The sequence below is a fragment of the Streptomyces sp. NPDC058653 genome (genome assembly GCF_042716895.1).
Taxonomy (GTDB): domain Bacteria; phylum Actinomycetota; class Actinomycetes; order Streptomycetales; family Streptomycetaceae; genus Streptomyces.
In genome coordinates, this window is the sequence record NZ_JBHXRM010000001.1 from 57,672 (window position 1) to 114,164 (window position 56,493).

The following is a 56,493-nucleotide window of genomic DNA, read 5'->3' on the forward strand; positions in this document are numbered from 1 at the left end:
ATCAGCAGCTCCGCCGCCAGCCGCCCCATCTGCGAGGCCGGCTGCCGCACCGAGGTGAGCGGCACCGCGGCGGCCGACGCGAACTCGATGTCGTCGTACCCCACGAGCGCCATCTCGTCCGGGACGGCCACTCCCGCCCCGTACATCGACTGGAGCACCCCGAGCGCCAGCAGATCGTTCGCGCAGAACACCGCGCTCGGTCTGCTGTGCAGCCCCAGCAGCCGGGCACCGGAGTCCCGCCCCGCCGGCACGTCCAGCCGCTCCGCCTCCACCACCCGCAGCCGGTCCGCCGGCAGCCCGGCCTCGTCCAGCGCGAGCAGCGCGCCCGCCCGCCGGTCCCGGCACTGCGCGAGATGGAGCGGACCCGACACGTACGCGATGTCGGTATGGCCCTGGGCCAGCAGATGACGCATCGCGAGCGCCCCGCCGGTGACATCGTCCACCGACACCGAACAGCCCTCGTCGCTCGGCACCACCCGGTCCACGAAAACGAACGGGATGTCCTGCCGCCGGAAACTCTCCAGATTCCGCCCCGTCTCGTCGGTCGGGGTGATCAGCACGCCACGTACCCGCTGCTCGCTGAAGAGCCCCAGATACTCGGCCTCCTCGCTGCTGCTCTGCGCGCTGTTGCAGAGCATCACACCGAGCCCGGACTGCCGCGCCACCCGCTCGGCGCCGGTGGCGACGTCCACGAAGAACGGGTTCGCCATGTCGAGCACCAGCAGCGCGATGATGCGGCTGCGCCCCGCCCGCAGATGGCGCGCCGACTCGCTCCGTACATAGCCCAGACGCTCGATGGTGGACAGCACCCTCGCCCGCGTCTCCTCGGCCACCGAGTCCGGCCGGTTGATCACGTTCGACACCGTGCCGACGGAGACGCCCGCCACCCGGGCGACGTCCTTGATACCCACCGATTGCGCCATCAGACAGTGACCTCCACCAGCTCCAGACCGCTCAGACCGGCCAACGCGCGCAGCTCCGGGAGGATGTCGCCGGTGCCGAGTGCCCAGTGGTGTCCCACTCCGCTCGCACTCCACGCGTCGGTCCACTCGCCCGGGTCGCGGTCGAAGTCGACACGCGATGTGGTGTTGCCGATTTCCAGCAGCGGGCCTTCGACCACTTTACCCACCGCGGTGACCAGCCTGTAGCGTCCGTCCCTGGACTGGCCGAGTCCCACCAGCGTCACCGGGCCCCGCCGTACGTCGCACTCGACCGACACGCCCCAGCCGCGCTTGCCGTGGTAGACACCGAGGCCGCGCAGGACCGGCCGCCGCTCGCAGACCGTCGGATTGGCCGGCCCGTCGTGGCCCATCTCGACGACACCGTCCCGGAAGTTCAGCGCCTGGAGCTCGGTGAAGGTGCCGCCCGCGCCGAGCCGGTCCGTGATCAGCATGGCGAGCGAGGTGCGCAGCTCGTACTCCCCGCACGCGGGGACACCGCGCGCCGTCAGCAGCGAGGAGCCGAGGATCATGCCGGCGCCGAGGCGCTCGTGGATCTCACCCTCCAGACCCCGGTGGTAGTACGCCAGCGAGTCCAGCCCGAAGTCGGCCACCAGCCGGTCGAGGCCCACCGACACCCTGGCCGCCCACACCAGGTCCTCCTCGGCCACCGAGTCCGCGATCTCGAAGGCCGCGCGCGTCTCCGCGAGCTTCGCGGCCACGGCCGGACCGTCGGCCTTCATGGCCCGTACGCGCAGATCGTCGAACTCCAGAACCTCCACATGACCGCCGAGGTTGGCCGGCACCATCGTGAGGTCCGTCGACACGTCGTACATGCCCGGATACAGGTGGCCCATCAGCCCGTGCCGGCCCGTACGCAGCGCGCCGTGCACCCCGGCCGCCATGATCCACCGGCCGATCCGCCGCCAGGCCCGCTCGTCCTCCAGATACCCGGAGACCGAACGGAAGGGCACATCGACGCGCTCGAACGCGTTCGCCATCTCCGGCAGCGGGCAGGCACCGCAGTACGCCAGCCAATCGCCCGTGCCGAACGTCGCGTGGTCCATCGCCTCGGTCGGCTGGAGATTGACGAGCAGCACCGGCGCCCCACTGCGCCGGGCGATCGGCACGAGCATCGTCGCCGTCATGTACGTGGTGAGGAAGCCGACGATCAGATCGCAGTCGGCGGCCCGCAGCCGCTCGGCCGCCGCTGCCCCCTCCTCGGCGTCCGAGATGAATCCGACGTCCACCACCTCGGCGTCGAACGCCCCCAGACGCTCCGTCACCCGCCGTGCGGAGGCCTTGAGTTGGGGTAGCAGGTGGGGGAACTGCGGCCAGTACGCGCCGAGCCCGCCGGAGACGAGACCGATCCGGGTACGGCGCCGGGTGGTTGGTGCGTTCATGGCGCTGCCCTCACTCTCCGAGCCCACCGCGGGCGCCTCAGAAGTCGAAGTCGCCGATGTTCTTCGCGTCGAAGACCGTCGGCGGGCCGAGGATGATCTCGCCGTCCTTGCCGACCGTGTACTCGCCCAGGTCGCCGGCCTTGAACTTCTCGCCCTCGGCCCCGCTGATCTGCCCGGACGCCAGCGCCGCAGCCGCGTACGTACCGAGGTAGCCCAGCTTCTTCGGATCCCACAGCGAGAACTGGTCGAGCGTGCCGTTCTCGATGTACTTGCGCATCTGATTCGGCGTGCCGAGGCCGTTCAGCACGACCTTCCCCTTGTAGGAGGAGTCGCCGATGTAGCGCGCCGCCGCCGCGATGCCGACCGTCGTGGGCGAGATGATGCCCTTGAGGTCCGGGTACGCCTTGAGGAGCCCCTGGGTCTCCTGGAAGGACTTCTGGTCCTGGTCGTCCCCGTACGCCACCTTGACCAGCTTCATGTCCTTGTACTCGGGCTTCGTCAGCTCGTCCTTCATGAACTCGATCCAGGTGTTCTGGTTCGTCGCGTTCTGCGTCGCCGACAGGATCGCGATCTCACCCTTGTGACCGAGCTGCTCGGCGATGTTGCGCACCTGGCTGCGGCCGATCTCCTCCGAGCTGGCCTGGTTGATGAAGAGCTGACGGCACTCCTTGGCGGTGTCGGAGTCGTACGCGACGACCTTGATGTCCTGCCGCATCGCCTGCTTCAGGGGACCGCACACCGCGTTGGGGTCGTTCGCCGCGATGAGGATCGCGTCCTGCTTCTGCTGGATGAGGGTGTTGATGTACGAGACCTGGGACGACGCCTTCGCGTTGGAGGGCCCGACCTCCTTGCCGGTGGCACCGATCTCCCCGGCCGCCGCGATGCCCGCGTCGTCGACGATCTTCTCGTACGGGTTGTTGATCTGCTTGGGCAGGAAGGCGATCTTCAGGCCCTTCTTGAGCGGGGCGTCCGGATTCGCCTCGCCCTTCCCCGACTTGGCGGGGGCGTCGTCCTTCACGGAGTCCTTGGTGGTGCCCGAGCAGCCCGACACGGCGAGCGTCAGGGCACAGAGCGCGGCGGATGCGGTGACGACGGCACGGCGTCGGGAGCGGGCCTGCGACAGCATGATGGGTGCCTTTCGGGATCGGGGGGCGGGGGTTCGGACGGGGGAGTCAGGGCGCGGCGGAGACCGGGACGGATTCCTCGGCCGCCGTACGCCGGTGTCTGCGCTCCGCGAGCACGGCGACGACCCGGGGAGTCAGCACGGAGGCGACGAGCAGCAGGCCGGTGACGATCACCTGGATCTCGTTGGAGATGTCGTTGAGGGTCAGCAGGTTCGTCAGGAGCCCGATCAGCAGCACACCGGCGACGGCGCCGCCCAGCGTGCCCTTCCCGCCGTCGAAGTCGACCCCGCCGAGCAGCACCGAGGCGATGACGACCAGTTCGAGGCCGAGTCCGTTGTCGGCGCGGGCACTGCCGTAGCGCAGGGTGTAGACGATCCCGGCGAACGAGGCGACCAGACCGGACACCACGAACAGCACCAGCTTGAGCCGTTTGACACGGATGCCCGCGAACCACGCGGCGTCCTCCTGCGCGCCGATCGCGAACAGCGAGCGGCCGAAGCCCGTGCAGTGCAGCGCGACCGCCGTCCCGACGGCGAGCACGGCGAACAGCGCGACCGGATACGGCAGGAAGGTGCCGGGCACCGTCTCCGTGTACGCCGCGTACTTGGCGTACGCTTCCGGGAAGTCGGCCACCGCCTCGTCGCCGAGGATGACGGACGCCAGCCCGCGGTAGAGCGTGAGTGTGCCGATGGTGACGGCCAGCGAGGGCAGTCCGACCCGGGTGACCAGCCAGCCGTTCAGCAGCCCGCCGACCGCCCCCGCCAACAGGCAGAGGGGGACGATCAGTTCGAAGGCGAAACCGGCCTGCCAGAGTGAGCCGGCGAGCGCGCTGGACAGCCCCAGCATCGAGGCGACCGAGAGATCGACCTGGCCCGCGACCACCAGCAAGGTCATCGGCAGCGCGATCAGCGCCACCTCGGAGACATCACCGAGCGCCGCCGACAGGTTGTCCGTGTGGGCGAACCCCTCCGTGGTACCGGTGCCCGCCAGGAAGACCGCGATCAGCAGGATGCCGACGGCCGTGTCCCAGCGCAGATACCTCGACGGTGTCGTGATCGCTTTCATGGCGGTCATCGCCTGCTCCTCTTCCTGAGCGCGCTCGTCGTACGCACCTGCAAGACGCGGTCGGTGGTGATGGCCGCGAGCAGCAGCACCCCGGTGATGGCCTGCTGCCAGAAGGAGTCGACCTTCAGCACGACCAGCGCGCTGCCGATGGTGGTGAGCAGCAGCGCGCCGAGCGCCGCGCCCCAGACGCTGCCCGTGCCGCCCGTGATGGCGACACCGCCCACGACGACGGCGCTGACGACGGTCAGCTCCCAGCCGTTGGCCGCGTCCGCGACGACGGTGCCGAAGCGGGCGAGCCACAGCGCGCCGGCGAAGCCCGCGATCGCCCCGGAGAACGCGTACGCCGCCAGAATCCGGCGCCGTACCGGAATGCCCGCGAGGCGTGCGGCCTCCGGGCTCGACCCGATCGCGTACAGCTCACGTCCACTGCGGTACGTACGCAGGAAGTAGCCGGTCGCGGCCAGTACGGCGGCGGAGATCAGCGGCAGATACGGAATGCCGAGGACGCTGCCGGAGCCGAGCGAGAGCACACCGTCGGGCACGTCGACCGCGTTGATCTGCTCGCCGTGCGCCCAGGCGTGGTCGATGCCCTGGATGATGTAGAGCATGCCGAGCGTCACCACGAGCGCGGGCACCCGGCCGAAGCTGACGAGCGCGCCGCTGACGAGTCCGCAGACGGTGCCGAGCCCGATGCCGAGCAGGACGACGGTGAGCGCGCCGTGGTCGGTGCCGGAGGCGAAGTGGCCGCAGGCGAAGGCGGTGAGACCCACGACCGAGCCGACCGACAGGTCGATGTTGCGGGTCATCACGACCACGGACTGACCGACGGCGAGCAGCACCAGGATCGAGGAGTTGAGCAGCAGGTCCTTGATGCCCTGGTCGTCGAGGAAGCCGGGGTTGGCCAGCCAGGTGCCGATGATCAGCAGCGCGAGCGCGCCGCCGATCGCGATCTCGCGGGCGCGGAAGACGGCGTCGACGAGCGACCGGGCCGACCGGTCCTCGCCGACGGGGGCCTCGGGCGTGGGGGTGTCGAGCGTGGTGGTCATGTCGTCGGCTCCTTCGCCGCCGCACGCCCGGTGCCGGGGGAGTCGGGGGTCGGGTTCGTGCCCGGGGTTCGTCCGGTGCCGGAGGGATCGGGGGCGGGGTCCGTGCCCGGGATGCGTCCGGTGGCGGGGGGATCGGCGGTAGGGTTCGTGCCCGCCGTACGTCCGGTGGCGGAGGAGTCGGCGGCGGGGTCCGTGTCAGCCGTACGTCCGGTGCCGGAGGAGTCGGCGGCCGGGTCCGGTCCCGGCGTACGTCCGGTGGCCGCGGCCATCACGGTCTCCTCCGTCGCCCGCTCACGCGGTATCTCGGCGGTGAGCCGCCCCTCGTGCATCACCAGGATCCGGTCGGCCATGCGCAGCACCTCGGGGAGATCGGACGAGACCATCAGGACGGCGAGTCCGTCCGCGGCCAGTGACGAGAGCAGCCGGTGCACCTCGGCCTTCGTACCGACGTCGATGCCGCGCGTCGGCTCGTCGACGATCAGTACGGCCGGGTCGGTGGCCAGCCACTTCGCGAGGACGACCTTCTGCTGGTTGCCGCCGGACAGGACGGACACCGGATCGGTGAGCTTGCCGTACTTGAGCTGGAGCCTCACCGCCCAGTCCGCGGCCCGCCCGTGTTCGAGCGCCCGGCTGACCAGTCCCCGGCGGCGCAGGCCGCGTAGTCCCGTCAGACCGATGTTCCGCTCGACGGACATCTCCATCACCAGACCGCGCAGGCGCCGGTCCTCCGGGACGAGCGCGAGCCCGGCGTCCATCGCCGCCGTCGGTGAACCGGCGGGCAGCACACGGCCGTCGACCCTCACCTCGCCCGCGTCGGCGCGGTCCACCCCGAAGACGGCCTGCGCGACCTCGCTGCGGCCCGCCCCGACCAGCCCGGCGAGAGCGACGATCTCACCCCGCCGTACCTCGAACGACACGTCCCGGAACACGCCCTCACGCGTCAGCCTGCTCACCGACAGCACTGTCGAGCCGGGCTCGGCCGCGGACTTGGGATACAGGTCGTCCAGATCGCGGCCGACCATCCGGCGCACGAGGTCGTCCTCGGTGAGAGCGTCGAGCGGTTCGGAGGCGACGTGCCGGCCGTCGCGCAGTGTCGTGACATGCGAGCAGAGGCCGAAGATCTCCTCCAGCCGGTGCGAGATGAAGAGCACCGCTGCTCCCTCCGCCCGCAGCGTCCGTACGACGGAGAACAGCCGGGCGGTCTCGCCGCCGGTGAGCGCCGCCGTGGGTTCGTCCATGATCAGGACGCGGGCGTCGAAGGAGAGCGCCTTGGCGATCTCGACGATCTGCTGGTCCGCGATGGACAGTCCGCGCGCGGGCCGACGGGGGTCGAGCGCGACCCCGAGCCTGCTCATCAGTCCGGCCGTGGCGCGGTGGACGGCCCTGCGGTCGATACGCCGGGCCGAGCGCCGTGGCTGACGGCCCATGAAGATGTTCTCGGCGATGGAGAGATCGGGGAAGAGCGTCGGCTCCTGGTAGATGACGGCGATCCCGGCGTCCCTGGCGTCGGCGGGGCCGTGGAAGACGACCGGTTCGCCGGCGAGCAGGACACTTCCCTCGTCGGGGCGGTGGACTCCGGCGAGCGTCTTGATCAGGGTCGACTTGCCCGCACCGTTCTCGCCGGCCAGGGCATGGATCTCACCGGGCCGCAGATCCAGGGAGACGTCGTGCAGGGCCCGTACGGCTCCGAAGGTCTTGGAGACTCCCCTCAGCGCCAGGACAGGGGCCGGGCCCTTGTCGGGCTTTTCCATGGCGGGCTCCTCGGCGAGGCTGGAGTGGTCGGTGGTGTCGCTGATTCGGTCACTCAGTCATGAAAGGATTCAACTTTTCCGGAAGCTAGACGGGCCGAGCGGTTCGAGTCAATGGGCGTGCACCGGAAACCCTCGTCTTTTCGGTGTGGGGAGGCGGTGTGCAGGCCGCGGACAAGTCGAGGTCTTGACAGGCCCGTTGGCCCAGCTCATCATCGCCCATGATGAATCGATTCATGGTCTGCTGAATGGAGCGTTGAGAGATGACGAGCCGCCGATCCGACATCTCCGCCGTGAAGGCGGCCCTCATGACGCAGGCTGTCGAGACGCCCTCGTGGGCGTACGCCAACAGCGGGACCCGGTTCAAGGTCTTCGCCCGCCCCGGGGTCCCCCGCAACCCCCGGGAGAAACTGGACGACGCGGCCCGTGTGCACGCCCACACCGGTGTCGCGCCGACGGTCGCGCTCCACATCCCCTGGGACAAGGTCGAGGACTACGGGGCGCTGGCCGCGTACGCCCGGGAACGCGGTCTGCGGCTCGGCACCGTCAACGCCAACGTCTTCCAGGACGACGACTACAAGCTCGGCAGCGTCTGCCACCCGGACCCCGCGGTGCGCCGCAAGGCGCTCGGGCATCTGATGGAGTGCGTCGACATCATGGACGCGACGGGGTCGCGCGATCTCAAGCTCTGGTTCTCCGACGGCACCAACTACCCGGGCCAGGACGACATCCGAGCCCGCCAGGACCGTCTCTCCGAGGCGCTGGACGCCGTGTACGCACGGCTCGGCGACGACCAGCGGATGCTGGTGGAGTACAAACTCTTCGAGCCCGCCTTCTACGCGACCGACGTCCCCGACTGGGGCACGGCCTACGCCCACTGTCTGCGCCTCGGAGAGAAGGCCCAGGTCGTGGTCGACACGGGCCACCACGCGCCCGGCACGAACATCGAGTTCATCGTCGCGATCCTGCTGCGCGAGGGGAAGCTCGGCGGCTTCGACTTCAACTCCCGCTTCTACGCCGACGACGACCTGATGGCCGGCGCCGCCGACCCCTTCCAGCTCTTCAGGATCATGTACGAGGTGATCCGGGGCGGCGGGTTCACCTCGGACATCGCGTTCATGCTCGACCAGTGCCACAACATCGAGGAGAAGATCCCGGCCGTCATCCGCTCGGTGATGAACGTCCAGGAGGCGACGGCGAAGGCACTCCTGGTCGACGCCGAGGCCCTGTCGGCGGCCCAGCGCACCGGAGACGTCCTCGCGGCGAACGCGGCGCTGATGGACGCGTACAACACGGACGTACGCCCCCTGCTGGCCGAGATCCGCACCGAACTCGGCGCGGACGCGGACCCGGTGACGGCCTACCACGAGTCGGGCTACGGCAAGAGGATCGTCGCGGAGCGGGTGGGCGGGGAGCAGGCGGGGTGGGGGGCGTAGGGCGTGTCGTCGGAGTCCCGCCCGGCACGCGACGCCTGGCACGGCACCTCTGCCCCCTGGCCCCCGGGGGTCACGGGAGGTGCCCCCTCCGTTGTCGGAGTCGGGCGAGTACTCCCAGTACGAGCATGATCCTCGGCCTTGCGACGCACCGCACCAGCCGCCGCGGGCCCGGCCCTTAGGCGGACGGCGCTACTTCGAAGACACGGCCCAGGTCCTCTCCCGCCACCTACGGCGTCGCGCCGTCTGCGAGACTCGGCCCGTGATCCAGTTCCGGTTCGGACTGACCCCCGTGAACGACATCCAGCCCTGGGGCGGCGACACCCCCTCCCTGTCCTGGTTCAGCCTCACCGACGGCTGGTACGACATGGTGGCCGACGGCCACCACCTTCTCCGCTACACCGACGGAACGTGCGTGGACTACTACGTGGTCCGGCTCTGGGAAGACGTGCTCGACGCCCTTCCCGAGGCGCTGGAACCCGTGCCGTCCGAGCTGGTCGCGTTCGTCGCCGGTGACTCGACCGCCTGGCTTTCGGCAGACTCCCCGGACGCCGACGCCGCCGCCACCTGGTACGGCCAACACGGCCTGGATACGGGCTACTTGCGGCTCGCGCCGGGTATCCGCTGGTGGCGGACCGTGGGGGACGGCGGTGACCGCATGACCGTCGCCTGGACGTACGACCCGGACGAGGCCCACGAGTTCACCGCTCCCGCCACCGGCCGCGTCACCGTCCCCACGTCCGACTTCCTCGCCGCCGTGACCACCCTGGACCGCGACCTCTTCGCCGCCATGGAGGAACGCGTCACCGCGCTGGAGGCCGACGGACCCCCTCCCGGCGTCGAGATCGACCTCACGCACCTCCGCCACGAACAGCGGGACCGGGCGACCTGGCTGCGCCGGGCGCTGGAGAGGCCGTGCGACACCGACTGGGCGGCCGTACGGGCCGGGGCCCGGCTCCTGCCGGCCGTACCGCCCCCGTAGCCTCGTCCTCATGTCCGGCCCGCGCGTGCTCATCCTCGGCGGCACCGGCGAAGGCCGTCGGCTCGCCGACGCGCTCGCCGCCGTCGCACCGGACGCGCACGTCACCACCTCGCTCGCCGGGCGCGTCGCCAACCCGGCCACCCCCGCCGCCGGGGACGTCCGCGTCGGGGGATTCGGCGGGCCCGGCGCACTCGCCGCGTGGCTCCGTACGCACCGTATCGACGTCCTCGTCGACGCCACCCACCCCTTCGCCGCCACCATCAGCGCCCACGCGGCCCAGGCGGCGGCCGACTCCGGCACCCGGCTCCTCGCCCTGCGCCGGCCCGGCTGGCCCGCCGACCCACGCGACCGCAGACACCCCGCCCGCTCGCTCGCGCACGCGGCCGCGATGCTCCCGGCGCTCGGCGGGAGCGGGAGCCGGGTCTTCCTCACCACCGGGCGTCAGGGCCTTGCCGCCTTCGCCGGGCCAGAGCTGGACGGGATGCACTTCCTCGTACGCACCGTGGAACCGCCCGGGCCGCCGCTGCCCCGCAGCACCCACGTCCTGCTCGACCGGGGTCCCTACACCCTCGAAGGCGAGACCGCGCTTCTTGTCGAGCACCGCGTCGACATCCTCGTCACCAAGGACAGCGGGGGCCCGGCCACCGCCGCGAAACTCACCGCCGCCCGTGAACTCGGTCTGCCCGTGGTCATGGTCGAACGGCCGCCCGTGCCCGAGGGGGTGCCGGAGGTCCCCGACGTACCGGCCGCGCTCGCCCTACTCGGGTTCGGTGCCAGTGGGCGGATGTGACTGAACTGCCGCTCCGTGCAAGGCAGTCACGCACCCACGAAGCTCACGCGCCCACGAAGCTCACCGTCTCTGTCAGGTCCGCCCGCCCGGTACGCAGCGCCGGCACGCCCTCCTTCTCGAACCCACCGAGACCCCGCAGAACAGCATCCGCCGGTCCTCGGCTCCGACCGTTCGGCCGACGGTCTCGCGATACATCGTCCACATCACCTGGGGGCAGCTGTGCAGCCCCTCCGCCCGCAGCAACAGCATGCAGAAAAGCACCACCGGCGCCCCGAAGGCCCCCGAGTTCAAGGCGGCCGTCCTCATCGGCCTGTCGGGGGCGTCACGCTCGATCCCCAGCGCCCGGTACCGCTGGTCGGCCGCGGCGGAAAAGCGGTCCGCGTAGGGCGGGTTCAGCTCCGCCGGGTACATCGGATACTCCCGCTCGTCACCCGCGTCCCCCGCCAGCGCCCTGGCCGTCGCGCGCCTCTTCAGTTCGGCGAGAGGCTCGCCGGTCACGACGTACAGATGCCACGGCTGGAGGTTCCCGCTCGACGAAGGCCGTGCCGCCGCGGCCAGCACGCGTTCGAGCACCTCCCTGGCCACCGGGCGGTCGCTGAACGCCCGCACGGCGCGGCGACTGTCGACGGCCTCGTACACATCCACGTCTTCCGTCCTCTCGCCCGACGACCACTGGTGCGCGGCGGCAGTCGCGTGGGTCGGCACCGCTCGAACCGGAAGGGTGACGTTCAGTCCCGCCGCAGCAGATACGTGTCCATGATCCAGCCCTTGCGGGCGCGGGCCTCCGCGCGGAGTTCCACGATCCGGTCCGCGACCTCCGAGAGCCGCCCCGAGACCAGGATCTCGTCCGCCGTACCGACGTACGCGCCCCAGTGGATGACCGGATCCTCCGCCAGGTAGTGGCGGAACGACTGGTGGCCGTCCAGCATCACCACCACGTCGTCCACCCCCTCCGGCCACGCTTCGGCGAGCCGGCGGCCCGTGGTGATCTGCACCGGGCGCGCCACCCGGTTCAGCCCCGTGCGGTGCTTGGCGAGCAGTGCGGAGACGCTGCTGATGCCCGGGATCACCTCGTGCTCGAAGGTGACCGTGCCGCGCGCCAGGATCTCGTCCAGGATGCCGAGCGTGGAGTCGTACAGCGCGGGATCGCCCCACACCAGGAACGCCCCCACCTGGTCGTCACCCAGCTCGTCGGCGATCATCCGCTCGTAGATCCCGGCCCGTTTGGTGCGCCAGTCGCCGACGGCGGGGGAGTAGTCGGCGCCGCCGGCCGTCCGGTCCCGCTCCGGGTCGCGCGCCTCCACCAGCCGGTACTCCCGGCCGTCCGCGATGTGCTCCGCGAGGATGTCGTGCCGCAGCCGGATCAGGTCGGCCTTCTCCGCGCCCTTGTCGAGGAGGAAGAACACGTCCACCCGGCTCAGCGCCTTGACCGCCTGGAGGGTCAGCTGGTCGGGGTCGCCCGCGCCGATGCCGATCACATAGATCTTTCTCACCGGGCCGAGTCTGCCTCATGCCCGTCCCGCCCCCTCACGCCCCGTCCCACCCTCCCGTTGGGGTGGACTCAGCCGGGTTGATACATCGGATGTCTGCGTGGGTCTTACGTTCTCCGCAGGTGGCGGCATATGCTCCGGCCATGCGTGTCGCCCTCTTCGTCACCTGCGTCAACGACGCGGTGTATCCGTCCACCGGGATCGCGACCGTGCGGCTCCTCGAACGCCTCGGGGTGGAGGTCGACTTTCCCGAGGCACAGACCTGCTGCGGACAGCCCCAGTACAACACCGGCTACCGCGCGGACACCGAACCGCTCGTACGCCGCACGGCCGCCGCCTTCGAGGGGTACGAGTATGTGGTGACCCCCTCGGGATCCTGTGCCGCCATGGTCCGGCAGCACTACCCGAAGATCGGCGACGCCTCGGCCGCGGCTCTCGCCCCCCGCACCTACGAGCTCACCGAATTCCTCGTCGATGTCCTCGGAGTGACCGACGTGGGGGCGTACTTCCCCCACACCGTGACCTACCACCCCTCCTGCCACGGGCTGCGTCTCCTCGGCCTCGGCGACAGACCCCGCCGCCTCCTGGAGGCCGTCGAGGGACTGGAGTTGCGCGAGCTGCCCGGCGCCGACGAATGCTGCGGCTTCGGTGGCACCTTCGCCGTCAAGAACTCCGATGTATCGACCGCGATGGGCCAGGACAAGGTCAACAACGCCGTCTCCACCGGCGCCGAGGTCCTGTGCGGCGCCGACAACTCCTGCCTGATGCACATCGGGGGCGTACTGCGCCGCGAGAAGGCACCGCTGCGCGCCCTGCATCTCGCCGACATCCTGGCGAGCACCCGAGAGGAGCCCCTCGTATGAGCGGGACGTTCGTCGGTATGCCGTCCTTCCCCCGGGCGGCCAAGGAGGCCGTGCACAACAAGACCCTGCGCGGCAATCTGCGGCACGCCACCCACACCATCCGCGACAAGCGCGCCAAGGCGGTGGCCGAACTCGCCGACTGGGCCGAACTGCGCGAGGCCGGGAAGCAGATCAAGGACCATACGCTGCGCCATCTCGACCGCTATCTCGTCCAGTTGGAGGCGCAGGTCACCGCGGCGGGCGGCACCGTCCACTGGGCGGCCGACGCCGACGAGGCCAACCGCATCGTCGCCGACCTGGTCAGGGCCACCGGCGAGACCGAGGTCGTCAAGGTCAAGTCGATGGCCACGCAGGAGATCGGACTCAACGAGGCCCTGGAGGCCGAAGGCATCGCGGCCTACGAGACCGACCTCGCCGAACTCATCGTCCAGCTCGGCGACGACCGGCCCTCCCACATCCTCGTCCCCGCCATCCACCGCAACCGCGGTGAGATCCGGGACATATTCCGTACGAAGATGGCCGACTGGGGCCGCGCCGCGCCGAAGGGACTCTCCGACACCCCGGCGGACCTCGCGGAGGCCGCACGGCTCCATCTCCGGGAGAAGTTCCTGCGCGCGAAGGTCGGCATCTCCGGTGCCAACTTCATGGTCGCCGAGACCGGCACGCTCGTCGTCTTCGAGTCCGAGGGCAACGGCCGGATGTGCCTGACGCTGCCCGAGACACTGATCTCCGTCGTGGGTATCGAAAAGGTGGTGCCGACGTGGCGGGATCTGGAGGTCTTCCTCCAGACGCTGCCGCGCTCGTCGACGGCCGAGCGGATGAACCCGTACACCACGACCTGGACAGGCACCGCCGACGGTGACGGGCCGCAGACCTTCCACCTCGTCCTTCTCGACAACGGACGCACCGACACCCTCGCCGACGAGGTGGGCCGCCAAGCGCTGCGCTGCATCCGCTGCTCGGCCTGCCTCAACGTCTGCCCGGTGTACGAGCGGGCCGGCGGGCACGCGTACGGCTCCGTCTACCCCGGGCCGATCGGCGCGATCCTCAGCCCCCAACTCCGGGGCACCCAGAGCGAGATCGACGCCTCACTGCCGTACGCCTCGTCGCTCTGCGGCGCCTGCTACGAGGTGTGCCCGGTCGCGATCGACATCCCGGAGGTACTGGTCCATCTCCGGGAACGGGTCGCCGATCAGGGCGGCAAGGGCCATCGGCTCGAAAAGGCCGCGATGAAGGCGGCCGGGTGGGTTCTGGACCATCCCGGGGTGCTGGGGGCGGGGGAGCGGGTGGCGTCGAAGACCCGCAAGCTGCACCCGTCGAAGCTGCCCGGCGCCGGCGCGTGGACGCGGAGCAGGGAGCTGCCGGAGATGCCGGCGGAGCCGTTCCGCGACTGGTGGAAGAAGAACCGCAAGCAGTCGGGCGGCACACCGAAGACGGACGGGAAGAAGCCCTGATGAACACCGCCCCAGGCACCGGCCCGACTCCGGGACCGAGTTCGGGTCCGACACCGACACCGACAGCGGCCTCGGCTTCGGCCTCAGCCTCAACCTCGGGCTCGCGTGAGCGCATTCTCGCCAGGGTCCGCGCGGCTGTCGCGGACGCGCCCGACGCCCCCGAGGTCACCCGCGGCTATCTCGACGCGCACACCTCCGACGCCGGGATGGTCGACCTGCTCGCCGAGAACCTCGCCGACTACCGGGCCGTCGTCCACCGCACCGACTCCGCCGGACTCACGGAGCTGCTCGCGCGCCTGCTCGCCGAGCACGGCTCCCGTACGGTGCTCGTCCCGCCGGGCCTGCCCCCGTCGTGGCTCTCCGCCGCCGAACCGACCCGGATCGAAGACCGGGAGGCCTCCACCGCACAGGAGTTGGACGAGGTCGACAGCGTCGTCACGGGCTGCGCGGTGGCCATCGCGGAGACCGGCACGATCGTCCTGGACGGGGGCCCCGAGCAGGGTCGGCGTCGCATCTCGCTCATCCCGGACCACCACATCTGTGTCGTACGGGCGCCGGAACAGGTCGTCGCGTCCGTACCGCAGGCCATGCCGCGCCTGGACCCGACGCGTCCGCTGACCTGGATCTCGGGCCCCTCGGCCACCAGCGACATCGAGCTGGACCGGGTCGAGGGCGTCCACGGCCCGCGCACGCTTGAGGTGGTCCTGGTCGAGGACTGACCGCCGCCAGGGTCCCAGGACCAGGGATCATCCCGTCAGGCGCGGCGCCTCGGCGGCCGGGTCCACCGGGGCGCCCTCGACGCGTTCCGCCAGCTCCTGGGCCCAGGCGATCAGCCCCGGGACATCGATCCCGTACGGCGCCCGGTACCCGGAGATCCGCTCGGCGCCCCGCAGCAAGAGCCGCGCCCCGCCCTTCGCGTTGCCCCGGGCCGCGTGCGTCAGTCCCACCGCGAGCTGCGCCATCCCGCGCCACAGCGCCTCCTCCTCGGCGGGCCCCGACTTCCACGCGTCCTCGAACACCTCGTGCGCGTGGAACGGCATCCCCGCGTCGAGAAGCCTTTGAGCCTCCCGCAGCGTCTCGTCGGGCGCCCGTACGACCCCTTCGGGGGCCCGCTCGACCCCGGGCGCCCCGTACGGCAACGGCCGCCCCAACCCGTCCCGCGGCCGCGCACTCCGCGCCCGCCCCTCGACGTCCCGATCCCGCCGCTTCTCCGCCATGCCCCGATTGTCTCCTGCCCCACCCGCCCCAGGAACGGCCGACCGCCGGCCGGGGGTGGGGTAATGTTCTCCACTGTGGCCGCGCGGAAATTCTCCGGACGCGGCGGCGCAACAGCGGGACGTGGCGCAGCTTGGTAGCGCACTTGACTGGGGGTCAAGGGGTCGCAGGTTCAAATCCTGTCGTCCCGACTCGTGAGAGTCGCAGATCAGGGCCGGTTTCGGAGCAATCCGAAACCGGCCCTGATCGTTGTTGGGGGTGGCGCTCGGTGAGCGATTTGCGGCCGCCGATTCCGCGCAGGACGTGCACCTGTGCGCCGGCGTCGGCGAACCTGATCAGTCCGGTGTGAGTGCTTTGTCCAGGTGGGTGGCGGCGGGCAGGGCGGGGGTGGAGATGCGTGTGCCGCGCGGGCCGGTGAATGGGCGGGGTCGCCGTCCGCGCGGGTGAGGACCGCCGCCTGCTGGAGCCGGGTGTGGCCAGTCGGCGAGTTCGGCGAGGTTGTTCCTGTCCTCAGGAGCGCGGCGAGGACGTGGGGGCGGTCGGCTAGGCGTCCGGCACGGGCGGTGCCGGTGGCCTGGCCGACGCCGGAGGACAGCAGGGGCCAGGTGTACGCCTCGGTCGTACCGGCCGTCGGCGGTGTGCACGGTGGTGGCGGCGATCTTCGTGCTGCTGAGCGCTGCTCAGCGGCGGGCGTTGCCCGCCCGCCGCGGAGACACGTCCGCAGACGCCAGCGGCGGACGGGAAGACGCGGGGGTGCTGGCGCGAAACGGCGCACCGTTGTCGCGAACCGGCCCGCCCCTGATTGGCTCGTACCTCCTCACGTTCCAGGCCTGTCCGACCCTCCCGCCGGCGGCAGACGCCGCTGGGCACCAACGGTAGGAAGGCCGCCAGCCTTCTGCTCGTCGTGTCGGCGGCGGCGAGGGGCGCGATGGCCCGCACCGGTCGGCTCACCGGACCGCTGCCGCGACCGATCGGCCCCTGACCGGTCATATCGTGCCGCCGCATCCCATGGCGCCAGCATGGATGCACTTAGCTCCATTAATGGCTCCCCTTGGCGCCATACATGTGCCATGATGACATCAAGGGGAGCGAGCGTTTCGCGGAGTGAGCAATCAATAGGGGGTCGCGCCATGGATACAGGACACAGCCGACGGCAGCCGGAGCGCGGAGCCTTCGGCGCGTTCGCCCGCTTCGTGCTCTGCGGCGGCGGGGTGGGGCTCGCCTCCAGCTTCGCCGTGGCGGCTCTCGCGTCTTGGGTTCCCTGGGCGCTCGCCAACGCTCTGCTCACCGTGGTCTCCACGCTCCTTGCCACCGAGCTGCACGCCCGCTACACCTTCGGCGCGCGCGGGCACGCGACCTGGCGCCAGCATGTGCAGTCGGCCGGGTCCGCGGTGGGCGCGTACGCGGTGACGTGTGCGGCGATGCTGGTCCTGGGGCAACTGGTGGCAGCGCCCAGTGCGTTGCTCGTCCAGGTCGTCTATCTGTCCGCCTCCGCGCTCGCCGGCATCGCGCGGTTCGGGGTGCTGCGTCTCGTCGTCTTCGCGCGGAGCCACTCGCGGGCCGCCGTCAGCCCCGTAGCGGGTGTCGTGTCCCACGCCTCACCCCCGGCCGACGCCGGGAGACTCTGCTACGCGGCCTGACCGTTCGGGCCGAACTCCCCCGGAGCGCCTTCCCGTACGTCATCCTGATGCGGCGGCGACACGACCGAAACGCCGAGCACGGGGGGCAGCACCACGATGGTTCCGGGAACGGTGCAGCAGTTGACCATCTTGCTTGTCCTCGTGCTGCCCGGTGTCTTCTACCAGGCCGTACGGGAGCGGCTGCGCGGCTCGCCTGCCAGTGAGCAGGAGCCGCAGAACCGGATCGTGCGCGCCATCGCCGCCGGTGCCCTGCTCGACGCCCTCTACGCGGTGGCTGCGGGGCCGTGGCTCGTACGGTTGCTGGCCGGGGACGGAGACGGGCCCGTGTCCGGGCTGCTGCGGGAGCCCCGCCGGGCAGGACTGGCCGCGCTGCTCCTGATCGTCGCCGTTCCCGCCGCACTGGCCTGGGCGGAGGCCCGGTGGCGCAGACGGCACGCGCGGGCGCGGTACGAGCCGATGCCGACCGCCTGGGACGCCCTCTTCCGCGACCGCGGCTCCTGCTTCGTACGGATGCGCCTCAAGAGCGGTCTGTGGGTGGGTGGTTGGCTCGGTTCGCGGTCGGCCGTGTCGGCGTATCCGCAGCAGGGGGACCTCTATCTCCAGGCTCAGTACCGGGTGGGGGCCGACGGCACCTTCCTCGGAAGGGTGCCCGGTACCGGGGGCGTGTACGTGCGGGCGAGCGATGTGGATGTGCTGGAGGTACTGCTGCCGCCGTCCGCGGCGGCGACGGAGGGAGTGGTAGCGGATGACAGAGGATCAAGAGATGGGCAGTGAGGCCGAACTGGTGGCCCTGGTCGAGGAGTTCGCCTCGCGCAGGACCTATCGGCCGACCGACGCCCTGGACGAGCCGGACGAGATGCCGCAGGGCCCCTCGGGCACCGCGATGGGGGACGCCGCGCCACCCGTGCACGGGGCCGCGGAGCCGGAGCCGTCCTGATCGCGTACCCGGGTGGCGCGGGTACGTCCCCGACTCACGGGCCCGTATGGATATGCGCAGCCCACAGATGCGGCGCCTGCGCGTAGCGGTCGCGCAGGGACCTGACCGGACGGTGCAGGGCCTCGGCCGGGTCGATGGGGCGGCCCCGGGCGATGTCCCGCGCGAGCGAGGCGTAGAACTCCTCGGTCAGGCGTGTCGCCAGTTCGTCGGAGACGGTCCACAAGGTGCCGATCACATGCGGATACCCGGCCAGTTGGAAGGACGACATCAGATGGACCGCCTCGTCGGGAAGATTGATGCCGCCCCGGGACGTGGAGCAGGCGGACAGCATGGCGAGTTCCGGGCTGCCCAGGCGCTGGGCGGCGGCGTCGGACGCGGTGAGCCGGCCGTCGTGGAGGATCAGACCGCTCTGTGACGGGCTGAGCAGTTCGCTGACGCCATGGCAACTGAAGTGGACCCAGGAGTGGGCGGCGAGCGCCTGGACGACCGCGTCCACGGTGGCGTCGGTCCCGGCCAGGAGCCGTCGGGCGGGGAACAGTTCGGCGAGCAGCTCGGCCTCGCGCGAAGCTCCGGGCAGCGGCTCGGCCCCGGGGGTTTCGGGGAGGGCCACGACCAGGGGTGAAGGGCGCGCGGGCGCACCGGAGCCGATCCCGTCGCGTGCCCGGACCAGGGCGCGGAGGGTCGGCGTGTACGAGGAGACGGCACGGTCGATGACCCAGGTGCCGGAGTCCGCCGCGCCGGCTCCTGCCGCGTGCAGCGGCAGGAACGACAGCAGGCCGGTGGGGCACCACCAGAGTCGGGGCCAGGAGGCTCCGTCGTGCGGTACGGCGTCCAGGCCGAGCCGGTCGAGCACCGGCGCGGCCACCGTGTCCCACAGCCAGCTCAGCGTCCGCGAAAGCGTACGCATCGCGGCGACCGCGTTGTCCAGGCCGTTTCCGCCGTACGCCGCGTCGATCGCGTCGATGAACTCCGCCGCCCGCGACAGGACGGCGTCCGGGGTGAGACCGGGCAGGGGGACCACGTCGATTCCGGCGTCGACGGTGACGACAAGGGCGTCGCAGCGGTATTCGCTGACGTTGACCACCACGACCGGTCCTTCGGCAGCGGCGGCGGTGCCCAGCTCCGGTACGGAGGGCGGGCGCAGGAAGTCGTCGAGTCCGGGCAACTGACGCATCTCGGTGAGCAGTTGGGACCAGCGTTGGGACAGAGCGTGCCGGGCCTCGGCGATCAGACCCGCCTGACGGTCGTCCAGGGGCGGGACGGCCAGGCCGCCCGGCGCGGTGCGCAGGGCGACGGGGAGTTGGGGCGGGGCGCTCAACTGGTCACGGATCCGCTCGAATTCGGCCGCCATGGTCGGGGCGAGGTCCCGCAGTTGCGACACGTCCTCCCGGTTCTCCAGGCCCTGGGCGAGCAGTACTCCTCTGCCCTGTTCGAGCAAGGCGAGGGCGCGGCCGGCGACGCCCTCGTTGAGCGCCAGGGCCGCGGCGTCGCTCGCCAGGCCCTCGCTGACGCTCAGCCGTGCCTCCTGATCGGCTCGCGCGAGGCTGCGCGGGGCGATGGTGGACAGCAGGCCGACGGCGTACGCGTACCCGTCGAGGGCCTCCGCGTGGTTACCTGCCCGCGCCGATGCCTTGCCCCAGACCCGTGCGGCCACGATCCGGTTCTGGCCGTGGGCGACCGGATCGTGCGCGCAGGCACGGGCGTCGCGGGCCACCTCCCCGAAGTCGATCCGTTCGCCGAGCGCGGCACGGTTCATCTGCACCTGGGCCAGCATCAGCTGAGCGCGGCTGTGGTCGGGATGGCCTTCGGGCATGCCCGCGAGCGATTCCAGGGTGACCGTGACGGCTCGGTGCAGCGCGTTCCGGGCCGCAGCACCTTCGGTCTCCCGTGCCAGGTGCGCGGCGATGGAGCAGGCGGTCGACAGGTGCAGGAGAGCTGCGGACCGCGAAGGATGGTGCTCGCCGAGCCCGGCGACCAACTCTTCGAGGACCCGGCGGGCTTCAGCGGCGGCGTGCGGGTCCTCGTCCCACACGGCACGGCTGATCAGCAGGAGACCCAGGTTCATGGCCGCCGCGTCCGTGCCCAGACGGTCGCCGTGCTCCATGTCCATCGACTCGCGCAGGAGCGCCTCCGCCTCGTCGGCCGCGGACGTGTCCCCGACGATCTCGCACCAGCGGCGCAGCGCTTCCGCGAGGTTGCTCAGGTGCATGGAACGTTCCATGGCCGTCGGCGGGCTCTCCCGCACCGCGCGGCGCAGCACCGTCACACCTTCGGCCAGCCAGACACGGTTGCCGGTGACCGACGAGCGGTTCATCAGGGCGCCGCCCAGATTCGTGAGCGCCATGCCGAGGCGTGCCTTGGGCACACGGGCCACGGCCTCGCGCAGCGTGCCGATGGCGGTGTCCATGAGTGTCTCGTCGCGGTCGTCGACGGCCCGGTACCACTCGGCGTTGCCCAAGCACATGAGGATGATGCCGTGCAGGTCGAACGTGGGCTGTTCGGCGGCCAGGGCGGCACGGAACAGCCGCATGGCCTCGTCGCTCTGCTGTTCGTCGGATGTGTGGCGGTAGTGGTCGGCCAGGGTGTTGGCGAGGTTGAGCAGAGTCACGGCGGTCGGTTGTCCCGCCGAGATGGCCAGCGCCTCCCGATGGCATCGGACGGCCTCCTCCAGCGACGCGGGGTCGCCGGTGAAACGGGCGAGGGTACGCAGGGTGTCGCCGAGGGAGCTGAGGCAGGAGGCCCGGCCGGGGGTGGCGTCGTCGGCACCGGCCACGGCGTCACGCAGTACGCCGACGCCCTCCCTCAGCAGTTCGGGGTCCGAGCGGAACTCGCCAAGAGCCAGCAGGGATTCGCCCAGGGAGCCGAGCCGTTGCACGCGGAAGTGGTCCCGCGCCGAGGTCATGGCGGCGGCTTCCCGGTGGCTGGCGACCGCGTCGGCGAAGAACTCGACACGGCCGGTGCGCAGGCCGAGTTTGGCCAGGACGGTGCCGAGGCGCGACCGGCAGGCGGCGCCCGCGCTGGTGCGGGTGTCCGGGAGGTTCGACATCACCTTGCGCAGGAGGCGTGCCGCTTCCCGGTACAGGTCGAGCGCTTCCTCGTAACTGTCGACGCCGCTCACCCCGCTCATGGAGTCGGCGCGGTTCACCAGGACTCCCGCGTACTCCGAGTCGAAGTCCCAGCGCGACGGGTCGCCGGGCGGAAGCAGGTCGATCGCCCGGAGCATCTCGTCGGCGCCCCGCCGCCAGGCATCGTCGTCCGCGCCGGCGCGTCCGGCCACTGCCGAGCCGAGTTTGAAACGCGCGGTGGCCTCGAAGTCGTCGCTGGGAGGCGGCAGTGCGAGGCACTTGCGGAAGCAGTCGGCGGCCTCGTCCGCGTCGGCGCCCGTGTCCATCAGGCAGCGCCCGAGCGCCAGAAGTACCCGGGCGCGCTCCGTGGTGCGGGCCGGCAGGTCTTCCGCGAGGCTGCGGAGCAGCGTGATCGCCTCGTGAAGTTCCCCCGGATCGTCGGAGGTTGAGGCGGCCCGCAGGGCGGCGCGCCTTCGCAGCAGATCGGCGAGCCTGGTGCCGTGGTTCACGCGTCGGCGCAGGTCGTCGGTGAGGACGGAGGTCATCTCCATGCCCCGGCGGGCGTGTGCGACGGCGCCGTCCAGGTCGGCGATGACGCCCGTCGCCGAGTGCCGCGCGCCCAGCACACTGGCGTGGACGAAGTGCGCCTGGGCGAGCATCGGATGGCCGGGCGGCGCGCCTTCCAGGGCGTCGCGGCTGGTTGTGTACGCGTCTTCGAACGCGTCCGGGTTGCCGGTACGCACCGCGCGCCCTCCCAGCATCAGGGCGAGGTTGGTGAGATACAGCGTGCGTTCGACGGCGTTGGGGGCCAGGTCGGCAGCTCTGCGGCCGGTGGCGATGCCCTCCTCGTACTGTTCGTCGTCGTTGCCGCTCTCCAGGGTCCTCAGGATCAGGGCCACGCCCAGGTCGGACAGGAACGAGGGCCGCTGGGACATGACGACGTCCGGCTCCGAGAGAACCGCGCGCAGCAGCGCGATGCCCTCGGAGAGCAGTGCCGGTTCCGCCAGTTCCTTGGCCGCGTGGCACAGGGCCGAACCGAGAGTGGCGGTGTGCTGCGCGCGGATCGGGTTGTTCCATGTGCTCAGCTCCACCGACCGCCGCAGTTCGGCGACGGCCTCCCGCATCGCTTCTCTGTTCGCGCTCGCGTCGGACCAGTGTCTGAGCGTGTATCCCAAGTTGCCGTGTCTGCGGGCCTGTTCGTCCCGATCCCCTGGTGCGCAGACGACGGCGGCACGGCCGATGTCGACGGCTTCCGAGATCGTGTGGCGTCCCGCGCCCTCCTGGAACCTGTAGAGGAGGACAATCCCGAGGTCCGACAGGCAGAGGCCCCGTTCGAGGCTGCCCTCACCGAAACCGGCGACGGCGTGCCGCAGCAGGGCCTCGGCCATGGGCAGGGCCCCGGGATGCCGGCTCCGCTGGAACATCAGCGCCACTCCGACGCCCCCGTCGTACGCGAAACCGGGTTCCGTCCCGGCTCCGTCGGGCGCGCCGGACAGAGTGGCGAACAACTGGCCCAGCCCGTCGGGCACTTGGGCGGGATCCTGCTCATGGATCTCGGCGAGCCAAAGCAGCGCGGCACCGAGCGCCGCCCGGTCGGCCTCGCCTCCGGCGAGATAGCGGTACCAGTCGAGGTGGCCGAGAGCCAGTACCCCGAGGGCCCATGTGTTTCCGTCGGGCAGGACGACGCCATCGCGTACCTCGGCGGCCGCCTCCAGGGCTCCTGGCCCGAGGAACCACTCCAGGGTGGCGGGCTCGGCTTCCGCGCGCTCGGACTGCCGAAGGATGCGGCGCGCGGCGTTCACCGCCCGCGCCGTGGGTCCCCCCGGACCGTGACCGTTCCCGCGTAACTCCACACGCGCTCCCCCCCCGTGGGACGAATGCCGTCAGCAGGATCAACGTACCGATCTCGGCGGGGACTTGAGCGAGGAATGCGCCCTCGCCCGCCACGGCGGCAGAACGCGTCGTGCGCGCGGTCCGCCGGGCACGGCTACCGGGCGTCGGCCACACCCGGGCGTTGTCGGCCCGAAGGGTCAGGGCCGCCGACTTCAGGCGGGGCACCGCGAGGCCGAAGGCGTGGCATCGGTCGACCGGGCTACCGAGGACGTTTGGGATCGTCGCTTTCCCAGGGACAGACGAAGAGGTCGGGTGCGAACCCATCCCTCGTCCCGCGCCTGGACATCAGGCTCGCTCCGCGCGGGGCGGACGTCCACGAATGCGCGGTGATCCGGCCGCGATGCCGGAACCTCCGCGACCAGCAGTCGCAGGTTCACATCATGTTGTCCCGACTTGTGAGAGTCACCAGGACTCCGGCGTCGGCGAACCAGCTCAGTCCGGCGTGACCGCCTTGTCCGGGTGGGTCGCGGCGGGCAGGGTGAAGACGAGGCGGGCGCCCGGTGTGTGGTGGGGGTCGAGGGTGATGGTGCCGTTGTGGTATTCGACGATCTTCTTGCAGAGTGCCAGGCCGATGCCGTTGCCCGTGTACTGCTCGCGGGTGTGCAGGCGCTGGAAGACGACGAAGACGCGGTCGGCGAACTCCGCCGGAATACCGATGCCGTTGTCTTCGACGGCGAACTCCCAGGCGTCGTCGGTCTGCCGGGCGCTGATGTGGATGCGCGGGGTGCGTTCGGCGGAGCGGAACTTCACCGCGTTGGCGATCAGGTTCTGGAACAGCATGCCGAGCTGGGTGCGGTCGCCCTCCACGCTGGGCAGGGGGTCGTGGGTGAGGAGCGCCCCGGACTCCTCGATGCTCTGGCTCAGCGAGTACAGCGTGCGCTCCAGTACGTCTTCCAGTTCCACGGTGGCGTGGTCCGCGAGGAGGCGGCCGACACGGGAGAACGCGAGCAGGTCGCTGATCAGGCCCTGCATACGGTTGGCGCCGTCCACGGCGAAGTCGATGTACTGGCGTGCGCGGTCGTCGAGCTGCGCGGAGTAGCGGCGTTCCAGGAGCTGGCAGAAGCTGGCGACCTTGCGCAGCGGTTCCTGGAGGTCGTGGGAGGCGACGTAGGCGAACTGTTCGAGTTCCGCGTTGGAGCGGCTCAGTTCGGCCGCTGTGGCGTCCCGATGGAGCAGTTCGGCGGCGAGGCGGGCGCGCATGCCCTCTACGTCCGCCGCCAGCAGCCGCAGGTCCGCGGGGCCGGATCCGGTGACGGGGTGGTCGAAGTCCCCCGCCGCGACGGTACGTACGTCGGCGGAGAGGCGGTCGAGATGGTCGGTGACGCCGCGGCGCAGGGCGAGGACGACGGAGCCGGCGAGGCCCAGGATCACCAGGGCGATCGCGGTGAAGGTCCAGTTCCGCAGTGCGCGGGCGTCGAGCAGATCCGCACGCGCGGACGCCCGGTCGTCCTCGAGGTGCCGCTGCTGGTCGGAGACCGCCGTACGGAGAGAGTCGAAGAGTCCCCTCCCCTCCTCCGCCCGTGCCTGAGCGAGTGCGGCGGGAGCCGGGGACGCGGCGACGGGTTCGGCGATACGGGACTGCCAGCGCTCCGCGAGCCGCTGTATCTCGGCCAGGTCCCGCCGGCTCTCCCTGTCGGTCAGTCTGCCCAGCTGCTGTTCGGCGGCCTTCTGGCGCGCCAGCCCGGTGCGGTACGGCTCAAGGAACTCGGTGCGCCCGGTCATCCCGTAACCGCGGATGCCGGTCTCCTGGTCGACAAGCGCGCCTTCGAGCCGTACGGAGGCGATCAGGGCCGGTGACGAGCGGTCGATGAGCCGGTTGTTGATGGCCGTCGACCGCGCGAGGATCCACGAGCCGCCGGCGATCAGCGCGACCAGCAGCACCAGCGCAACCGCCGTGCCCGCCGCCACCCACCTCCGGGTGGTCCACCGGGAGATGGACACTGTCGGAACACGGCCGGACGGCCCGGACGAGTCCGGGTGTTCGCTGCCCACGAAGCGCTCTCCTCAGGGTTTCCGGCCCGGACGGCTCCGAGCCCGGGGAGTGTACCGTTGTCCGACAACAACAGTTGTCGCGGGTGGCTGGGGGCCTAGAGTGCGTGGCATGACCAGCGATGTCACTGCCTCGGCCGAGGAACGGGAACTGTCCGAACTCGCGGAGGAAGCGGTGACCGAACTGGTACGGCGCATGGTCGGCCAGCTGCCCAGATCCCCTGCGGCGGACGGCCGGCAGGACATCGCGCCACCGGGGCAGTCGGACGCTGCGGAACCGGCCGCCGGCAATCCGCTCGATCATCTTCGTGCCCTGGCCCACCTCAGCCGCGCCGTGACCCGGTGCGCCCAGCAGGAGGCAGCGGCGGCGGCCCGCGCGGGGGCCGGTTACCCCCAACTCGGGGCCGCCTGGGGAATCAGCCGGCAGGGCGCACGTCAGCGCTGGCCCGGTCTCGTCTTCACCGCCCGCCCCACTTCACGCCCACTGCCCAACACCGAGCACAGGAGCCCCACCGTGAACGCCTTCCCCGCCGAAAGGCCCTACAACGTGCTCTTGGTCGAGGACGACCTCGCCGACGCCGTCCTGATCGAGGACGCGCTCGTCGAGCGGGGCATGGCACGCAGTATCGCGCGGTGCCCCGACGGCCTCGCGGCCCTGGAGTATCTGCGCGACACCGGCAACGGCCGCCCCGACCTGATCATTCTCGATCTGAACATGCCGCGCATGAACGGCAGGGAACTGCTCGCGGCTCTGAAGAACGACGCCGACCTGGGCAGCATCCCCGTCGTCGTACTCACCACCTCGACCGCGCCGGACGACATCGCGGACGCGTACCGCCAGCACGCCAACGCGTACGTCGCCAAGCCGATCAACCTCCCCCAGTTCATCGAGGCCGTACAGGGCATCGACACCTTCTTCCTCGACACCGCGACCCGCCTGCCGCGCCCCTGAATCGCTGTTTCCGATCCTCGGGGTGCGGACGAGGCGGTTTATCCCGAGTGCGGGGCCCGCTGGGTGGCCGCCTTCCCGGATCTCCGGCCGGTTTCCCTCTCACTCCGTCACGGGCAGGCACTCGGTGAGCAGGTCGATGACGTCGTGCCAGGCGCGCCGCGCGTGCTGTGGGTGGTAGCCGACACCGGGGACCGTGCGGTGGTCGACCGGCGGGTGGTGGAAGGCGTGCAAGGCGCCGCCGTAGACCACGAGGCGCCAGTCGACGCCCGCGGCCTGCATCTCGGCGGTGAACGCGTCCCGTTGCGTGGGCGACATGATCGGGTCCTCCGATCCGACCCCGGCCCACACGGGGCAGCGGATACGTTCCGTGTCGCCCGGTCGGCCCGTGGTCAATCCGTTGACCGTGCCGATCGCGCGTAGGTCGACGCCGTCGCGCCCGAGTTCCAGAGCGATGGCGCCGCCGGTGCCGTAGCCGACGGCTGCGATCCGGTCGGGGTCGGTCCGCGGTTCGGCGCGCAGCACGTCGAGCGCCGCGTGGCCGATGCCCCGCATCCGCTCGGGGGCGGCGAGCAGCGGTAGGCAACGGGCCAGCATCTCGTCCGGGGCGCCCAGATAGCGCCCGCCGTGGATGTCGAAGGCCAGGGCCACGTATCCCCGTTCGGCGAGCGCGTCGGCTCGGCGGCGCTCGACATCGCTGAGCCCCGGGCCTTCTGGTCCGAGCAGCACCGCGGGCCGGCGGTCGACGCCCGCCGGGAGCGCGAGGTGCCCGATCATCGTCAGGCCGTCGGCCGGGTACTCGACCGTGCGCGTTGTCATCGTCGTCATGAGACTGGACCGTAGTGATCGTCGAGCCCGGTCGGGCCGGTGTTCTGCCGCCGGCAGAACGGTGCGGGAGGGCCTCTGAGACGCGGCGACGGCTCACGAGGTCCGTCACGAACGTGACGGAGCCCGGGAGCATGTCCAGCTCCCGGGCTCCAGCTTGCCACCCATTTGCGCACACCGACGGCGTTTAAGAGCCGCGGGTCATGTTGAGATCGACGTGTTCTGCCTTTGAACTACAGCGCCACGAGAGAGGCGCCGGGGGGACTTGAACCCCCATCCGTCGATGTTCGCCCACGCTCGGTCGATCCGGTGTTCGGCGGCGAATACTGAGACTGGAGCGAGAATCTGAGTTTCATGGGGCCGCCTCTGCCAGGCTTGGGCCACCCCCGCATGTGGTGCGGGGAGAGGGATTCGAACCCCCAACTGACACCCCTTCATCAGCTTCAACATCAGTTTCAGCTTGCGCTCATCGCGCACCCTCCGCTCGCGACGGAGGGCGAATGTGGGGGCTACCTGAAGAGGTAGCCGAATACCGCGTCGCCGACCCGCTGGTCGGTGACCTCGGTGTTGTTCGCCTCCTCGCGGGCGAACTTGACGGCCTGCTGGAGCTTCTCGACGCGGTCGAGGAGCTCGTTGACCCGTCGGGCGGGCAGCGCGCCGGAGAACTTCACGGTGGTCCAGTAACCGACCGGGAGGTCCTCGTAGTACACCTCGACCTGCGCCGGGTGCTTCTCCGTGGCCTCGGCCTTCACATGGTTGCGCGGAACCTTCTTCGTACGGATGGTCCGCACCGGGTCCGTCTTCCACGAGTCCGTCGAGGGGTCCAGGCTCCACGACTCGGAGGCGTCGAGCACCGGCAGCTTGCGCACGAAGGTGTGCAGGTCGGTGAGTTGCTTCTCCAGGAACAGCAGGTACGGGACGGGCACCTGGGGCAGCAGCACCGTACCGTCGACCACCACGTCCGCGACCGCGGACCGGTTCGCCCAGTCCTTCGTCGCGGTCACGTCGAAGAGCCGCGTCAGCGTCCCGGCGGTCGTCCGCAGAGCGTCCTCGGCCTTGATCTGCACCCGCGTGGACTCGGGCGGCAGCTGCTCGCCCTCCTCGTCCTTGGGCTGGTAGGTCCGGGAGATACCGGCCAGCAGGGCCGGCTTCTGTACGTCCTGGTGGGCCTGGGTGAGTTCCTGGAGGGCCTTGGACTTGACGCCCTTTTCGACTGCGATGATCTGATTCAGCTTCGGCACACCGCGAACTTAACAACCCTGCGCCGCACGCACATCCGATTAAATCCCTGGCCCCTCCCTCCTGCCCGACGTACCTCGCTGGTCCGGCAACGGGATCGAGGCACCGTACCGGCCGCCGCGACACGGTGAACCTTCCCGGTCACAGCACTAGCGGCGGGCCAGCAGCACCCCGAGCGTGCGCGCCGCCGATGTGAGCGTGGGGTGGGTCTCGACGGTGAAACCGGCCTCGTCGAGCCATTCGGCCATCTGGCTCGGGCGGCGACGGCGGACGTACGACTCCGGCCAACTCCCGCCGTCCGCCTGCGGGTCGGGCGGTGACGGGTCGCCGACATGAAAACCCACCAACAGCAGACCGCCGGGCCGCAGCACCCGGCGGAAGCCGGCGAGGACCGCGCCGATCGCCTCGTCGGGGACGTGAATGATCGAGTACCAGGCGATCAGCGCGGCCAACGCACCATCGGCCAGGTCGAGTTGGGTCATCGATCCCACCTCGAACCGCACACCGGGGTGCTCGTGCCGCGCCACCTCGATCATCCGGGGCGACAGATCGATACCGAAGGCGTCCACACCGAGGTTCCTCAGATGGGCGGTGATCCTCCCGGGCCCGCACCCCACGTCCGCGACGGGCCCGCCGCCCCCCGCCCGGACCAACTCGGCGAACAGCGCCATCACGTCTTGTTCGGGGGGCAGTTCGGCCAGGAGGTTCCGTGTCTCCTCCGCGTAGTCGGCGGCGTCGGCATCGTAGGACGCCCGGGTGTCCGCCAACCACTGCCCGGTCTCCGGGCCTATCCGTCCGGTACTCACACCGGCAGGCTAACCCAGCAGCCGGTCACCGCGACCGGCCCGGCACGCGCTGCCTCATCCGTGGTCAGCCGATCGCGTCGAGTTCCACCTCGACCAGCCACTCGGGGTCGATGAAGCGGGAGACCTCCACGACGGTGCACGCGGGCCGGATGTCGGCGAACCGTTCACCGTGCGCACGGGCCGCCTCCCTCCATCGCGTGACGTCGGTCAGCAGGAGACGGGTCCGTACGACGTCGCCCATCCCGGCCCCCGCCTCCCGCAGTGCCCGCTCGGCGATGTCGAGGCACCGTACGGTCTGCGCGTAGACATCACCGGGCCCGACGGTGGAGCCGTCGTCCCCGATCGGAGCCGTACCGGCGACGACAACGTACGACCCGACCCGCACCGCCCGCGAGAACCCGATCTCCGGCTCCAACGGGGAGCCGGAGCCGACCAGTTGTCGTTCGTTCGCCATACTGCTCCCTCTGTCGGTCCCACCCGGCGTCCACGTGGCCGAGCCGTCGATTCCTGCCGATGGCGGTCGTGTTCGCAGGGTGGTGGATCTGGTGGATTGTTCGGAGCTTGTCCACGCCACAGCACTCTCATCCAGCCGAACGAATCCCTCAGGCTCAACGGCTCAACGGCTCAACGGTGGATGATCAGCCACGTCGCGACCGCCGTCACGTCCTCCGACCGGTTGCCGATGATGTGCGGCCGGTGGCAGGGGTACGTGATCGAGTCACCCGCGGCGAGGGTCACGATCTCCGTGTCCGTGTCCGCCCCGAACTCGATGGTGAGTTCGCCCCGCGTGACCGTCCCCACCTCGTAGCCGTCGTGCTTCAGGAACTGACCGTGTGCGTTGGAGATCGCGCCCGGTGGATAGACCGACTCGAAGAACTCGACGTCCGACGTCGGCGCGGGCGACAGCCTGCGGAAGGTGACGCCGCCGTCGAGCAGGATCGGGTCGACCTCCCACGACCGGCGGATCGCGAACCCCCGCTCCTCGACCGGGGCTTGCGGCTCGTCCGTGTCGAACACCGCGGCCAGCGGTACGCCGAGCGCCGAGACGTACGCGATCAGCCGGCTCACCGACGGGCGCATCGCCCCCAGTTCGATCTGCGACACCGCGCTCGCGGAGATTCCGAGTTCACGTGCCAGCGCGCGCAGTGACTTCCCCGAGCGGAGGCGGAGTTCGCGGAGCCGTAGCCCCAGGCGCTCGGAGCTGATCGCGTCCACCGTCGTGCCCGGCCCGGGCCCCGGCTCCGACGTCGGCCCCGCCCCCGACTCCCTGTCCATCAATTGCGACACATCCTTTACACGGCCGAAAAACAACGAGAGGTGTCAAGTGCTAGCTTGACGCACCCTGTCAAGGAATGACTTTACAGCGCTCCCGGAGGCATTCATGGCCGAGAACACCGCGGCGCCGAGCGTCACACCACCCACCCCGCCCACCACACCCGCCACCTCCACCGAAGCCACCGACACGCGCTACGACCCCAGTCTCACCAACGACGACCTCGCCCCCGTCAAGAAGCAGTCCTGGAGCTCGTACAACATCCTGGCCTTCTGGATGTCCGACGTGCACAGCATCGGCGGATACGTCACCGCGGGCAGCCTCTTCGCGCTCGGACTCGCCAGCTGGCAGGTGCTGTTCGCGCTGATCGTCGGCATCCTCATCGTGAACGTCTTCTGCAACCTCGTCGCGAAGCCCAGCCAGGTCACCGGAGTGCCGTACCCCGTGATCAACCGCGCCGTCTTCGGCGTCGCCGGTGCCAACATCCCGGCCGTCATCCGGGGGCTCATCGCCATCGCCTGGTACGGCGTGCAGACCTACCTCGCCTCGCAGTCGCTGCTCATCATCTTCCTGAAATTCTGGCCGGGTTCAGCCTCCCTCAACGACTCGACGTTCCTGGGGCTCTCCCCGCTCGGCTACCTCTGTTACGCGATCCTCTGGGTCGCCCAGGCCGCCGTCTTCTGGCGCGGTATGGAGTCCATCCGCCGCTTCATCGACTGGGCCGGACCGGCCGTCTACGTCGTCATGATCGTGCTCGCCGTCTACCTGGTCGGCAAGGCCGGCTGGTCGAACATCGGCTTCAACCTCTCCGAGGGGGAGAGCCTGGGCTTCGGCGCCTCGATCCCGGTGATGCTCAGCGCGATCGCGCTCGTCGTCTCGTACTTCTCCGGCCCGATGCTCAACTTCGGGGACTTCGCCCGCTACGGGAAGTCGTTCGACGCCGTCAAGAAGGGCAACTTCCTCGGCCTCCCCGTCAACTTCCTCTTCTTCTCCCTCCTGACCGTGATCACCGCCTCGGCCACCGTGCCCGTCTTCGGGGAGCTGATCACCGACCCGATCCACACCGTGGAGCGTATCGACACGGCGTTCGCGATCCTCCTCGGCGGGCTGACGTTCGTCATCGCGACGATCGGCATCAACATCGTCGCCAACTTCATCTCGCCGGCCTTCGACTTCTCCAACGTGAGCCCGCAGAAGATCAGTTGGCGGGCCGGCGGCATGATCGCGGCGGTCGGGTCCGTACTGCTCACGCCGTGGAACTGGTACAGCGACCCGGAGGCCATCCACTACACCCTCGGGCTGCTCGGCGCGCTCATCGGGCCGCTGTTCGGCATCCTGATCGCCGGCTACTACGTGATAAGCCGTCAGCACGTCGTCGTGGACGACCTGTTCACCCGGTCGACGACCGGCCGCTACTGGTTCCGTAAGGGCTACAACCCCAACGCCGTCTGGGCGACGGCCCTCAGCGGGATTCCGGCGGTCGCGTCCGTCCTCGTTCCGAAGATGCTGCTCGACCTCGAACTCACCACCAGGGACCTGACCGAGATCTCCGACTACAGCTGGTTCATCGGCTGCGGCCTCGGCTTCCTGGCTTTCGTCGTGCTGGAGCGGCGATCCCCGCGGATCGTGGTCGAGCGATGACCCGTATCCGCGTGATCAACCCCAACACCAGCCGGGGCATGACCGAGAGCATCGGGCGCTGCGCCCGTACGGCCGCGGCCCCGTCGACCGTCGTCACCACGGTCAACCCGGCCATGGGACCGGAGTCCATCGAGAGCCACTACGACGAGGCACTGGCCGTCCCCGGCCTGCTCAGGGAGATCGCCGCGGGTGAAACGGCGGAAGGGGCGGACGCCGCGGACGGATACGTCATCGCCTGCTTCGGCGATCCGGGGCTCGACGCCGCCCGTGAGCTGGCGACCGGACCGGTGGTCGGGATCGCCGAAGCGGCGATGCACATGGCTGTCCTGGTCGGCCGGAGCTTCAGCGTCGTCACCACGCTGCCCCGGACCACCGGACGCACCTGGGACCTGGCGCGACGCTACGGCTTCGCCGACGCCTGTCGTGGCGTGCACGCCTGCGACATCCCCGTACTCGACCTGGACGACCCGGGCCCGGCCACTCTGCGGACGGTGACCGAGGCGTGCACGGCGGCCGTGAACGAGGACGGGTGCGACGTCGTCGTACTCGGCTGCGCGGGCATGGCCCCCCTCGCCCCCATGCTCGCCCGCCGGACCGGCGCGCAGGTGATCGACGGCGTCGGCGCGGCGGTGAAACTGGTCGAGTCGCTGGTGTCACTGGGCCTGCGAACAAGCAAACGCGGCGAGTACGCGCCACCGCCGCCGAAGAAGTACAGGGGCCTGCTGGGCGAGTTCAGCGTCTGACGTATCGTCAGGGTTCGCCGCAGGCTCCCGGGCCTTCTCCTTTATCGGTTTGATTTCATAGTCGCCCGTACTTCATCTTTTGGGGGGAGACGTCCTCTGCGCCGACTCCCCGGCCCGGGTGCTGAATTGCTTGGACCGTCGCTCGACGCCTGTGATCCACTTGGGCCATGAGTCTGTCGGTGGAAGTGTTCGTCGTCGGTGCGGACGGCAAGAGACAGATCTTGGACATTCCGGAGGGATGCTCTGATCTGGCCGGATTCGAGCGTTGGCGAACCACTGTGTGGGGCTCGGAGGTGGTTCGTTCACTGGGAGCCCAGTTCTTTCCGGTCCTGGCAGAGGCCGACTTGTACGTTGAGGCGGGCCAGGTGCCGGAGTTCCGCCGCGAGTGTGCCTTGCTCCGCGAGAACCTTGAGGAGATCGTCGCCGGTGGTTCCCCTGTGAGGACGGCCGAGGAGCTCAGGCGCCAGATCTCTGAGAGGTTGGCGAACATCGAGGATGCCGCCACGCGTGCGCAGGGGATGGGCGCGGGCGTCCTCATCTGGTGAGGTGCCTGGGTTTTCGCAGCTAGCCGGGTTCGGTCGGCACCGTGTCCAGGACGGGGCCGGCGATGTGCCTGTTCGGATGGTGCCGGCGTCAGTGCTTGGCGAACCGGCGCAGGGCGTCGAGTACACGCGGCGCGAGCGTGGTCGGGTGGTCGGCGTCGTGCAGCAGATGGTCCACTCCGGGCAGGATCACTCGGCCCGGTCCACCGGCATGCGCGTGGCGCAGGGCGGTCGTCAGGGCGTTCGTTGTGACACATGGGACCTGGGCGTCGTTCGTGCCGCATGTCAGCAGCACCTTGGTTCCCGGCCTGAGCGCGGCGGCGGCGTCCGGTGGATGGACGGCGTCGTCGCTTTCCACGAACCGGGCGTTGGGGCCTTGGAATGCCTCGAAGAGGGCGGCGATCGTGGGGGGCAGGTCGGTGGTCTCGACCGGTCGGCTTTCGCGCAGGGAGACGACGGCTGCGTCGATGGCCGCGTTGACGGCGCGTTCCTGTCCCGGTGTGAACTGGCCCTGCCGGGTCGCTTCGGCCATCTGGGCCTTGAGTTGGAGCGCGACCAGGTCCAGCATGCGGATGGCCTGCGGTTGCAGAAGCGCCAGGCCGGTCGGACGAGGGCGGACGGTGCCGCCCAGCAGCAGTCCCGTCATCGCGCCCTCGCTGTGTCCGACGACGAGCAGTGCGCGCGGGTCGGTCTCCGGCTGATCGCGCAGGGACTCGTAGGCGGCTCGCGCCTGGCGGACGAATGCCGGGTAGTCGAGTTCTTCCGGGTGGTCCCGGTAGGCGCCGAGTCCGGTGCGGCCGGTGCCGTACTTGTCGAACCGCAGCGTGGCGATTCCGTCCCCGTCGAGCGCGTCGGCCACCTGTGCCAGGGTGTCCGGTGCTGTCCCGGGCGGTTGGTTGCCGTCGCGGTCGGTGGGTCCGCTGCCGGGCAGCAGCAGCGCCGCCGGCAGCCGTTGCCCGGCACGGTGTTCGGGAACGTGCAGGGTGCCGTACGCGGTCGTACCGTCGGCCGTGAAGACGACATCGCGGTCGGCGGCAGGGACGAGACCGGGCGTTGCCTCGGCCGGGGTGACGGTGACGACGGCCAGTGCCATCAAAGACGCTGCCAAGTGGCGGAACATGGGGCTACCTCCCTTCGGGCGAGGTCTTCAGACGAGGGCGTTCTCGACCAGGGCAACAGTCGCGCGGGGGTCGTCGACCTGGAGGACCAGGCGTGCGTACTCCTCGTCGGCTAGTTCGATCACGACCGCCTTCGACGGGTCCTTGACGTGCCAGAAGACCTTCTCACCGTCCTGGTGGAAGGTGCCCGCGGTGATCAGACCGGGTACGCGGGAGCCCGGCGCGCGGATTCCCTTGGATTCGGCGGCGATACCGGGGTCGGCGGTCGCGCCACGGACGTTGGCCAGCGGGATGGTCAGACCGCTCTTGAAGGCCCAGAGCTTGTCGAGACCCTCGATCACGACAACGAGGTTGTCGCCGTCGATACGTATCAGTGCCATGCCGGGTTCCCTTTTCAGGTGAGAGGGCCGAGGCGCTGGGTCAGCGCGGTGGCGGCGTTTTCGGGGTTGCCGCGCAGGAGGATGCCCAGCGCGGCGGCGGTGAGGGCGGCGGCCAGGTCGGCGGGAACGCCGAGTGCGTCGGCGATCGCCTGGTCGACGGCGGCCAACGCGGCCGTCACCTCGGAGGCGACCTCGGCGTCGACCGGCGCGCGTTCGACCGCCGCGAGCAGAAGCAGGCCGAGGTCGGCCGACGTGACGAGCCGCAGCGCGGCTTCGGCGTCCGACGCGTCGGCGAGTGCGTCGAGCAAAGGGCGGACGTCGTCGGCGAGGTGGCGGCACAGAGCGATCAGATAGAGGCCGCGCTTGCTGCCGAACGTCTTGTACAGGCTGTTGCGGTGCACGCCGAGGTGGCTGACGAGGTCGTCAACGGACACCCCGTCGTACGCGCGTCCCCCGAACAGCTCTACGGCGGCACGCACCGCTTGGTCTTCGTCGAACGCTCTTGGCCTGCCCATGGCCACCACAGTAGAGAGTTGAGGAACGATCAGTCAAGAACGATCGTTCCTCAATCACCGATCCCCCTTCTGCGGTGGTTCGGTGGTGCGGCAGTGGCGGTGAATCAGCTTCGCGTGATCGGGAAGGCGGTGCTCCGGGCCAGGGTCGGCTTCTTGGGAAAGGTGTGTTGGGTGTGCGGATCTCCGGACGTCGGGCGAGTCATCCAGGGTCGCCGCGGCATCACGATCAGCCGCGGCCCTCGAACGCCCCGGCACAGTGGCCCCCGCCCTGCGGAGCAGCTGTTCCGCGTTCTCAGCGCGTCGGGGTCGCCGGGCTCTCCGTCGTGCGGGTGCGACTCTTTCTGATTTCGTCGTGGTGGTCGGTGGCCCAGCCGATCAGCCGCATGACGATCTCGTGCAGGCCACGGCCGAGCGGAGCGAGCTCGTACTCCACGCGCGGTGGCACCTCGGCGTAGGCGGTCCGCGTGATCAGGCCGTCCTCATGGAGTTGGCGCAGAGTGCGGGTGAGCATCCGCTGGGAGATGCCGGGGATCTGGCGCTGTAGGTCGGTGTAGCGCAGTGGTCCGTCCTGAAGGACGGCGATGATCAGCATGCTCCACTTGTCGCCGACCCGGTCCAGTACCTGCCGGATGAAGGCCATCTGATCGGCGGGGATCGTCGCGCACGGCCCGATCGCGGCCGCCATCTCCATGTCCGCGCGGTCCTGCATGGCGCCCATTCCTCTCCGTCGCGCACACCGGTGTGCCTTTTGTGACGCCTTCCATACTGGCGCATCATGGCGTTACGAACAAAAGAGAGGAATTGGAGGTCAGGCCGGTAAGGGAGAGATCTGGGCGAGATCACCCGCCCCTGGCGCGGGCTCGGCGGCCATCGCGTGGACCGGGCCGTGAAGCTGTCGGAACGGTCGAGCACAGCGACCAGGTCGAGTGGAACGCCCGCTCCTGGCACACCGCTCGGTCCGACCAACGCCCTCTCCGGTCCAGTTGGAGGAGAACCATGTCCAAGGTCATAGCCATCTTCGGCGCCGGCCCCGGCCTCGGCACCGCGATCGCGCGCCGTTTCGCCGCCGAAGGCTTCCGCGTCGCTCTGGTCGCCCGTCGCAAGGAGCGCCTCGACGCGCTCGTCGAGCAGTTGACCGCTGAAGGGGTCGACGCGGCGGGCTTCCCCACCGACCTGTCCACCCCCGAAGAGGCCACCACGGTCGTCGACGCCATCCGCGAGCGGTACGGACGCATCGACGTCATCGAGTACGGCCCGATCCCCAGCGGTGGATTCACCCCCGCCGCCGAGCTACAGCCCGACGCCCTGGCCCAGGGCGTCCCGCTCCTCATGCTCACCCCGCTCGCCCTTGTCCAAGCCGTCCTTCCGGAGTGGAGGGAGCGCGGCGACGGCGCCTTCCTGATGACCACCGGCGCCACCGCGGTTCATCCCATGCCCTACGCGAGCGGCATCGGACCGTTGATGGCCGCCGCCCGCAACTGGCTGTACTCCCTCAACGGCGAACTCGCCCCGTCCGGCATCTACGCCGGCACCCTGTCGGTCGCCGCCTTCATCGCAGGCAGCGAAGCCGCGGAAGCCGCTGCGGCGGCGGGCGATCCCACGATGGCCGCGCTTCGGGTCGTCGGCTCGGCCGAACTGGCGGCGCTCTACTGGGACATGTACACCAAGCGCGACCGCGTCGAGCAGGTGCATCCCGAGCCGGAGGGCGACCACTAGCGCGGTCCACCCGGTACTCGGCGGGCCACCACGCCCGCCGAGTACCGCAAGCGCGGCGTGACCCTGTTGAGGGTGGGGCGTCGTCCTGGCCGGTGCCTTGTCTGCGTTTGAGCACGGGCCGCCCCTGCGGGCGGTGCCGGTTCAGGCGGCCGGCTGGGCCGGGCCCGTGGGGGGTGGCCAGTTCCGCAAGGTCATGTCGGCCAGCTGCTGGAGGACGTCGCGTGTGATGCCGCCGGCGGCCTGGACGGCGATACCGTTCGCCATGGTCATGAGGTGACGGGCGAGCAGGGCGGGATCGGTGTCGGGGGACAGGTCGCCTTCGTCAACAGCTCGTTGGAAGCGGTCCCTGAGGTGTGAGACGTGCTCGTCGCGCCAGGCGGCGAGTGTGTCGCGGGCGTTGCTTCCCGGTTCGCCAGCGGCGAGGGACCCCTGGACGCCGAGGCACCCGGCGGGGCTGCCGATGCCGGTCGTGGCCCGGACCGCGCCGTTGAGCATCGCGGCGGCCACCTGGCGGGCGGTCGGTTCCCGCAGGGCGCGGGCCCCGTACGAGGCCGGGCCCTCGGTGTAGCGCTCCAGGCACTTGCGGAACAGGTTCTCCTTGTTGCCGAACGCCGCGTACATGCTGGTGCGGTTGATCCCCATGGCGCCGGTCAGGTCGGTGAGGCTGGCGCCCTCGTAGCCCTGCTCCCAGAAGACCCGCATGGCGCGTTCGAGGGCTTCCTCGGTGTCGAATCCCCGCGGCCGGCCGATCGGCGCCTTCTGTCCCGTCTCCATGACATCGATCGTACTCCTTCTGTACCGGTCGGTGCGAAAGGTGCTACGGTCTCTTTCAGTACCGATCGGTACCGAATCTATGGAGGCCTTGATCATGGGGGAGTTCGAAGGCAAGACCGCCGTCGTCACCGGCGGCAGCAGCGGGATCGGTCTGGCCGCCGCCGTCCGACTCGCGGCCGAGGGCGCGCACGTGTTCATCACCGGCCGGCGTAAGACCTTGCTGGACGCGGCCGTCGAGACCATCGGCCCGGCAGCCGCCACCGCCGTGGTGGGCGACATCTCCAGCCTGGCCGACCTGGACCGGCTCTACGACACGGTCCGCGCCCGGGGCCGGGGCCTGGACATCGTGTTCGCCAACGCCGGAACCGCGTCGTTCGCGACACTGGAGCAAGTCACCGAGGACCACTTCGACGTGACCTTCGGCGTCAACGTACGGGGCACGCTGTTCACGGTGCACAAGGCGCTGCCGCTGCTCAACGACGGCGCGTCGGTGATCCTCAACTCCTCGGTGCGCGCCGACGACGGTGTCAAGGCGTTCGGCACGTACGCGGCATCCAAGGCGGCGATACGGTCCTTCGCCCGCACCTGGGCCAACGAGCTCAAGCATCGCGGCATCCGGGTCAACGCGATCTCCCCGGGCACCATCGACACTCCCGCGGTCGACGCCGTGGCCGAGGGAGACGCGCCCGTCACCAAGGACCAGTTCGTCGCGGGTGTCCCGCTGGGCCGGATCGGTCGCCCCGACGAGGTCGCCGACGCGGTGGCCTTCCTCGCCTCCAGGCGGAGCAGCTTCATCCTCGGCGCCAACCTGTACGTCGACGGGGGCGAGAACCAGATCTGACATTCCCGTACGCGACCCGCACGCCACAACCCGAAATCCAGAGTTTCAGAGAGGGCCATCATGTCCGACACCGACCTGCGCGCGTTCTTCCAGCGCTACATCGACGCACTCAACACCCACGAGTTTCAGCGCATGACCGAATTCATCCACGACGAGGTCGTCATGAACGGCCAGAAGGTCACGCGGGACGATGTCATCGCCGAGCTTGAGGGGCACGGCGACGCGGTGCCGGACTTCACCTGGCGGGTCCAGGACCTCGCCATCGAGGGTGACCGCGTGGCGGCCCGACTGTTCAACAAGGGGACGCCCGCGAAGGAGTGGTTCGGCGTCCAGCCCACCGGCACCACCGTCGAGTACGCCGAATACGCGTTCCACAAGGTCCGTGACGGACGCTTCTACGAGATGAACTACCTGATCGACGCCCAGGCAGTTGAGCGACAGCTGGCCGGCTGACGTCCGGGTCGGTCTTCTTCGTCAGTATCTCTGCGGGCCCGCCGGCCCTCCGGCCAGGGCGTGCGTCGCGTGGGCCGGTACGGTCAGTGCGCCCCGTGCCCGCTCACGCGACCGGCCGGCGGGGGCCTGCTGCCGCGACACCAGCCCGCCGCCCCCACGGGCGGCGGGCTTCCGGCAGCCCTCAGTGGTCGTCAGGCGCGGTGGAGTTTCCAGTCGCCGACGTTGCTGGAGCGGTTGTAGTAGGCGTTGGTGCAGACGTCGTACTTCCCGGCGGCCGGACCGGTTCCGTTGGTCTCCAGGAAACCGCCGTTGTCGCCGTAGGTGTTGAACAGGTGGACGACGTCGCCGGTACGGACGTTCTGGTCGCCGGGCGTGGACGCCTGGGCGAAGATCCGCCAGCGGCCCGTCCCCGGAGCGCGGTCCTGGTCCTTCGAGGTGGACACGTTGTACTTGGCGCCCGCGTTCTTCTGGTCCGCGCCCGCGACGCCGTTGGTGTCGAGGTAGCCGCCGTCACCCCCGTAGAGGTTCTTCAGGAAGACCAGGTCCCCGCTGACCACGTTGGCACCGGCCGCCTTGCCCGCGGCGGACAGGACCTGCCAGGTCCCCGTGCCGTCACCGCGCGTCGGTGAATCGGCCGTCGACACCGCGTACTTCGCGCCCGCGTCGCTGCTGTGGCCGTTGGTGTCCAGATACCCGCCGGCCCAGTTGCCGTAGCCGTTCTGCAAGTGGATCCGGTCCCCGAACTTCAGCTCGTTCGCCATGCCGCTCCCTCAGCTCAATGGTGCGCGGACCACCGCCAAGCGGCTGTGCTCCGCGTCCTGCCACCTGTGAGGATCTTGAATCCAGGGGGCGACACGCCCGGAAGGCCACCATGATCACTGATTCGAGTGAGGCGGCGTCAACTCCCCGGGCGCTCCCCGTCTGACCTCGACCACCTTTGGCCCAACGGACCTGTGTCGGGGCTCTGATGAGAGGGTTCGACCGCCGACGTCGGTCACGACGGCCCCGTAAGCGCGACCGTGACACCGTTCCCGCCAGCGCAAGAGCCGCCGTCGCATGGATCCTTCACCCCGTCATGAGGGATGGCCGGTGTGATCATTGACGCGTTTGGGAGCCATGTCCCGCCTCGTCCCAAGCGTCGCTGAGGCATATGCAAGCCCGCCGCCCAATAACTTTCTGTGCCCACGCGCTCTGTCTGGGTAGTGTCCGGTGCTCGTGCCACGTATCTCGTACGCGTGTCGCATTTCCTGCCAGGAAGGACACACACCGTCGTGCCTTTACACAGACAGCAGGCGTCTCGGCGTCGGGCTCGCATCGCGGCCGGGGCCGCGCTGCTCCTGGTCGCCGAGGCGGCGCTCATAGCCGGGACCTCACTGCCGACCAGCGCCGCACCCGCGCCGAAACCCGCCGCCCAGAACACGACTGGGCCGTCGGAGTCCGAGGTCATCGAGTCGGATGTCGCGTGGGCCGCACAGCATGCCAAGGGCTCGAAGGCCTGGGCGATCACGCGGGCGAAGAACACCGGCAAGAAGACCGTCGTGACCGACGAGACGACCGCCACCACGTACACCGTCGCCAACCCGGACGGCACCCTGACCACCGAACTCACCGCGGGCCCCGAACGGGTCTGGAAGAACGGCGCGTGGCGGAAGGCCGACGCCACCCTTGTCGCGGCGGCCGACGGCAGCGTCGTCTCCAAGGCGCACCCCGGCGGGCTCCGGCTGGGCGGCAAGGGCGGCGACCTGCCCGACTCGCTGCGCGCCGCGCAGGACGAAGCCGCTCGTGACCTGGTCACCCTGGGCACGGGCGACGAGCAGGTGACGTTGCGCTGGAAGGGCGGTCTGCCCAAGCCGGTGCTCGACGGCACGACCGCTACGTACCGGGACGCCGTGCCCGGCGCCGACGTCGTCGTCGAGGCCACCCGCACCGGTTTCGAGCAGTTCGTCGAGGTGAACGAGCGGCCGACGGGCGCCTACTCCTACACACTCCCCGTCAAGGCCAAGGGCCTGAAGGCGGTGGCGAACAAGGACGGCTCCGTCACCTTCACCGACGCCGGGACGGGTGCCGAGCGCGCAACCATGCCCGCCCCGGTCATGTGGGACGCGAGCGTCGACAAGCGTTCGGGCGAGCACACGAACCGTGCCCGCGTGGACATGAAGGTGATCGACAAGGGCGCCGGCGAGATCGACCTGGTCGTCACCCCTTCGGCGGCGTTCCTCGCCGACCCGGCGACCAAGTTCCCGGTCACCGTCGACCCCTCCACCTCCGCCCTGTCCAACACCTTCGACACCTACGTACAGCAGGGCGAGACCGTCGACTGGTCCGCAGACACCGAACTCGACCTCGGCAACCCCGGCACTACCAACGCCAACGGCACCCCGCGCACCGCGCGTTCCTTCATCACCTGGAACACCACGCCGATCCAGGACGCGCTGATCGTCGACACCAACCTGGCGCTGTGGAACTTCCACTCCAGCAACAGCGACTGCGCCGCCCAGTCCTGGACCGTCTGGGACACCACCGCCCCCTCCACCGCCTCGCGCTGGACCGCCCAGCCCACATGGAACGACCAGTACCACTCCTCCACGGAGACCAAGGGCTCCCCGGACTGCGCCACCCAGCCCGACGGCTGGATCAACGCCGACGTCGACACCCTCGTCCAGACCTGGGCGTCCGCGAAGGCCACCCGCGGCCACATGGGCCTGCGCGCCGCGACCGACGACATCAAGGCGTGGAAGCGCGTCAACTCCGCGAACAACACGGCCAATCAGCCCAAGCTGTCCGTCACCTACAACTTCCGCCCCTCGGACGGCACGGACCGGCAGGCCGGCGCCCCGTTCAAGTCCTACGCCGGCGTCTGGGCGGTCAACACCACCACCCCGACCCTGCGCGACACCTTCACCGACGCCGACGGGGACAAGGTCAGCGGCACCTTCCAGGTCTACGACGCCGCCACCGACACCCCCATCACCACGCCCGCCGGTGAAGGGCTGCTCGTGTCGGGCTTCGTCGACCAGGGCAAGCCGGCCTCCGTCACCGTTCCGGCCGGACAGCTCAGGGACGGCAGGACGTACAAGTTCCGCACCAACGCCTCCGACGGCACCCACTACAACCTCAACTGGTCGCCGTGGACCCAGTTCGTCGTCGACACCACGGCGCCCGGTGAGCCGCAGAGCATCACCTCCGCGACGTACCCGGAGGACTGGGGCGGGGGCAGCGCCGGCACCGCGGGGCGCTTCGACGTCACGACCGGCGACCCGTCCCCGTACGAGGTGCAGTACCGCGTCGACCCGTTCGAGGACGACGCCGCCGACCACGGCTGGGAATCGGTACGCACCACCACGCCGACGAATGCGGCCAAGGCCCCGGCCCCCGACGCGGCGTACTCCGTGACACCGGCCGCCGACGGCAATCACCTGACGCAGACGCGCACCGTGGACCGGGCGGGCAACGTGGGCCCGATCAAGGATTACGGGTTCACCGCCGGGAACCGGGACTACAACCGGGCCCAGAAGGTGGACATCAAGCTCCCCGTGCTCGACACGGCCTCCTCGGACCCGGTGCTGACGGACACTCCGCAGCCGCCGCCCGCCCACCCGGAGGACGGGAACATCGCGTGGAAGGGCTGGGAGCCGCGTACCTTCGACAGCGGCGGCACAAGGGTGACCGTCACCCCGCTGCAGGAACGCTCACTTGCGGGGACTCGTAAGGCGGCGAAGGAAGCCGCCGAACGCGAGAGGACCCGGGCGCCCAGCTACCCGGACCCGATCATCAAGGGTGACTGGTGCCAGCCCAGTCTGTTCGGCGAAGCACAGAAGTCGCTGATCACCCGCAATGAGGCGTGCCTGTTCTTCGGTCTGAAGTTCACCGCGACCTACAGCTGGAACGGTGTCCCGGTCGCCGAGCACCACGCGTCCTTCGAGGTCGCCTACCAGGTCAAGACGGATCCGAAGAACGGCGACATCAAGACGTGGATCCAGATCAACCCCATCTTCAACGACTTCCCCGGACATGACGAGTCGGTGCTGCTCGGTGCGGGAAGCGACGACGCGTACATCGACTCCATGTGCTTCAGCGCCGCCTGCGAGGGAGCCGTGCAGAGCAGGGACGTGAGGAACTTCGACTTCTACAACGACCTGAGCTGGAAGGGCGGCGGCGACAGCCAGCCGGTCGACTCCCACATGGCCACGGGAACGGCCAGCCACAAGTGGGACGGCTCGGTCAACAGCGCCACCGGTACCCGGGACATCGACCTGTCGAGGGGGCTCCCGGTCTGGTTCATCGGCCAGTTCGACACCTACTACGAGCCGGCGGAGGGCAAGAAGGACGACACCGTTCACACGCCGTTCCGCTCACCGCGCATCGACGTGCGCTGCGACAAGGTCACGTCGAACGGCTCCGACCCGGGCTGCGTCCTGCCGCAGTACTTCCCCCAGTACAAGTTCAACACCGCCAAGTACCCGGCTGCCGCGGCGCACGCCTGGCTGATCCAGAACAAGTCGGCGGTCAAGGGAAGCGGCAAGAACCGCTCCGATCCACTGACCTATCTGCCGTCGCAGAAGCGGAACGCGACCGGCTACGAGACTGACAACAACCGGGAAAAGGTGATGTGCTCCAAGTCCCGGTCCAAGCGCGCGGACGGATGGGTGCCCAGCAAGCCGTTCCTCAAGCACCCCTGGACGGGCCTGCACCCGGAGATCACCGAAGGCGCCGCCGAGGCGATCTCCTGCGACGAGTTCCCGTTCTCCTCGACCTACCAGTCCCCGGGCACGCCCAAGGTGAACGGCGGGACGAACACCGCCGGTGCGAACGGTGGCGGTGAGTGCATCCAGACCGTGGCGGCCAAGACAGACGACGGCAGTGAGCACCTGCTCGACGACACCCGCTACGACGCCCCGACGTTCGCGGAGAACTGCGGCCGGTCGTCGATGTCCCTGAAGGTCAACTCCGGATCGATGAGCAGGTTCGGATTCACCGACCCGACATTCCTCAAGACCTTCCGGGTTCTGGACGGCGACGCGTACACCCTCGACCCGGGCAACGCCTGGTTCAAGGCGTGTGACCCGTCCAAGGCCACACTGGTCTGCACGATGGCCACGCCGTAGACGTCGTAACAGCTGGTACGTGACGGTCCCCGCCCGGATCCGGGCGGGGACCGCTGCGGTCAGTGAACCGGGTTCCAGTGCTCGGCGGCATCCGTCAGCCACGACCCCTGAGGACGGTCCCAGATCAGGCAGCCCCATACGACACCGGGCACATCGGAGCCCATCAGGTCCGGGGGCCCTACGTCCAGCGTGCGGTGAACGCTCTCCAGATAGACGGCCATCGACGGATAATCGGGCGCCCCGGCCGGTTCGTCCTCCAACGACCACTTCCCGACACCATGGGCGCCGATGTAGGAGCCTTGCAGCGGTGCGTCCTCGTCGTCCCCCGTGAGCCAGGGAACCACCTCGGCGCCCCAGAAGTCCCGCGTCCCGGGCTGGGGAAGGCGCGGCGCCAGAGCCTTTGCCGGCGAGAGAAGCACGCCGTCCGGGAGGAACTCCCCGGAGAAGATCTCGCCCTGCTCGTCGCCCTCGATCTTCTGATGCTCCACACCACCGCACAGTCGCCACAACGCACCCAGCTCCACGGGCAGCCCGAACCCGAGGTGCTGCCTCAACTGCGAGTCGGCGGCGGCGATCTCCTCGTCGGCCGCGGGCGGCAGGAGGGAGGCGTACGAAGTGGGGGCATGCTCGGCAAGCCATCCGGTGAGAGCCCGCCAAGCTGCGGCGACGCGCTCGGCTTCCTCTCCACCATGAGAGTGAACAGACACGCGATCACGCTACAGGAGGCGGATGTGGCGCGTTGCTGCTTCCCGGAGTCGCGCGGAGCGATCACGGATCGGGCGCGGGCGGCGGGATAGCACTTGGTCACAGGCTTGTTGCCTACCTCTGGGCGATGGCGGGGGTGTCTGTCTCTTTGGTCAGGGTCGTGGGCCAGCATGGTGGTATGGCGATCTGGTTCCGCACCTACTACGAGGACGAGGATCGTTGGCTGTACTTCGAGGCCGATGACGAAGGCCTGGCAGTGCGGCAGGTTGAGGTCCGGGGGCGGGACTCGCGTCCCGTGATTGCGGCCTCCTTGGAGGAGGTGCTTCGCTTGCGTGATCGTGCTGATCTCGCGGCGATGGGCCGCTATGAAGGGCAGTACGGCGTTCTCGCCGAAGGGTCCGTGGACGGTTGGCAGGACCAGCCGCGGGCGGCTGGGATCTCCGCCGAGGAGTTCGAGCGGCTGTGGGCTAAAGCACGCTGGGCTCTTGGCGGTTCAGCCTGATCTGACGGGTTGGGGTTCGTCCGTGCTGGGGACCCGAACCGCTCCAGCAGGGCGAGGACGGCCGGTGCTGCGACTGCGACCTCAGGACCCGTTCCAGCGAGGGATGGATCTGGGTCAGCAGGCCGTGCAGCCGGTCCGCGACCGGGGCGGCCCCGCTGGCCAGGTCGTCGCCGAAGCCGACGATCGGGGTGACGGCGGTGGCGCGAGGTTCGCCCTTGCCGACGTCTAGGCCGAGGAAGCCGTCGACGTCGCCGGTGTCGATCGCGTGCAGGCCCCGTTGCGGAGCCATAAAAAAGGTAACGGGGGGCGAGCAATAGGCACTCTCCGGCGTTGGCTTGGGGGCTGCGACGGGAGCTGGCTTACCGGGGGAGTCAAGAGGAAGGCGTTCTCGGCATTTTGCTGATGGGCGCGGATAAGGTGGCGAGGTGCGCGACGTTGATCTCCTGGTGCGGTTGCCTGGCGGCCACCAAGACTCCACCTGCATGTACCAGTTCGGGCCCATTTTGTCGGACCGTAACCTCAGGCCGTCGAGCCCAGCCGGTCCAGTTCGCTGCCGATCGCCTCTCGCAGCCCGTCATGCTGCGGACCGAGCCTGAACTCCTCGTCACTCCACCGCTCACGCGGATAGAGCCACACCGGACCACCCACCACATCTGCCGGCTCCCACCCGAACCGCGGCCAGACATGGACGTGCAAGAACGGGTCCGTGTTCCCCAGGATCTCCAGATTGACCCGGCGGAAATCCGGGTCCAGCCGCTGACAGGCACGTTCGACCGCTTCCCCGAGCTGGTCCATGTCAGCCAGGAACGACAGACGCTTCCTCCTCGGCAGATCAGACAACCGCTGCACATCCGGTTCATCTACGAGAAGAACCGAGTAGCCCGGCAGGAACTGAACATCCCCGATCACCGCGAACCCCGACGTCAACCGTCGCATCACGGTCGGGTTCTCGCCCCTCAGCGCGGTCCCGATCCGATCCATCCGCCAGTCACCGGTCATGGCCGAAACCTACATTCCGGTGATCAAGGCCGCTCCTCGCTCTCCAACCGAGTCCTCGGCGGATCACGTCATGGACCATATGGTTAGGCGAAACCCTGACCGAAGGTCATAAGGAACGGGCTGCTCGAAGTGCGGCCGCGCCGCCCTGTGTTCAGCAGTTACGACAGCAGGATGAGGCAGTCCCAGGCGTCCGCGGCTCGTCTGGGGAGCAGGCCGCCGAAATCGGCCAGGGCCAGGGCGGTTCCGGCTCTGCCCGTGAGGAAGCCGTGCGGGACGGGGTGTGGGGTGTTGGGCAGTGTGGCTTGGGCGGCCTTTTCCGTCAGGCTTTGGTTGGGGAAGCGATGGGCGGCTTGGAGGATTCCCGCGCTGCCGTGGCAGAGCGCGGTTCCCTCGGTGTCCCACTCGTCCGGCCCCCGCGCCGCGAGTTCGGCCATAGCCTCGTTGGCGGCGTGGTGGAAGGCGGCTTCGCCGATGGCGTGGCCGGCGCTGCGGAGGGCGGTGGCGATGCCTGGTGTGCCGTAGCACCAGGCTGTGGTGCGTCCTTCCGTACGGATGGTGGCCCGGCCCTTGGTGTCGAGGGCTGTACCGCTGATGTGCGGCGGCCATGTGCGGTTCGGGGTCTGCCAGTTGAGGAGCCATTCGCCCGCGGCGCGTATGGCGTCGGTCTGTCCCGGCACGGTGTTTCCGGACCGATGAGCGGTCGCGAGGAGCGCGAGAGGGCCGGCGATGCCGTGGGCGAGACCGGTGGTGGCCGCGCCGGTGGCCGGGATTCGGACGGTTGGCGGGTGGAGGCTTGCGGGGAGCCACCAGCCCGGTCGGGTTCCGACGGGAGTGAGGATCATATGGGTGAGCGCGCCGAGGGCTGCGCGCAGGCCCGGTTCGGCGTCGCCGCTGTGACCGCGAGTGTGTGCGCTGAGAAGCACGCGGCCGATGCCGGTGAGCCCTTTGATGGCGTCGTACACCATCCAGGGCGTGCCCTGCTGCTTCTCCGCGCGCCGGTGGTGATGGTCGGCGAGCGCTGTGGCGCGTGCGCGGAGCCAGGCGGTGGCACGGGGCAGCAGTCGGTGGTGGGGGTCATCCGGCGGTAGGTAACCGGTGCCGATGATCAGGGAGGCGGCGACAGCGCCGGGGCCGGTGTGGATTCCGTCGGGGGGCGCGGTGCCCAGCAGGCGTCCGGCGGCTTTCCAGTGGGCCGCGGCGGTGTCCGCCGAGCTGGGCTCGGCGTCGGCGAGGCAGGCGTGGAGGAGGGCGGTGCCGGCGAGCCCGTAGCACAGGGTGTGCGCGGCACGTGCCGACAGGCGGTCGGTGACGGTTTCCGGGTCGCGCAGGCTGTGGGCGATGTCCAGCGCTGCCTCCGCCGCCCGGCTGCGGAGGCTCGTCGTCACGGGCGGTGGAGGAGGTCGGCGGCCAGGGTGCGCATGATCCGTTCGCGTCCGGGATCGGTGCCGAGCATGCGGTTGGCGTGCAGGTGGATGATGTCGCCGGCGCACCGAGCGGTGAACTCCTCGGGCAGGACCTTGCGGTAGGCCTGGAGTGCGTCATGGCGCGCGGCATGGGCCGCCGTCAGGTGGTCGGGTACGAGGTCGTCGCCGAGACGGGGGCGCAGCGCGTCGCGATGGCGGCGCTGCCCCGGGGTGAGGTGGCGGGGTCCCAGGGCAGAGCGGGGTGCGTCGGGGGAGAGCGTGCGGGCGATGTCGGCGGCGCCGGCGGCGGCGATCAGAAGCCGTGTGTCCTCCGCACTGGAGAGGGCGCCCAGGGCGAGGCGGCTGTCGGCGCAGAAGACGTCCTCAACCGGGGCGATGGCCCCCGGGCCGCCGTAGCGCTCGATCTCCTGCTCGTACGGCTCAAGACGCAGCGCGCCGGGCGGTACCAGGCGCTGGTCCCGCAAGTGTTCGGTGAGGGCCGTGAGTTGGGGCTGGATCTCGGTGGCGAGGGTGCGCGGGGGTGCGTGGAGGCGAAGGCGCAGGTGGGGGCCGAGGGCGGGGGTGGTGTAGCGGAGCCAGAACCAGCGCTCCACTTCGTCGGGGAGGCCGTTCAGCAGCGGGGCCAGCTGGGCGAGGACGGTGTCGTGGAGGTGGGCGGGCGCGGTCAGGGTGGCGGAGAGCCAACTGCTGCCGGGGAGATGGATGCCGGTACCTGGTGCTCGCAGTGAGTTCCGCGGGTCCGAGGGGGTGGGACGGGGTTCGTGGCTCCGGGTGAGGGGGACGACGAGGTCGATCACGTGACGTCCTCCCTCCGGGCCGTCGACTGCGCCCAACTCCTCGGGCGCGGCGAAGGGTTCGGCGAGGAACCGGGTGCCGCGGTGGACGCTGCGGCGCAGCAGTTCGCGGTGCTCCGTCTCACGCAGGTCGAGGGGGAGGCGGCGGTCGGCTTCCTCGGCGACGAGAACCGGCGGAGGCGCGGGGCGGGTGTCGGCCCGCCAGGCGGCGAGCCGCCGGGTGAAGGCGGCGCGTTCGCCGGCCGCGGAGGTCAGCGCCTCCGGCAGGAGCCAGCGGGCCGGGGCGAGGAGAATGCCGTGGTAGCGCACCCGCGGCGTATAGGGCCAGCTTTCCAGCGGAGCCCAGTTCCATGGATGCCAGGGACGTGTCCCGCTCTGGCCGAGCAGATGGAGAAGGTACGCGGCCGGGGGCAGGTGACGGGGCGTGAGGCGGTTGTAGAGCACGGGCAGGACCGGACGCTGGTGCCGGGTGGACCACAGGAGCAGATGGGTGCCGTTGGTGGTCACCGCGAGTTCGGGAAGAAGCAGGTCGCCGTCGCGCGCCGGGACATTGAGCGGGATCCGCCACGGTGCGACGCCGGTCTCGGCGGCCAGGGCTCCGGCCGCGGAGGTGCGGGGCATGCAGGCGATCTCCGCGATCATCGGGCCGTTGCCGGTGTCGGGCCGCTCATGGGGCACGAGGCCGGGGAGTCGGCGGTGCCACCGGCCGGGCGAGGCGCCCGCGGTCTGCGACCCGGTACCGGGACACACCGCGACCCGCACACCGGCGGCGTCACGGAGAAGCTGGACATGGATCTCGGCACTGCGCGGCGGCGCCGGAGCGGAACGGCCCGCGAGCTGCCGGATGTGCTCCTCGCGCAGCACGAGTTCGCCCCTCCCGTCGGCGAGCGAGTTGGCGAACGAGTCGGCAAGCAGCCGGGCCAGCACGGCGGTACGGCGGGAGTCCGGCTCCTCCTCGGCGCCGAGCCCGTCACCTGCACGGGGCGGGCCGAGACCGGTGGTGGAGTCGAGGACCTCAAGCAGGGGCACGAGCCGCTGACGCCCGTACAGGGCGCGGAAGCGCCGGTGGTAGTCGGCGAGCGGACCGCAGCGGTGTCCGATCCGCCACAGAACACTGGCCGCTTGAGCGGCCCGCTCACCCACCGAGGAAGGCAGGGTGATCACGGCATCGGCAACCGTGTCCACCATGAGCGGCCGGTCCACCTCGTGAAGGCCGCGTGCGAGCTCGCGAGCCTCCTCCAGCAGGCGCCGTCGCGTCGCCGTGCCGGGCGGGTGCCGGTCACACCGGATCAACAGAGCGGCGAGACGGGCGAGGGCGGTCCGGGCCCCGGCTCCGGGCGGAAGCCTGTCCAAGAGATGCCGCAGCGGGGCGGCCCGCAGGTCTGTGGGGAGCAGATCGGTCAGCAGCAGACCGGTGTCGATCATGACAAGGACGGCGCGCCGGACCATCAACTCCCCGGCTCCGGGATGGCGCTTCAGGAGGTCCGCCATCACGTCGGCGGCCGGCGCCCCGCCGCGACTGGATTCCAGCAGCCGACGTGACACCTCGGTGGCGCGCACGCCGGACACCCGGGCGCCGCGCGTTGTGGGACGTTCGATCTCCAGCCGCCAGCCGCGTTCCACGACCAGGGAAGCGGAGGTGAGAGTGAGGGCGGGTAACAGCTCCGGCTCCTCGGTGAGCAGACGGGAAGCCACCGCAGTCAGCCATGCGGGGCTCGGCGTGGTCACCGCGCGGTGGGCACTCCCCAACCGCAGGACCGTGGCTGTGCCGGTGAGTGTGGCAGGCGCGACACCGGCGAAGACCCCATGCGGGGTGGTGCGGAAACGGGAACGCAGGTCATAGCCGGTACGTGTCGCGTGTCCACGCTCGGTGCCGTCGGTCGACCCCGCACTCCGTGCGGCCAGGAACACGCCCTCGTCCAGAAGTCCGCCGTGCTCCTCGGCCGAGGCGGAAACGGGACGCAGAGCGATGCGGGCCATGGCCACGGGGTGAGGATCGAAGAGCCTTCGCACAGCACCGTCCGCTCAGGTACGAGGGGCGGGCCGGGCACGACATCTCGCGTACCCGGCCCGCCCGAGATGTGTCCGTCGTCAGCAGCCGCTCGTCGGCCCCTGCGGAGGCGATTCTCCGCAGCCGTCGCCCGTGGTGTCGCCGTCCGCGTCGTCCTCGTGCTCGTCATCGTCGCCGCCGGCCCAGACCCCCAGCTCGCCGATGTCCTGGTGCACGGCGTCCAGGTCGAAAATGTCGGCGAGTTCCGCGGGCGCCTCACTCACATCATCGTGCGGTTGCCCCTGGATTGTCGGTGCGGGCATGTCCACTCCCTCCGCTCAAACCTCCCGGCCCGGCGCCGGACGGCGTGGATCCTGGGCACGCCCCACTGCCGGACGGGCCCGTGTCTTCAGGCGACTGTCAGGCGGACGCTCGGCTTGTCGACGCTCACGCCGCCGGGAAAATGGGGGTCCTCAGGGCCGTAGGCGCGCACGACGGGCTCGGAGTCCCTGGCCTCGCGGTCGAAGCGGCGGACGGTCTCGGCGAAGCGGGAGGCGAGCGCCTCTCGGCCCGGGCCGTGCGCGATGACCCCCAGCTCGTACCGCTCGGAGGTCGCCCGCGGTACCTGTCGCAGGCTCAGGTACGCGAGCGAGTCATGGGTCCACACCGCGGGCATCCCCGCATCGAGGACCCAGCCCACCAGCTCGCGTCCGGCCGCCTCGGGTGTGGCGCGCAGCCGTCCGTAGGGGGCGATCGCACCGGCGAGCCACACCTCTAATCGCGGCAGCACGCCCTCCTGGCCGCCCAGTTCCACCGACGTCCACTGCTCGCGCGACGGTTCGGTGAACGCTTCGGTCAGCGCGTTCGCGTCCGCCTCCTGGTCCTCGTCGACGACCAGCCGCACATGCCTGCCGGCGAGTCGGACGCTGCGTACGGCGCGCGCACTGGGGCCCTGGATGGACACGAATCCGGAACGGATGACCGTATCGGAGCGAAGGTGCCCGTCCTCGTGGGCGAAGGCCAACGTCCGGGAGAGGCCACGTAACCGCAGGGGTACCACCAGCCGCCCGCCCGGGGCGAGTTGGTCCCGCCACGCCGCGGCCACATCCGCGGCGCCGACAGTGACAATGATCCGGTCGAACCCGCGCGCGGGGGCGTCGGGCAGCGGTTGCGCCCCGTCCGCCTGCCTGACCCGCACCCGCCCGTAGCCGGCTCTGTCGAGAAGCTCGCGGGCCCGGGAGGTGATGTCCGGATCGATGTCGACGCTGGTCACCGAGCCGTGCCAGCCGACCAGCTCCGCCAGCAGCGCCGCGTTGGCCCCGCCCGACCCGATCTCCAGCACCGTCATCCCGGGGGCGATCCGCGCGGCCTCCAGCATCCGGGCATGCAGCCAGGGGGCGGAGACCGAACTGACCGGTTTCCCCCGGTCGTTGAACTTGGTGAAGATGCCCTCGGGCGCGCTGTAGACCTCCTCCGCAGTCACCTCCGGAGCGAAAAGATGCCGGGGCACCGCCAGAAAGGCCGCCTCCACCTCGTCCGAGACGATCGCCCCACGTGCCCGCAGCTCCGCGACCATCCGCCCACGCAGCACGTCAGGCGTCCGGATACTCACGCTTGTCCCTCTCACGCAGCCCCCCTCCGCAGGTACGCCGCCCCCAGTCCACGCTCCGCTGCGCATCCTTGTGGTGACGAGCTGTAATGCAACCACGCCTCACTGACATCCCGCGCGCACGGCATCGATCTCCAGCCACGCCTGAACCACCGGTCTCTCCCAGTGGTGGAACCTGAGGCGGCCAGAAGCCTATAGGTCGCATTGCGTGCCGTGAATAGCACGCTCGGTAGCATTCCGGGTCCGCTTCGACACCCGGAAGCGCCGCCGACGTTGTCGTGAGTGTTGTCCTCGGCTTCGGGGCGGAGGGCGCGGCCGTAGCCGCGCCGTCTCTAGTTCGCCGCCGACGCCTCGGCCAGGTGCTCGAAGGTTTCGTTGAGCACCGCCCTGCGTTCCTCCTTGTACGCGGCCTTCGGTCCCAGGTCGTCGATCGTCTCCTCCCACACAGCCAGGAACGTCTGCTGCCAGGCCCGGATCGTCTCGGGCGGCGGGAGAGTCACGCCCACCCATCCCTGCCGGGCGAGGACGAGGAGCAGCTCCAGATTGCAGGGGACGGCCACACCCCAGTACTCGTCCGGTTCCAGTTCCACCGGGTCGCCGGTCATTGCCTCTGTGACCTCGGCGATCAGCCGGTCGGCCAGTCCTCCGAGATGATCCGCCGCCGTGTCGCTGTCGAAGTTCCCCGCGCCCCACGTGCCCATCGTGCCGCCTCCGCTTCGTGCCCCATCGTTTCCGCTCCTCATCACAGCAGAGAGGACTGACAATGCGTCGTCCCAGTCGGCGCATGACACTGGGAATGCGGGGGATCGCCCAGTGAGGATGTGCCGTATGAACCAGAGCGATGACAACAGGGACGAGTACGACGAGGAGGAGACGGAAATAGTCGCCGCCGAGCCGGCTGATTATGACGATGACGACGAGGTGGGCGAGAAGAATCCCGACGTCTATCTCGACGTTCCGGTCCTCAACATCGACGAGATACAACTGGATGTACGGGACCTGCGGGCGCATGTGTCGCTCCAGGCCGAAGTCCTTGATCTGCTGAAGCTGAATGTCGGTGCCGATGTCGCCCTTGGTGCGGTGGAGCTCGATATCAAGGGGGTAGAGGCGCAGGCGCAGTTGAAAGTCCGCCTCCACAACGTCGCGACGATAGTCAACCGAGTGCTGACGACAATCGACCGGAACCCCCAGATCCTGGAACAGCTCAGCAAGGGCTTGGGAGAAGCGGTCGAAGACGTCGGTTCGGGCGCCGGGAGCGCCACGAAAGAGATCGGTAAAGGCGCGGGGAGCGCTGCGGAGAGCGTGGGCGAGGGGGCCGGATCCGCCGTGCAGGACGTCGGTAAGGGGGCCGGCGGCGCTGTGGAGGATGTCGGTAAGGGCGCCGGTGGAGCAGTGGAGGACGTCGGTGAAGGTGCCGGTGGGGCCGTGGAGGATGTCGGCGAGGGGGCCGGCGGTGCGGTCCAGGACGTGGGTGAGGGGGCCGGTGAGGCCGTGGAGGACGTCGGCGAAGGCGCCGGGGACGCTGCGGGGAATGTGGGGGAGGGCGCCGGGGATGCCGCGGGGAATGTCGGGGAGGGTGCCGGGGACGCTGCGGAGGGTGCCGGGGACGCCGCCCGGGACGCCGGTCAGGACGTAACCGGAGCGGTGGGGGACACCGCCGAGAAGGGCGAGAAGGCCGTAGGCGACGGCTCGGAACAGAAGCACTCCCGAAAGTCCGGTGACAAAGCTCCGTCCGCGAAAAGCGCGCGAAAACCGGTCAAGGCTCCTGAAGGTCGCGGCGGCGAGTCGCAGGAACGGCGGCGGAGTGCCAGAACGGCCCGGCGTCGTGACGCGTACAAGCGCTGAATCCGGATGAACTGGAATGTCACCCGAATGGCGTTCCGGCGATGCGCGGAGGAGAGTTGAACACGTAGGTGGGACACCTTGTCCCGTCGCGATAACCGTTGGCTTCGTGGCTACCACAGAGCGTAAGAAACCTGAAACGCGCGGGCTGCTTCGGCCGAGACGAGAAACTCGCGAAGGAGGTTGACTCATGCAGGAACAGACGAAACTCACCGTGGCGACCGCCATTATCGGTGGCTACGTACTTGGGCGAACCAAGAAGGGCCGTCTCGCGCTGACGCTGGCCACGGTGGTGGCCGGGCGAGGACTCGGGCGCGGTCCCCGGGAGCTGGTCACCCAGGGGGTACGCCGACTGGGTGACGCGCCAAAGGTCGCGGAGCTACAGGAACAGTTCCGGGGTCAGGGCGTCCAAGCCGCGCGTAGCGCGCTGTCGGCCGTCACCGACCGGAGCATGGGATCGCTGGCCGACGCGATCAGTGGTCGCGCCACGGCGCTCACCCAGAAGGACGACGAAGGCGATGAAGCCGACGAAGCCGATGAGGGTGACGAGAACGACGACGAGAACGTGAAGCAGGAAGAGGAAGAGGAAGAGGAGGAGGACGAGGAGGAAGAAGAAGGAGCGGAAGACGAGGAGGGTGCGGACGACGAGGAGGAAGAGGAACCGTCCTCCGCGAAGCGTCGCCGTCCCACCCGCGCCTCCGGTACCCGCCCGGGGCCGAAGAAGGCTCCCGCCCAGAAGAAGCCCGCAGCCAAGAAGGCGCCAGCGAAGAAGGCCGCGCCCGAGAAGAGGGCGGCGAAGAAGACCGCTCCGTCCCGCGCGAGCCGTCGGAGGTGATTCCCTATGACCGGCACGAAACAGGACGCCCCCACGGACTCCGCGCCCACCAACGCGGAGAGGGTGCGTGAGGAACTCGGCCACTACGTCTCGTTGCGGCTGGACCGTGTCGTCGACAGGGTGGGCGGCAAACTGACCGGCCTCACCGGCAAGTTGACGGACATCGCTGAGAAGGACGGACAACTGCCCGCGATCGGTTCACGAATCCTGCACGGTGAGAATCCGGTCAAGTCCCTGGTCTCCGAGAAGGCGAAATCCGTCAAGGACTCCGTGGTGGACAAAGCCAAGGACCTGACCGGCCTCGGCGGGAACGGACCTGGTACCGGCGACACCAAGATCACGAACATCGTCGAAGTCCTCGATGTCGGGGTGCCGTTGAGGACGGCCTACGACTACTGGACCGAGTACGACAAGTTCGGCGAGTTCACCAAGGGCGTGGGCAACGTCTCGAAGGACGAGGACGACGGGACGACGAGCAAGTGGACGACGAAGGTGGGCCCTTCGACCCGCAGCTTCGAGGCCACCGTCTTGGAACAGATCCCCGACGACCGCATCCTCTGGACCTCCGAGGGTTCGAAGGGCACCACTCAGGGGGCCGTCAGCTTCCACGAGATGGCGCCCAACCTGACGAGGATCGTGTTGGTGGTCGAGTACGAACCGTCCGGCTTCTTCGAGAAGACGGGCAACCTCTGGCGCGCCCAAGGCCGTCGCATGCGGCTCGACTTCAAGAACTTCCAGCGGTACGTGACTCTCACCGACACCGAGCCCGAGGCCTGGCGTGGGGAGATCCGGGACGGCGAAGTCGTCAAGACACACGAAGAGGCCATGGAAGCGGAGGACGAGGAAGCAGAGGGAGCCGAGGACGAGGACCAGGAGCCCGATGACGAGGAGGCGGAGGGAGCGGACGCCGAGTCCGACGATGAGGAGCCCGATGATGAAGAGTCCGACGACGAGGAAGAGGCGGGCTGAGCCGAGCTGAGGCGGGTGACTGCCCGGCCGCCTCAGTACGGCATCCCCCGTGCGGTCCGCCGTCGTTCGGACCTGCCGTCGTTCGGACCTCAGGGGCCCGCGTTCCCGATGGGACGCGGGCCCCAGGGCCGTACCCGGAAGATCAGGCCGCTTGCCGCCTCGGGGTCACGAGGTCACTTGGAGTCCCGGTCCGGCATGGGTGAGTAGGTGGTGGGCCCGGGGGTCTTGCCCTCCGGGGGGTACTCGCAGTCGAGCGTGGACATCTCGTAGTCGTCGCCCTCGTTCTGCTCCTGGTCCACGATCACCGCGGCCGTACACGCCCGGCCGTGCTCGTCGGTGAACGTGATTATCTCGCTGTAATCCGTCGGCGCGCTGCACCCCGCGAGCAGCAGGGCCGCTCCCGCGACCATCGCCACGCCGAACCCCCGTACGCGTTTCATCCCTTACCCCTTCGCGTCCTTTTTTCGCCGACCAACTCGGCCGCCGCGCAGCACCGTAGCGGTCGACAACGGTCAGGTCATGATGCCCGGGAAACGCCGCTTCTGGGTATGACCGCACGGTGATGACCAGCCGAACATTCGCAGCTCCCGACAGGCAGATTCCTTCGCCAGGCGAAGAGCACGGTCATCGCCACACAGATCAGCGCGAAGATCACGACCCCGCCCGTCTGGCCCCTGACGAAGTACGAGAACGAGGCGACGGTGAACACACCGGACGCGAGTCCGAACGAGGACGTGAGCACCGGCACCGCCCGCTCCGCCGGCAGAACCGCGCCGACGGCCAGCGCGGCGACGATCAGCGCGTCGGGGACGACGAACGCGCTGTCCAC

Annotated in this window: 51 protein-coding genes, 1 tRNA gene and 2 pseudogenes (2 of these 54 running past the window's edge); 22 read left to right on the forward strand and 32 right to left on the reverse strand. The window is 69.9% G+C overall.

Going from position 1 to position 56,493, the window contains the following annotated elements; genetic code table 11:
* From ACFWU9_RS00225 to ACFWU9_RS00250, 6 genes and pseudogenes are all read right to left on the reverse strand, one after another.
* Positions 1-923, reverse strand: partial view of a LacI family DNA-binding transcriptional regulator gene (locus ACFWU9_RS00225; RefSeq protein WP_384313306.1) — the 5' portion only. It extends 115 nt beyond the left edge of the window; 923 of the gene's 1,038 nt are visible here — the first part of the coding sequence; its start codon is at positions 921-923; its stop codon lies off the left edge, out of view.
* Positions 923-2,341: an arabinose isomerase gene (locus tag ACFWU9_RS00230; protein ID WP_384313308.1), complete on the reverse strand. Its 1,419-nt coding sequence runs from the start codon at positions 2,339-2,341 to the stop codon at positions 923-925. The genes ACFWU9_RS00225 and ACFWU9_RS00230 overlap by 1 nt, the downstream gene beginning before the upstream one ends.
* Positions 2,342-2,378: 37 nt before the next feature.
* The gene (rhaS, locus tag ACFWU9_RS00235; protein WP_384313310.1) at positions 2,379-3,467 is read right to left on the reverse strand and encodes a rhamnose ABC transporter substrate-binding protein; all 1,089 of its coding nucleotides are present in this window, start codon (positions 3,465-3,467) and stop codon (positions 2,379-2,381) included.
* A 46-nt stretch (positions 3,468-3,513) separates the two neighbouring features.
* The gene (locus ACFWU9_RS00240; RefSeq protein ID WP_384313312.1) at positions 3,514-4,539 is read right to left on the reverse strand and encodes an ABC transporter permease; all 1,026 of its coding nucleotides are present in this window, start codon (positions 4,537-4,539) and stop codon (positions 3,514-3,516) included.
* Positions 4,536-5,576, reverse strand: a complete 1,041-nt coding sequence (locus tag ACFWU9_RS00245) for an ABC transporter permease (protein WP_384313314.1) — start codon at positions 5,574-5,576, stop codon at positions 4,536-4,538. Before ACFWU9_RS00245 ends, ACFWU9_RS00240 begins: the two co-directional genes overlap by 4 nt.
* 248 nt (positions 5,577-5,824) lie before the next feature.
* A pseudogene (locus tag ACFWU9_RS00250) lies at positions 5,825-7,327 on the reverse strand (sugar ABC transporter ATP-binding protein); the annotation flags it as partial.
* 260 nt (positions 7,328-7,587) lie between these two features.
* On the opposite strand from ACFWU9_RS00250, the gene rhaI reads away from it, so the two are divergent.
* From rhaI to ACFWU9_RS00265, 3 genes are all read left to right on the forward strand, one after another.
* Positions 7,588-8,760, forward strand: coding sequence for an L-rhamnose isomerase (gene rhaI / locus ACFWU9_RS00255; protein ID WP_384313315.1), 1,173 nt, complete (start codon positions 7,588-7,590; stop codon positions 8,758-8,760).
* Between the two features lie 259 nt (positions 8,761-9,019).
* The gene (locus tag ACFWU9_RS00260; protein ID WP_384313317.1) at positions 9,020-9,739 is read left to right on the forward strand and encodes a DUF5984 family protein; all 720 of its coding nucleotides are present in this window, start codon (positions 9,020-9,022) and stop codon (positions 9,737-9,739) included.
* Positions 9,740-9,749: 10 nt separating this feature from the next.
* The gene (locus ACFWU9_RS00265; RefSeq protein WP_384313319.1) at positions 9,750-10,529 is read left to right on the forward strand and encodes a cobalt-precorrin-6A reductase; all 780 of its coding nucleotides are present in this window, start codon (positions 9,750-9,752) and stop codon (positions 10,527-10,529) included.
* 43 nt (positions 10,530-10,572) lie between these two features.
* Here the strand turns inward: ACFWU9_RS00265 and ACFWU9_RS00270 are convergent.
* Positions 10,573-11,174 (reverse strand): annotated as a pseudogene (locus ACFWU9_RS00270) (nitroreductase family protein).
* A gap of 83 nt (positions 11,175-11,257) precedes the next feature.
* On the reverse strand, positions 11,258-12,022 hold the full coding sequence (cobF, locus tag ACFWU9_RS00275; RefSeq protein ID WP_384313321.1) for a precorrin-6A synthase (deacetylating): 765 nt from the start codon (positions 12,020-12,022) through the stop codon (positions 11,258-11,260).
* 140 nt (positions 12,023-12,162) lie between these two features.
* Between cobF and ACFWU9_RS00280 the strand changes: the two genes are divergently transcribed.
* From ACFWU9_RS00280 to ACFWU9_RS00290, 3 genes are read left to right on the forward strand one after another with little or no spacing between them, the layout of a single operon-like run.
* A complete protein-coding gene (locus ACFWU9_RS00280) occupies positions 12,163-12,882 on the forward strand; it encodes a (Fe-S)-binding protein (protein WP_384313322.1) in 720 nt (239 codons plus the stop codon).
* Positions 12,879-14,336, forward strand: a complete 1,458-nt coding sequence (locus ACFWU9_RS00285; protein WP_384313324.1) for a LutB/LldF family L-lactate oxidation iron-sulfur protein — start codon at positions 12,879-12,881, stop codon at positions 14,334-14,336. Before ACFWU9_RS00280 ends, ACFWU9_RS00285 begins: the two co-directional genes overlap by 4 nt.
* Positions 14,336-15,055, forward strand: a complete 720-nt coding sequence (locus ACFWU9_RS00290) for a lactate utilization protein C (protein ID WP_384313326.1) — start codon at positions 14,336-14,338, stop codon at positions 15,053-15,055. The genes ACFWU9_RS00285 and ACFWU9_RS00290 overlap by 1 nt, the downstream gene beginning before the upstream one ends.
* A 27-nt stretch (positions 15,056-15,082) precedes the next feature.
* Here ACFWU9_RS00290 and ACFWU9_RS00295 read toward each other — a convergent pair whose 3' ends face one another.
* Positions 15,083-15,553 carry a DUF309 domain-containing protein gene (locus ACFWU9_RS00295; RefSeq protein ID WP_384313328.1) on the reverse strand — a complete coding sequence of 157 codons (471 nt, stop codon included), beginning with the start codon at positions 15,551-15,553 and terminating at the stop codon, positions 15,083-15,085.
* A gap of 115 nt (positions 15,554-15,668) precedes the next feature.
* Here ACFWU9_RS00295 and ACFWU9_RS00300 point away from each other — a divergent pair.
* From ACFWU9_RS00300 to ACFWU9_RS00315, 4 genes are all read left to right on the forward strand, one after another.
* A tRNA-Pro gene (locus ACFWU9_RS00300) sits at positions 15,669-15,742 on the forward strand.
* Between the two features lie 939 nt (positions 15,743-16,681).
* On the forward strand, positions 16,682-17,191 hold the full coding sequence (locus ACFWU9_RS00305) for a GtrA family protein (protein ID WP_384313330.1): 510 nt from the start codon (positions 16,682-16,684) through the stop codon (positions 17,189-17,191).
* 96 nt (positions 17,192-17,287) lie between these two features.
* A complete protein-coding gene (locus ACFWU9_RS00310) occupies positions 17,288-17,965 on the forward strand; it encodes a DUF6338 family protein (protein ID WP_384313332.1) in 678 nt (225 codons plus the stop codon).
* A complete protein-coding gene (locus ACFWU9_RS00315; protein WP_384313334.1) occupies positions 17,937-18,128 on the forward strand; it encodes a hypothetical protein in 192 nt (63 codons plus the stop codon). The genes ACFWU9_RS00310 and ACFWU9_RS00315 overlap by 29 nt, the downstream gene beginning before the upstream one ends.
* 34 nt (positions 18,129-18,162) lie before the next feature.
* On the opposite strand, the gene ACFWU9_RS00320 is transcribed toward ACFWU9_RS00315, so the two are convergent.
* Positions 18,163-22,995 (reverse strand): CHAT domain-containing protein, encoded by a 4,833-nt coding sequence (locus tag ACFWU9_RS00320; RefSeq protein ID WP_384313336.1) that lies wholly within the window; start codon positions 22,993-22,995, stop codon positions 18,163-18,165.
* 523 nt (positions 22,996-23,518) lie between these two features.
* Entirely contained in the window at positions 23,519-25,027 is a 1,509-nt protein-coding gene (locus ACFWU9_RS00325) for an ATP-binding protein (RefSeq protein WP_384313338.1), read from the reverse strand.
* Positions 25,028-25,187: 160 nt separating this feature from the next.
* Here ACFWU9_RS00325 and ACFWU9_RS00330 point away from each other — a divergent pair, with 160 nt between their 5' ends.
* On the forward strand, positions 25,188-26,027 hold the full coding sequence (locus tag ACFWU9_RS00330; protein ID WP_384313340.1) for a response regulator: 840 nt from the start codon (positions 25,188-25,190) through the stop codon (positions 26,025-26,027).
* A gap of 99 nt (positions 26,028-26,126) precedes the next feature.
* On the opposite strand, the gene ACFWU9_RS00335 is transcribed toward ACFWU9_RS00330, so the two are convergent.
* From ACFWU9_RS00335 to ACFWU9_RS00355, 5 genes are all read right to left on the reverse strand, one after another.
* Entirely contained in the window at positions 26,127-26,852 is a 726-nt protein-coding gene (locus ACFWU9_RS00335) for a dienelactone hydrolase family protein (protein ID WP_384313342.1), read from the reverse strand.
* Between the two features lie 506 nt (positions 26,853-27,358).
* Complete coding sequence (locus ACFWU9_RS00340) at positions 27,359-28,090, reverse strand: hypothetical protein (RefSeq protein ID WP_384313344.1); 732 nt, start codon at positions 28,088-28,090, stop codon at positions 27,359-27,361.
* Between the two features lie 147 nt (positions 28,091-28,237).
* A complete protein-coding gene (locus tag ACFWU9_RS00345; protein WP_384313346.1) occupies positions 28,238-28,894 on the reverse strand; it encodes a class I SAM-dependent methyltransferase in 657 nt (218 codons plus the stop codon).
* 64 nt (positions 28,895-28,958) lie between these two features.
* The gene (locus tag ACFWU9_RS00350) at positions 28,959-29,348 is read right to left on the reverse strand and encodes a RidA family protein (RefSeq protein WP_384313347.1); all 390 of its coding nucleotides are present in this window, start codon (positions 29,346-29,348) and stop codon (positions 28,959-28,961) included.
* Between the two features lie 170 nt (positions 29,349-29,518).
* Complete coding sequence (locus ACFWU9_RS00355; protein ID WP_384313349.1) at positions 29,519-30,169, reverse strand: helix-turn-helix domain-containing protein; 651 nt, start codon at positions 30,167-30,169, stop codon at positions 29,519-29,521.
* 106 nt (positions 30,170-30,275) lie between these two features.
* Here ACFWU9_RS00355 and ACFWU9_RS00360 point away from each other — a divergent pair, with 106 nt between their 5' ends.
* From ACFWU9_RS00360 to ACFWU9_RS00370, 3 genes are all read left to right on the forward strand, one after another.
* Positions 30,276-31,808, forward strand: a complete 1,533-nt coding sequence (locus ACFWU9_RS00360) for an NCS1 family nucleobase:cation symporter-1 (protein WP_384313351.1) — start codon at positions 30,276-30,278, stop codon at positions 31,806-31,808.
* Entirely contained in the window at positions 31,805-32,551 is a 747-nt protein-coding gene (locus ACFWU9_RS00365; protein WP_384313352.1) for an aspartate/glutamate racemase family protein, read from the forward strand. Before ACFWU9_RS00360 ends, ACFWU9_RS00365 begins: the two co-directional genes overlap by 4 nt.
* A gap of 167 nt (positions 32,552-32,718) precedes the next feature.
* Positions 32,719-33,096 (forward strand): hypothetical protein, encoded by a 378-nt coding sequence (locus tag ACFWU9_RS00370; RefSeq protein WP_384313354.1) that lies wholly within the window; start codon positions 32,719-32,721, stop codon positions 33,094-33,096.
* An 88-nt stretch (positions 33,097-33,184) separates the two neighbouring features.
* Here ACFWU9_RS00370 and ACFWU9_RS00375 read toward each other — a convergent pair whose 3' ends face one another.
* The 4 genes from ACFWU9_RS00375 to ACFWU9_RS00390 form a co-directional block, all read right to left on the reverse strand.
* Entirely contained in the window at positions 33,185-34,213 is a 1,029-nt protein-coding gene (locus ACFWU9_RS00375; protein ID WP_384313356.1) for an alpha/beta hydrolase family protein, read from the reverse strand.
* A gap of 27 nt (positions 34,214-34,240) precedes the next feature.
* Positions 34,241-34,591 carry a hypothetical protein gene (locus tag ACFWU9_RS00380; protein ID WP_384313358.1) on the reverse strand — a complete coding sequence of 117 codons (351 nt, stop codon included), beginning with the start codon at positions 34,589-34,591 and terminating at the stop codon, positions 34,241-34,243.
* A 14-nt stretch (positions 34,592-34,605) separates the two neighbouring features.
* Positions 34,606-35,106, reverse strand: coding sequence for a TetR/AcrR family transcriptional regulator (locus ACFWU9_RS00385; RefSeq protein ID WP_384313360.1), 501 nt, complete (start codon positions 35,104-35,106; stop codon positions 34,606-34,608).
* A gap of 292 nt (positions 35,107-35,398) precedes the next feature.
* Positions 35,399-35,815 (reverse strand): winged helix-turn-helix transcriptional regulator, encoded by a 417-nt coding sequence (locus ACFWU9_RS00390; RefSeq protein WP_384313361.1) that lies wholly within the window; start codon positions 35,813-35,815, stop codon positions 35,399-35,401.
* Positions 35,816-36,102: 287 nt separating this feature from the next.
* Here ACFWU9_RS00390 and ACFWU9_RS00395 point away from each other — a divergent pair, with 287 nt between their 5' ends.
* The gene (locus ACFWU9_RS00395; protein WP_384313363.1) at positions 36,103-36,822 is read left to right on the forward strand and encodes an SDR family NAD(P)-dependent oxidoreductase; all 720 of its coding nucleotides are present in this window, start codon (positions 36,103-36,105) and stop codon (positions 36,820-36,822) included.
* Positions 36,823-36,963: 141 nt separating this feature from the next.
* Here the strand turns inward: ACFWU9_RS00395 and ACFWU9_RS00400 are convergent, their stop codons facing one another.
* Positions 36,964-37,596, reverse strand: coding sequence for a TetR/AcrR family transcriptional regulator (locus ACFWU9_RS00400; protein WP_384313364.1), 633 nt, complete (start codon positions 37,594-37,596; stop codon positions 36,964-36,966).
* A gap of 94 nt (positions 37,597-37,690) precedes the next feature.
* Between ACFWU9_RS00400 and ACFWU9_RS00405 the strand changes: the two genes are divergently transcribed.
* Positions 37,691-38,437 (forward strand): SDR family NAD(P)-dependent oxidoreductase, encoded by a 747-nt coding sequence (locus ACFWU9_RS00405; protein WP_384313366.1) that lies wholly within the window; start codon positions 37,691-37,693, stop codon positions 38,435-38,437.
* 60 nt (positions 38,438-38,497) lie between these two features.
* On the forward strand, positions 38,498-38,890 hold the full coding sequence (locus ACFWU9_RS00410; protein WP_384313368.1) for an ester cyclase: 393 nt from the start codon (positions 38,498-38,500) through the stop codon (positions 38,888-38,890).
* A 191-nt stretch (positions 38,891-39,081) separates the two neighbouring features.
* On the opposite strand, the gene ACFWU9_RS00415 is transcribed toward ACFWU9_RS00410, so the two are convergent.
* Positions 39,082-39,651, reverse strand: coding sequence for a hypothetical protein (locus ACFWU9_RS00415; protein ID WP_384313370.1), 570 nt, complete (start codon positions 39,649-39,651; stop codon positions 39,082-39,084).
* Between the two features lie 510 nt (positions 39,652-40,161).
* Between ACFWU9_RS00415 and ACFWU9_RS00420 the strand changes: the two genes are divergently transcribed.
* Positions 40,162-43,995 (forward strand): DNRLRE domain-containing protein, encoded by a 3,834-nt coding sequence (locus tag ACFWU9_RS00420; protein WP_384313372.1) that lies wholly within the window; start codon positions 40,162-40,164, stop codon positions 43,993-43,995.
* A 59-nt stretch (positions 43,996-44,054) separates the two neighbouring features.
* Here ACFWU9_RS00420 and ACFWU9_RS00425 read toward each other — a convergent pair whose 3' ends face one another.
* A complete protein-coding gene (locus ACFWU9_RS00425) occupies positions 44,055-44,702 on the reverse strand; it encodes a hypothetical protein (RefSeq protein ID WP_384313374.1) in 648 nt (215 codons plus the stop codon).
* Between the two features lie 176 nt (positions 44,703-44,878).
* On the opposite strand from ACFWU9_RS00425, the gene ACFWU9_RS00430 reads away from it, so the two are divergent.
* Positions 44,879-45,202 (forward strand): hypothetical protein, encoded by a 324-nt coding sequence (locus ACFWU9_RS00430; protein ID WP_384313376.1) that lies wholly within the window; start codon positions 44,879-44,881, stop codon positions 45,200-45,202.
* On the opposite strand, the gene ACFWU9_RS00435 is transcribed toward ACFWU9_RS00430, so the two are convergent.
* The 7 genes from ACFWU9_RS00435 to ACFWU9_RS00465 form a co-directional block, all read right to left on the reverse strand.
* Positions 45,168-45,491 carry a hypothetical protein gene (locus ACFWU9_RS00435; protein ID WP_384313378.1) on the reverse strand — a complete coding sequence of 108 codons (324 nt, stop codon included), beginning with the start codon at positions 45,489-45,491 and terminating at the stop codon, positions 45,168-45,170. The two genes, ACFWU9_RS00430 and ACFWU9_RS00435, sit on opposite strands and share 35 nt — an antisense overlap.
* Positions 45,492-45,721: 230 nt before the next feature.
* Positions 45,722-46,201 carry an HIT family protein gene (locus ACFWU9_RS00440; RefSeq protein ID WP_384313380.1) on the reverse strand — a complete coding sequence of 160 codons (480 nt, stop codon included), beginning with the start codon at positions 46,199-46,201 and terminating at the stop codon, positions 45,722-45,724.
* Between the two features lie 158 nt (positions 46,202-46,359).
* Positions 46,360-47,586 (reverse strand): lanthionine synthetase C family protein, encoded by a 1,227-nt coding sequence (locus tag ACFWU9_RS00445; protein ID WP_384313382.1) that lies wholly within the window; start codon positions 47,584-47,586, stop codon positions 46,360-46,362.
* Positions 47,583-50,399, reverse strand: a complete 2,817-nt coding sequence (locus tag ACFWU9_RS00450; protein WP_384313384.1) for a lantibiotic dehydratase — start codon at positions 50,397-50,399, stop codon at positions 47,583-47,585. Before ACFWU9_RS00450 ends, ACFWU9_RS00445 begins: the two co-directional genes overlap by 4 nt.
* Before the next feature lie 111 nt (positions 50,400-50,510).
* Entirely contained in the window at positions 50,511-50,732 is a 222-nt protein-coding gene (locus ACFWU9_RS00455; RefSeq protein ID WP_384313386.1) for a hypothetical protein, read from the reverse strand.
* 86 nt (positions 50,733-50,818) lie between these two features.
* Positions 50,819-52,021: a methyltransferase, FxLD system gene (fxlM, locus tag ACFWU9_RS00460; RefSeq protein WP_384313388.1), complete on the reverse strand. Its 1,203-nt coding sequence runs from the start codon at positions 52,019-52,021 to the stop codon at positions 50,819-50,821.
* A 329-nt stretch (positions 52,022-52,350) separates the two neighbouring features.
* Positions 52,351-52,719, reverse strand: coding sequence for a DUF4259 domain-containing protein (locus tag ACFWU9_RS00465; protein ID WP_384313390.1), 369 nt, complete (start codon positions 52,717-52,719; stop codon positions 52,351-52,353).
* 127 nt (positions 52,720-52,846) lie between these two features.
* Between ACFWU9_RS00465 and ACFWU9_RS00470 the strand changes: the two genes are divergently transcribed.
* The 3 genes from ACFWU9_RS00470 (at position 52,847) to ACFWU9_RS00480 (ending at position 55,664) form a co-directional block, all read left to right on the forward strand.
* The gene (locus tag ACFWU9_RS00470; RefSeq protein WP_384313392.1) at positions 52,847-53,863 is read left to right on the forward strand and encodes a hypothetical protein; all 1,017 of its coding nucleotides are present in this window, start codon (positions 52,847-52,849) and stop codon (positions 53,861-53,863) included.
* Positions 53,864-54,050: 187 nt separating this feature from the next.
* A complete protein-coding gene (locus ACFWU9_RS00475) occupies positions 54,051-54,695 on the forward strand; it encodes a histone protein (protein ID WP_384313394.1) in 645 nt (214 codons plus the stop codon).
* Positions 54,696-54,701: 6 nt separating this feature from the next.
* A complete protein-coding gene (locus ACFWU9_RS00480; RefSeq protein ID WP_384313396.1) occupies positions 54,702-55,664 on the forward strand; it encodes an SRPBCC family protein in 963 nt (320 codons plus the stop codon).
* 173 nt (positions 55,665-55,837) lie between these two features.
* On the opposite strand, the gene ACFWU9_RS00485 is transcribed toward ACFWU9_RS00480, so the two are convergent.
* On the reverse strand, positions 55,838-56,104 hold the full coding sequence (locus ACFWU9_RS00485; protein ID WP_384313398.1) for a hypothetical protein: 267 nt from the start codon (positions 56,102-56,104) through the stop codon (positions 55,838-55,840).
* Positions 56,105-56,181: 77 nt separating this feature from the next.
* Positions 56,182-56,493 carry the 3' portion of a hypothetical protein gene (locus tag ACFWU9_RS00490; protein WP_384313400.1) on the reverse strand. The gene runs 81 nt beyond the window's last position, so the window shows 312 of its 393 coding nt (coding positions 82-393); its start codon lies off the right edge, out of view; its stop codon occupies positions 56,182-56,184.

Bases quoted from the DNA above. Each gene is read 5' to 3' on its own strand.
- ACFWU9_RS00230 (WP_384313308.1), bottom strand. From the start codon at position 2,341: ATGAACGCACCAACCACCCGGCGCCGTACCCGGATCGGTCTCGTCTCC.
- rhaS (WP_384313310.1), bottom strand. From the start codon at position 3,467: ATGCTGTCGCAGGCCCGCTCCCGACGCCGTGCCGTCGTCACCGCATCC.
- ACFWU9_RS00240 (WP_384313312.1), bottom strand. From the start codon at position 4,539: ATGACCGCCATGAAAGCGATCACGACACCGTCGAGGTATCTGCGCTGG.
- ACFWU9_RS00245 (WP_384313314.1), bottom strand. From the start codon at position 5,576: ATGACCACCACGCTCGACACCCCCACGCCCGAGGCCCCCGTCGGCGAG.
- rhaI (WP_384313315.1), top strand. From the start codon at position 7,588: ATGACGAGCCGCCGATCCGACATCTCCGCCGTGAAGGCGGCCCTCATG.
- ACFWU9_RS00265 (WP_384313319.1), top strand. From the start codon at position 9,750: ATGTCCGGCCCGCGCGTGCTCATCCTCGGCGGCACCGGCGAAGGCCGT.
- ACFWU9_RS00280 (WP_384313322.1), top strand. From the start codon at position 12,163: ATGCGTGTCGCCCTCTTCGTCACCTGCGTCAACGACGCGGTGTATCCG.
- ACFWU9_RS00285 (WP_384313324.1), top strand. From the start codon at position 12,879: ATGAGCGGGACGTTCGTCGGTATGCCGTCCTTCCCCCGGGCGGCCAAG.
- ACFWU9_RS00290 (WP_384313326.1), top strand. From the start codon at position 14,336: ATGAACACCGCCCCAGGCACCGGCCCGACTCCGGGACCGAGTTCGGGT.
- ACFWU9_RS00295 (WP_384313328.1), bottom strand. From the start codon at position 15,553: ATGGCGGAGAAGCGGCGGGATCGGGACGTCGAGGGGCGGGCGCGGAGT.
- ACFWU9_RS00305 (WP_384313330.1), top strand. From the start codon at position 16,682: ATGGATACAGGACACAGCCGACGGCAGCCGGAGCGCGGAGCCTTCGGC.
- ACFWU9_RS00310 (WP_384313332.1), top strand. From the start codon at position 17,288: ATGGTTCCGGGAACGGTGCAGCAGTTGACCATCTTGCTTGTCCTCGTG.
- ACFWU9_RS00315 (WP_384313334.1), top strand. From the start codon at position 17,937: ATGACAGAGGATCAAGAGATGGGCAGTGAGGCCGAACTGGTGGCCCTG.
- ACFWU9_RS00330 (WP_384313340.1), top strand. From the start codon at position 25,188: ATGACCAGCGATGTCACTGCCTCGGCCGAGGAACGGGAACTGTCCGAA.
- ACFWU9_RS00335 (WP_384313342.1), bottom strand. From the start codon at position 26,852: ATGACGACGATGACAACGCGCACGGTCGAGTACCCGGCCGACGGCCTG.
- ACFWU9_RS00350 (WP_384313347.1), bottom strand. From the start codon at position 29,348: ATGGCGAACGAACGACAACTGGTCGGCTCCGGCTCCCCGTTGGAGCCG.
- ACFWU9_RS00355 (WP_384313349.1), bottom strand. From the start codon at position 30,169: ATGGACAGGGAGTCGGGGGCGGGGCCGACGTCGGAGCCGGGGCCCGGG.
- ACFWU9_RS00360 (WP_384313351.1), top strand. From the start codon at position 30,276: ATGGCCGAGAACACCGCGGCGCCGAGCGTCACACCACCCACCCCGCCC.
- ACFWU9_RS00365 (WP_384313352.1), top strand. From the start codon at position 31,805: ATGACCCGTATCCGCGTGATCAACCCCAACACCAGCCGGGGCATGACC.
- ACFWU9_RS00370 (WP_384313354.1), top strand. From the start codon at position 32,719: ATGAGTCTGTCGGTGGAAGTGTTCGTCGTCGGTGCGGACGGCAAGAGA.
- ACFWU9_RS00375 (WP_384313356.1), bottom strand. From the start codon at position 34,213: ATGTTCCGCCACTTGGCAGCGTCTTTGATGGCACTGGCCGTCGTCACC.
- ACFWU9_RS00380 (WP_384313358.1), bottom strand. From the start codon at position 34,591: ATGGCACTGATACGTATCGACGGCGACAACCTCGTTGTCGTGATCGAG.
- ACFWU9_RS00385 (WP_384313360.1), bottom strand. From the start codon at position 35,106: ATGGGCAGGCCAAGAGCGTTCGACGAAGACCAAGCGGTGCGTGCCGCC.
- ACFWU9_RS00390 (WP_384313361.1), bottom strand. From the start codon at position 35,815: ATGCAGGACCGCGCGGACATGGAGATGGCGGCCGCGATCGGGCCGTGC.
- ACFWU9_RS00395 (WP_384313363.1), top strand. From the start codon at position 36,103: ATGTCCAAGGTCATAGCCATCTTCGGCGCCGGCCCCGGCCTCGGCACC.
- ACFWU9_RS00400 (WP_384313364.1), bottom strand. From the start codon at position 37,596: ATGGAGACGGGACAGAAGGCGCCGATCGGCCGGCCGCGGGGATTCGAC.
- ACFWU9_RS00405 (WP_384313366.1), top strand. From the start codon at position 37,691: ATGGGGGAGTTCGAAGGCAAGACCGCCGTCGTCACCGGCGGCAGCAGC.
- ACFWU9_RS00410 (WP_384313368.1), top strand. From the start codon at position 38,498: ATGTCCGACACCGACCTGCGCGCGTTCTTCCAGCGCTACATCGACGCA.
- ACFWU9_RS00415 (WP_384313370.1), bottom strand. From the start codon at position 39,651: ATGGCGAACGAGCTGAAGTTCGGGGACCGGATCCACTTGCAGAACGGC.
- ACFWU9_RS00430 (WP_384313376.1), top strand. From the start codon at position 44,879: ATGGCGATCTGGTTCCGCACCTACTACGAGGACGAGGATCGTTGGCTG.
- ACFWU9_RS00435 (WP_384313378.1), bottom strand. From the start codon at position 45,491: ATGGCTCCGCAACGGGGCCTGCACGCGATCGACACCGGCGACGTCGAC.
- ACFWU9_RS00440 (WP_384313380.1), bottom strand. From the start codon at position 46,201: ATGACCGGTGACTGGCGGATGGATCGGATCGGGACCGCGCTGAGGGGC.
- ACFWU9_RS00450 (WP_384313384.1), bottom strand. From the start codon at position 50,399: ATGGCCCGCATCGCTCTGCGTCCCGTTTCCGCCTCGGCCGAGGAGCAC.
- ACFWU9_RS00455 (WP_384313386.1), bottom strand. From the start codon at position 50,732: ATGCCCGCACCGACAATCCAGGGGCAACCGCACGATGATGTGAGTGAG.
- ACFWU9_RS00465 (WP_384313390.1), bottom strand. From the start codon at position 52,719: ATGGGCACGTGGGGCGCGGGGAACTTCGACAGCGACACGGCGGCGGAT.
- ACFWU9_RS00470 (WP_384313392.1), top strand. From the start codon at position 52,847: ATGAACCAGAGCGATGACAACAGGGACGAGTACGACGAGGAGGAGACG.
- ACFWU9_RS00475 (WP_384313394.1), top strand. From the start codon at position 54,051: ATGCAGGAACAGACGAAACTCACCGTGGCGACCGCCATTATCGGTGGC.
- ACFWU9_RS00480 (WP_384313396.1), top strand. From the start codon at position 54,702: ATGACCGGCACGAAACAGGACGCCCCCACGGACTCCGCGCCCACCAAC.
- ACFWU9_RS00485 (WP_384313398.1), bottom strand. From the start codon at position 56,104: ATGAAACGCGTACGGGGGTTCGGCGTGGCGATGGTCGCGGGAGCGGCC.